Raw genomic sequence first — 57,671 nt, forward strand, 5'->3', positions numbered from 1 at the left:
CAGTTTGCTTTGTCTCCTACAAGCTGTAGAACCTTTAATTTGCTTTACTCAAGCTCGGTGTTATCTGCTAAAACGCAATATCGAATTGATATTGGAGTATCGTTAAATACCGAGACACAAGCAAGGTTGAACCCTTTAGCGTTAGAATCGAGTCAGATTAAGCTCAAATCAATCCCTCAGGGACGATGTGCGAGGATTAAATACAATGGTGATGATAATGGTATTACGGCGGCAATAGGCTACCTGTATCGCGATTGGGTTAATGCGAATGATGTTACCCTAAGAGATTTCCCCTTATTTTTAGAGCGGATCGTGATTGCTGATAATGAGTTTGGTGACCCTCAGCCAAAACAACTGCATGACTCACAACAAGTACTGATTTATTTACCGATTGTTTAACCTCAAACCATAAGCCATCACGGGCTGACCATGGTCAATAAATATTCACTCATTCACTATTAATATAGCGATCTAATGCTGGCTTCAACCCTCAAAGAGCAGTTATAAAGGGAGTTTATTACTTGTGAGTCATCACTACTATCCGTATGAGGTTATTGAATCATGTCATTCCAGACAGGGTAATCTAGCCACGATAGCCCAAAAAGCTAAAAACGAGACCGATATGGGTGAATGGCAATTAAAGGTGAGGGCAACGACGAGATTTGGGCATTTTTTTGTGTGCCCGGCTTAAAAATAGTAAACATCTTTCAGGGCGGGACTGGAGTCATAAAAAAGCCGTAATGCAGGGCATTACGGCTTTTTACGTTAACGTGCTATAACTGAGCTTCTAGTTCACTTATGCTTCCAGTTCACTTATGCTATAGCTCAATCACATCAAACGTGACACTCGGATCAACGTCGGCTTCATAATCAATACCATCAATACCAAAGCCGAACAGTTTTAAAAACTCTTGTTTGTATTCATCGTAGTCAGTTAATTCACTTAAGTTTTCAGTGGTGACTAGCGGCCATAAATCACGGCAATGCTGCTGAATTTCTTCGCGAAGTTCCCAATCATCAAGGCGTAAGCGATTTTCGCTGTCAACAGCTGGTGTTTGGCCATCAACACGGTATAGGCGTTCACTGAATAAGCGGTAGATTTGTTCAATACAGCCTTCATGTAAGCCTTCTTGACGCATTTTCTTAAATACCATCGCGATGTAAAGTGGCATTACGGGAATTGCTGAGCTCGCTTGTGTCACCACACTTTTTAACACCGCAACGTTAGCTGAGCCACCAGTAACTGATAATTTGCTGTCAAGGGCGTGAGCTGCGCGGTCTAAATCCATTTTGGCTTTACCCAAGGCACCATGCCAATAAATAGGCCAAGTCAATTCGGTACCAATGTAGCTATAAGCAACCGTTTTGCAATTGTCAGCTAATACGCCAGCTTCGCTTAGCGCACTCATCCATAGTTCCCAATCTTGGCCGCCCATTACCGTGATGGTGTCAGCAATTTCTTGCTCAGTAGCAGGCTCTACAGAGGTATCAATAATGGTGTTTTTGTTGGTATCAACAGCCGTGGCAGTATACGTTTGGCCAATTGGTTTAAGTGATGAACGGATAACTTCACCGGTGTCTGGCAATTTACGAACTGGAGAAGCCAGTGAGTAAACCACCATGTCGATTTGACCTAAATCTTGCTTGATAAGCTCAATAACTTGTTGCTTTGCTTGATGGCTGAATGCATCACAGTTAATGCTTTTTGAATACAGGCCTTCTGCTTTGGCAAACTTGTCAAATGCCGCTGTGTTGTACCAACCGGCAGTACCGGGCTTAGTTTCAGAACTTGGTTTTTCGAAAAACACCCCGATGGTGGCGGCGTCGCTACCAAATGCTGAGGCGATACGAGAAGATAGGCCATAGCCACTTGAAGAACCGACAACCAGTACTTTTTTAGGCCCATTAGCCATTTTGCCTTTGGCTTTAATTAGTTCGATTTGTTCTTTTACGTTCGCTTCGCAGCCAACAGGATGAGTCGTGGTACAAATAAAGCCACGAATTTTAGGTTTAATAATCATATTTAAGCTTCTTCCTTTAACATTGGCTCTAGGATAAATAGTTCGGCGACTAAATGGCACTGATTTTTGCTAAAAAGGTCTCAAAACCATAGTGGTTGGAGCAGTTTAGCGCTTTTGCATAAATTGACTTTGCTCTTTAATGAGTCGCTGGGTGTATTCATGCTGTGGTGCGGTAAACAAGGCCTCAGTGGTGGATTTTTCAACCATATGACCATTTTGCAGTACCATAATTTTATCACTTACATGACGGATAATATTGAGATTATGTGAAACGAAAATATAGGATAAACCCATCTCTTTTTGGAGTTTTAATAGCAGATTAATAATTTGAGATCGAACCGATAAATCCAGTGCTGTCAGCGCTTCATCTGCAATAATAATTTTGGGATTAAGCATTAATGCCCGCGCAACGGCGACACGCTGCTTTTGGCCTTCTGAAATCATGTGCGGATAAAAGTCTGCGTGCTCGGGCAATAAGCCGACTTTTCTTAAGGTTTCAATGACCAAGGCTTTACGTTCCGTTGAATTTAATTGTGTATTAAATCGCAACGGTTCTTTAAGCAAGTTACCAATGGATAAACGTGGATTTAGCGAGGTGGTTGGATCTTGGAAAATCATTCTAATTAACCGACATCGCTGCTTTAAATTATGCGTTTCTAAGGTTTCACCTTCAAAAAATATTTCGCCGCCACTACGTTGCTCTGCACCGACTAAAATTCGGGCAAGGGTACTTTTGCCTGATCCCACTGTTCCCACAATTGCCAGTGTTTCACCGCGTTCGAGTTCAAATGAAACTGGAGACAATGCCTGATAATATTGAGGTTTAAAACGCTTATAACCGGTTAAGTATTGCTTACTTAACTCAGTCACTTTAAGCAATGGTGTCGTCATCTTCTTGCTCACTTTTATAAGGGAAATGGCAGGCAAAATAGCGGTCTTTAATATGTTCAAGTTTAGGCTGTTTTACACAAGTTCGCTGCGCTTCAGGGCAACGTGGGCCGAGTCGACAACCCGCGGGTAAATGTTGCAGAGACGGTGCCGACCCTTGCAGTGTGGGTAAGTTAGCTTTGTGACGCATTTTTTTAGTATGATCAGGTAGGTTTTTTAATAATGCCCGCGTGTAAGGATGATAGGGCATGGCCACCATTTCGTTAACGGGTCCTGATTCCATAACCTGACCACTGTACAGAATGGTTAAGTTGTCACACCAATGCACCATGGTTTCGAGCTCATGACTGACCAATAAAATGGACACATTTTGCAGTTGATTGAGTTGTGATAATAATCTAAAAATCTGCGCTTGAGTATTAAGCTCCATAGAGTTGGTTGGCTCATCGGCAATGAGTAGTTTGGGATGATTGGCGACAGCCATTGCAATCATGACTTTTTGGCATTCGCCTTCAGACAATTCCCATGGATAGCATTTCATCAGCATTTTGGGTTTTTTAATACCCACTTTGTGGAGCCATTTTTGCGCGTTTAAATAGGTCGCATGACTTCGTCGCCAAAAAGGAATATTTTTATTGGGCACCATAGCTTCAATTAATTGACTACCAATGGTTTTAACCGGATCTAAACTGCCTGAAGGATCTTGGAAAATCATCGCCATTTCGCTGCCCATTAGGCAACGCCGTTGTTTGGCATTCATTTCCAATAAGTTTTTTCCATCCCACATCATACGATCGGCAATAATATGCCAATTAGGACCCAACACCCCCAGAATCGCTTTGGCTAACAAACTGCGCCCAGAGCCTGATTCGCCAACCAGCCCATGAATTTCACCTGGGTTGATTGTCAAACTGACTTTTTCGAGCACTTTTACCATGCCCTCGGGGGTATCTAGTTCAATCGTGAGATTACGAATATCGAGTAAAGGCATAAGTTAGTTTCTTATCGGTGCAAGCGCAGAACGTAAACCATCACCAACTAAGTTAACCGATAACACGGTAAACAAAATGGCGATACCAGGGATACTTACGGTCCAAGGTGCGAGCAGTAAATTATCAAGCCCTTGTGCGACCATTGCACCCCACTCTGGACTCGGTGCCTGAGCTCCGAGGTTTAAAAAACCGAGTGCAGCGATATCTAATATCGCCGCAGAGATTGCCATCGTGACCTGAATAATCACCACATCCCATACGTTGGGCATAATCACATACCAAAAAACTTGCAATGAGTTGGCACCGTCTAGTTTTGCTGCAGTGACATATTGTTTTTGCAGCTCTTCATGAACGGCTTGATGAATAACACGGACAAATTGTGGAACCATCGCGATCCCCACGCCCCAAAACACATTATTAAGTCCTGGCCCCATAACAGCGACCACTAAAATGGCCATTAATAATGAAGGAATAGAGAGGAGTGCATCTAATAAGTGACCCAGAATACTCGACTTAATACCGCGCATCATTCCTGAAAGCGAACCAATAATAAAGCCAAAAAACAGCGAAGCCGCCACAATAAGTAGTGACATACCAAAGGTTAATTGTACGCCGTGTAAGATGCGGCTAAAAATATCTCGTCCAAGATCGTCAGTCCCAAGAAAGTGTTCTACTGAACCGGCAGGATCCCATGATGGCGGCAATAGTAATACTTGTTGGTCTTGCATCTCGGCCGAATAAGGCGCGATGATCGGGGCGAAAATAGTTAATATTAATAAAAATATGACGGCCCATAGACCGATTACGGCAAATGGATTAGCCGAAAACGTTTTCCACATTCGCCACATCGGTGAGGCAATATGATCTTCTTGGTAAATTTTAATTCGAGGCATACAATTCCTTTCTGCTCATTGGATTGATTGCGGTATGAAGCAAATCAATCAAAATGCTCAAGAAAATGATTAATAATGAGACAGATAAAATGCCTGCTTGAATGACGGTATAATCACGCTGATAAATGCCCGAAACTAACCAGCTGCCTACACCTGGCCACGAAAAGATAACTTCAACCACGATGCCATAGCTGGCAAACGATCCCAGCATTAAACCAATACTTTTTAGCACTGGAATTAAGGCGTTGGGTAATGCATGGCGCAACAGTATTTTAGCTGTATGTAAACCTCGCGCTTCAGCGGCTCGAATATAGGTTTTATTCATTACATTTAAAATGGCTTGTCGAGTGATCCTCACCACCAATGTAAAGGGAAGTACCGCTAAAGTGACTGCGGGTAATATCAAGTGCAGTAAAGCATCATGAAATGCCGGAATGCGATAAGCAGAATCAGATAATAAGGTATCTATTAACATGAAGCCCGTGACTGGTTCGATTTCATAAAGTAAATTAATTTGGCCTGAAATCGGCAACCAGCCTAAATTGACTCCAAACCACATAGATAGGGTTAACCCCAGCCAAAATACCGGGATAGAATAACCCGTTAAAGTGACCGCTAAAATACTATGTTGAAGCGCTTTATTATTGCTTAAGGCAGCCAGAATACCTATGGGAACCCCAAAGAACACCGCAATAAAACCTGAAAATAACGACAGCTCAAATGACGCAGGCAATACTGAAGCCAGTTCCTCTGAAACCTCTTGCTGCGAGTTACTGGATATCCCTAAGTTACCCGACAAACGCTGGCGTAAATAGGCAGTAAACTGCAATAATTGATTATCGTTTAATTGATAATCTTGTTCAATTTGCTGTTTTTGCTCAATCGTTGGGTACTGAATCCCCGACAGCGAGTAAGTTTTACTGACAGGAAATTGTCCCGATGCCATAAATAGCACTGCTATCATTAACAGTGATGTGGCCATAAACAGCGTTATGCGCCTAAAGAGGTAACGCCACATTTATTGGTTTTCCTCTTTTGTTTTGGTTGTTCCGGCAAATGAAATGCCGCCATAAGATCTAATTTGCATGCTAGTAATATTGTTCTTTTTCAAGACCACTTTTTTAGCGTGAGCAAGTGTCACCATAGGAACTTGATCGCTGATAATCGCTTCGGCGGTTTGATAAAAAACTTTACGTTCTGGTTGAGTTGAGACACTTTGGGCTTGGGTTAATAAGTGTTCAAAGTCTTTTTGGCACCAGCGAGAGCGATTATTGTTAGAGGCTAATGCTGCGCAGCTTAATAACGGGGTAAAAAAGTTATCGGGATCGCTATTATCAGCATTCCAACCAATGAGAACGGAATCATAATTAGAACTGGCTAACTTCTGGGTGAACACGCTCCAATCATAGCTAATGATATTAAGTTTTACCCCAATACGGGCTAAATCTGCCTGAATAAGCTCCGCTGTTTTCAGTGCGCTAGGATTATAAATCCGCGCCACAGGCATGGCCCACACATTAATGGATAAATTGGATACGCCTGCTTGTTGCAGTAATGCTTTGGCTTTTTCAGGGTTATATTCATTAGGCGATAAATTTTTCGAATAAGCCCATGATGCTGGAGGCAAAACCCCTGTAGCCTCTACGGCGGTATCATTATATACCACGTCTAAAATATTATTCTTATCGATAGCATGTGCAAGCGCTCGCCTTACCCTAACATCATCTAATGGCGGCTTTTGGGTGTTAAATGCCCAAAATGCCACGTTCAGTCCGGGTTTGGTATCGACAATAATATCCTTATGTTGGTTAAGTACTGCAAGCTCACCCGCTTTGGGCAATGCTGAAACACTGCAGTCACCGGTGATTAATTTGGCAATGCGCGCGGTGCTTCTTGGGGTAATATCAAACACTAATTGGTCTATCTCAACCGTGGGTCCCCAATAGACTGGATTCTTTTTATAGCGAATATATTCATTTTTAACATACTGACTGAGCTGAAAAGGTCCTGTGCCTACAGCGTAATAATCAATATCTTCAGGCTTGCCCTGGGCTAAAAGTTGATAACCATATTCTGCCGATAACACTACGGCAAAATCAGTGGCGAGATTAGACAAAAAAGAAGCATCTTTACGCACTAAATGAAAGATAACTTGGTAATCGTTTACTTTTTCAATTTTACCTATTAAATCAGCAAAACCTATGCTTTGAAAAAATGGATAACCGGTTCTGCTGACTAAATGATATGGGTGCAAGGGGTCAATTATACGGTTAAATGAAAATAACACGTCGTCGGCATTAAAATCTCTTGTAGGGGCAAAGTGCCGCGTCTTATGAAAGCTAACATGCTCTCGCAAGGTAAATAGATAACGTAACCCATCATCGGAGATTTGCCATGATGTTGCTAAGCCGGGAGTCATCTCGGCTTTTTCTTGGCTGTAATTCACCAACCTGCTGTAAATCTGATGTGAAGTGGCATCAATAGTGGTGCCAGATGTGACAAGCTGGGGGTTAAAACTTTCGGGGTTACCTTCGCTACAATATACGAGACCAGAAGGTAATTGTGCTTGTCCGCATGCAGCCAACATAACGCTGGATAGACATAGAGACATCAGCTGGTACCAACGTTTTACTATAACTGGCATGGTGTGATCATATTTTATTGATTTTGAGTGGTTATTTTAACAGTGTTCATTGCATTGGGGCAATGAGCATATCCAAGCTTCATTCAGCTCTTATCGAGTAAGTTGTACTTTTTCAAAATACCACGAAGTTGATGATAGCTTAAGCCTAATAAATCGGCGGTTTTTTTCTGATTATACAGGCCTTCAGCCAATGCGCGTTGCAATAATTCTATTTCACTGTTTTCGGTGTATTCTTTAAAATCTATTGGAAATTCGATGCTACTCAATACGGCTGATGTGTCGGTGTTAATACGGGACTCAATGGGCTCAGCAACAGAGGCAGTGGCATGTTCAATCTGCATAGCTTGACGTTCTCGGGTTTTGACTCTATTTACTGGACGGTAGGGTGATGCAAAAGGGTCTAAAATAATATGATCAATTTCTTGGCCATCAGTCCCTTCGCGATAAACACTTCGCTCGACGACATTTTTTAATTCACGGATGTTCCCTGGCCAGCTGTGCATCATTAATTGTTCTATCGCCAGCGGACTAAAACCGCCAAAATATTCCAGTGATAATTGTCTCGCCATGCCAATAGCAAAATATTCTGCTAATGTCATGATATCTTCGGTTCTATGTCTTAATGGAGGTAAGGTGATTACATCAAAGGCTAAACGGTCGAGTAAATCAGCTCTAAATTCACCATTTTCTGCCAAGGTAGGTAAATCTTCATTGGCGGCACAAATAAGCCGAACATCAGATTGAACTGTTTTACTGCCACCCACTCGTTCAAATTCACCATATTCGATGACACGTAATAACTTTTCTTGGATTAATCCTGAGGTGTTTGCGAGTTCATCTAAAAAGAGTGTTCCACCATCAGCGCGTTCAAAACGACCTTCGTGTCGACCTTTTGCGCCAGTAAATGCACCAGACTCATGGCCAAAAAGCTCAGTTTCGAGTAAATTTTCACTTAGTGAAGAACAATTAAGTTTAATAAAGCTTTGATCCCAACGAGGAGATAAGTAGTGTAGTCGTTCTGCAATTAATTCTTTGCCAGTGCCGCGCTCACCAATAATGAGCACAGGCTTGGATAATGGCGCGACTTTAGACACATGTTCTAATACTTCAAGTAATGCATTAGATTGGCCGATGAGATTATTTTGCTGAAATTGTTTACTCACAGTTAGCTACTCGCAAAATTGTTAGTGATTTAGACTAATAATTGGTGAAAATCATAATAAATGGCTTGAGTGTTAAAAGAAAGCAAAAGTTAAATATTTGTTTAAGTGTATGATATTATTTAACTTGTAAATATTGGCACGTAATGTGTATTACTTACTGCGACATCCACGTTAATTTTGAGGAACACATTATGGGAATTTTCTCTCGCTTCGCTGATATCGTTAATTCAAATATCAGCTCAATACTTGATAAAGCCGAAGATCCAGAAAAAATGGTCCGTCTTATCATTCAAGAAATGGAAGACACTATTGTTGAAGTACGTTCAACCTCAGCGAAAGTATTGGCTGAGAAAAAAGAATTACTTCGCCGGATTGCTCGTGTTCAAGAGCAAGTTCAAGATTGGCAGAATAAAGCTGAGTTAGCGTTATCCAAAGATCGTGAAGACTTAGCCAAAGCTGCTTTGAGTGAAAAACAAAAAACAGTTGGTTTACTGCAAGCTCTTGAAATGGAACTGCAAGTTGTTGAAGAACATGTTGCTCGTTTAAAAGATGAAATCGCCCAACTTCAAGAAAAATTGAATGATGCCCGTGCTCGTCAAAAAACCATCATTATGCGTAAGCAAACTGCCACTTCACGTTTAGAAGTAAAAAAGCAGCTTGATTCAAGCAAAATCGATGATGCGATGATGAAGTTTGAACAATATGAGCGTCGAGTTGAAGGGATTGAAGCACAGGTAGAATCATATGATTTAGGTAAAAAGAACGTTCTTGCTGACGAGTTTGCAGCATTAGAAGCAGAAGACTCTGTCAATGACGAATTAGCAGCATTAAAAGCAAAAATGAGTGCAAAAGCACAACCTAAATCTAAAGCATAAATTTATTCAGAGGTGAGTTATGGATATGGATCTTCTTATTGCACCAATTATCATCTTTATGGTGATTGTGGCACCTATCTGGTTGGTTCTTCATTATCGCAGTAAGCGACAAGTGAGCCAGGGACTCACTGAGGAAGAATTTAATCAGCTTAATGGTTTAATTGCTAAAGCTGAGAAAATGAGTAGTCGCATCGAAACATTAGAAGCGATTTTAGATACTGAATCACCAGAATGGAGAGCAAAACATGAGCTCAGCTAATGGTCGTACTTTATACCGCAACCCCAAAAGTGGTAAAGTGGCTGGGGTGTGTTCAGGTATCGCTGATTATTTTAACTTTGAAACATGGCTAGTACGTGTCATCGCTGTGTCGATATTCTTACTCGGTGGATCAGGATTTGTGTTTGTTATTTATATTGCCTTATGGATGATATTAGATATTAAGCCACAGAACTTACAACACAGAGATCAGCACAAAGATATTGAAGTTAAAAAGAAAGTTTGGCAAGCGGGTGAACCTGCAAAGCAAGCGTTGTTTGATGTTAATCGTCAATTTAATGGATTAGAAGTCCGTTTACGACGACTCGAAGAACATGTCACTTCAGACAACTTTGATCTTAAACGCCAAATAAATAGTCTTTAATCCTACTAATGGGCGGTTTTCCGCCCGTGTTTTTGGGGAGCCATCAGCCATCATGAGATTTTTAGATCGTTCCTTGTTTCACGTCACTCAAACCGCGCAATCTTTGGTTCATCGTAGTACCGACCGTCATGTTAGGTTAGCTGTGACTGGATTATCAGGTGCAGGTAAAACGGCTTTTATCAGCGGATTAGTTAACCAATTATTGCATGCCGGGAAAGGGGCCAAGCACAATCCTTTACCATTATGGCAAGTGGCGCGCGAAGGTCGATTAATTGCCGTCAACCGTGCCATGCAACCTGATTTAGATATTGCCAGTTTTGATTATCAAGGTGCAATAAATGCATTAAGCTCGTCGCCTCCCTATTGGCCCGCTTCAACCAAAAATATTACTGAATTACGCTTGGCGATTAAGTATCAGCCACAACAAGGCTTGTTAGCAAAGTTGACGGATACCGCAACCTTGTATGTCGATATCGTTGATTATCCTGGTGAGTGGTTACTTGATTTACCTATGCTTAAACAAGACTTTACCCATTGGTGTTTGTCGCAACAGGCCACCGTGACATGTTTAAGCCATTCACCTTTATTTGCGGCATTTAATCAGGCAGTAGAGCAGTTAGACTTAAGCCTATTAGCGGATGAACAACAACTTAAGCACATTGCTGATCTGTATCAAACCTTATTGGTTGATTTGGTTCGGCAACAGGGGTTTTATCACGCCCAACCAGGGCGCATGTTATTACCGGGTGAATATGAAAATACCCCGTTACTGACATTCTTTCCATTGATTACCTTGAGCCCAATTCAGCATTCGGAATTATCTGCAAGCTCAAGTGATTCAAATTATCACGTACTTAAACGGCGTTATGAACAGTACGTATCACAAGTCGTTAAGCCCTTTTATCGTGACTACTTTTCTCGATTTGATCGCCAATTGGTATTAGTTGATTGTTTAAATGCGCTTAATCATGGTCAGGCGCAATTTAATGACATGGGCCGTGCACTTAACAGCATTATGGAGAGCTTTCAATTTGGTCAGTCGAGTTTAATAAAACGTCTGTTTTCACCGCGGATTGATAAAGTTTTATTTGCTGCTAGCCAAGTAGACAGAGTGACCCGTGATCAACAGAGTCATGTGCTCAGTTTGTTAACCGCAATGCTACAACAAAGCCAGCACTATGCCAATTTTGAAGGCAGTGAAGTTGAAACCATGGCAATAAGTGCGATTAAGGCCACCCAACATGGGATGGTCAATATTGATGGTGTTCAACAAGAAGTGGTAAAAGGGACTGGGCTTGATGGCAAGAAAGTGACCTTATATCCTGGCGATGTTCCGGCATCATTACCTGATGCAGAATTTTGGCAACAACAAGGATTTAGTTTTAGTGCTTTTCTGCCGCCTAATTTAAGTCATATTCATGATCACAATCCGCAATTTGAACACATTCGTCTCGATCACCTTTTAGAGTTCCTATTAGGCGATAAATTGTCTTAATGGATTTATTTTGAGCAATAATTTGGGCCTTAGTTATGAATGAATCTACACATAGTTCGCCGATAAAGAAATCGCAAATATTTACGGAGTCAGACTTAATCGTGACTCAAGAGGCGCATTCCAAAGCGGATCCTATTAAGCCCGCTAAACCGTTTGAAGACATTGACTTTATTTGTGAGAAATCCTTAATAGAATTACCAGCCTCAATGGAAGACAGCATTAAACCTGCAACACCCAAGCGTTGGTCACTATTGGCAAGATTATCGATTATTGGTTTGGTGTTATTCGTCATAGTCCAGACCGTGATGGGGTTAATTGACTCTCTTCAGCAAAGTCCGTGGTTATTTGGTTTTTATGCAACAGTGTTATCCATTGTTAGTGTATGGGCGATGGTGTTGACCCTTAAAGAATGGCGTAAATTAGTTAATCTTAAAAAGGTGAGTGACCATCAAGCGAAAGCTGAACGGTTGTCGCAAAGCATGCAAATGGGTGAAGCTAAACAATTTCTGGCACCAATATTAGCCAAATACCCTAATAACGAGGCAAAGCAACAATATCTACAAGCCTGTAGTCATGAACATAATGATGCTGAAATCGTTGTATTATTTGAAGATATTGTGTTGTCTGAACGTGATCTACTCGCTAAAAAGCGAGTTAATCGTTTTGCTGCAGAGTCGGCTTTATTATTAGCAGCCAGTCCCTTAGCCGCGCTGGATATGGCTATTATTTTGTGGCGTAATCAAAAAATGATCAATGAAGTCGCTGCTATTTATGCGATTGAGTTAGGTTATTGGAGTCGGATAAAGCTTATTCGTAGCATTGTGGTTAATCTTATTTACGCGGGGAGCACTGAGGTGATTACCGATTTAGGGACCCAATTATTATCGGTGGAAATGACCGGCAAGTTATCTGCCCGAATTGCACAGGGGCTCGGTGGCGGTTTACTTACCGCAAGACTCGGTTATCAAGCTATGAGTTTGTGTCGCCCTATTGCATTTAATAAACACAATAAGCCTAAATTATCCCACGTTCATCAGCATTTACTGGGTGAATTAAAGCAGTTTACCTCGTCAATGACGTCCAAAAACAAATCGAAACAAACTCAGCCTGTTGATAAGAACGAATAAAATATGTGTTTTTTTTGTACAATGTGAGTTTATTGACTACAGTTAGCCTCCGATCCGGAAACCCTACGCGTTCCGAATCGTTCGAGCTTGGTAATGGAGAAGGACGCATACCGGCAAATTAAGGAAAGAAAGGAGAATCTACATGAAATCACCATTGACATTAACTGCAATATTTATGGGTTTATGCTGTTTGTTAAGCAGTCATTCTTACGCCGCAGAAACGGCAAACACAATGGCAGAACCTACACAGAAAGTGACAAAAGCGATTGAAAAAAAATCAACTGATATGCAAAAGGTCAATATCAATAATGCCAGTGTTGAGGAATTACAAGCCCTCAAAGGTATTGGTCAAGCGAAAGCAAAAGCGATAGTTGATTATCGAACCAAAAATGGCAAATTCACCGATTTACAACAGTTAACCATGGTGACAGGTATTGGCGATAAGCTAGTGAGCCAGAATACCGAGAATATGAGTTTCTAAACGAGACTGTTATTAAAAATTAGAATTAAAACTAAAACGGAAGCAATTGCTTCCGTTTTTTTTCGACGCTGCATTACTTACTGAGCATTTAATGCTTGGCCATTTGTGTCGATAGAGCCATTGCCCATCAAAAATAAATAACTAGGCATAATTTCTTGTGCTGTTTTTAGGGTTTTTGGATCTTCACCAGGATAAGCCTTTGCCCGCATTTCAGTGCGAGTTGCGCCAGGATTAATACTATTAACTCGTACCGAAGTGTTATCACACTCATCGGCTAATACTTGCATCATGCCTTCGGTGGCAAATTTAGAAAAAGCATAAGGTCCCCAATAAGCACGACCTTTACGTCCAACACCGCTTGAAGTAAACACAATTGAAGCATGCTCGGCTTTACGCATTATAGGCAATAATGACTTGGTCATGATGGCTTGAGCCGTGACATTGACCTTTAAAATGGTTTCAAGAGAGGTTAAATCAATATGCTCAAATGGGCCTAATGCCCCCAACTGAGATGCGTTATGCAATAAACCATCTAAATGACCAAACTGCTCAGCAATGGTGTCTGCCATATCAATATAATTCTGTTCGGTCGCGCCTTTCATATCTAACGGCACAATGGCTGGTTTTGGATAACCGGCATTAACTATTTCATCGTATACGTTTTCGAGTTTTTTAACGGTCTTACCGAGCAAAATTACCGTTGCGCCGTGTTTGGCAAATTCGATTGATGCTGCACGACCAATACCGTCTCCAGCGCCCGTAACTAAGATTGTTTTGTTATTGAGTAAATCTTTTGCAGCTTGATATTCCAACATGATTGATTATTTCCTCTTAGCGCAATCGCCCGTCAAATCTAGTACCGGATAAAAAATAAACGACCGTTTGAAACAAATGATTAATAATTGTATGCCAATAGGTCATACGTATGTAACAAACTTGTAGCTAACTCAATAATTTTACGTTAACTTGAGAATAGTTAAGGACTAACATAAGTCCTTATGGTCGCATGATTGGACTTATTGTGACTAGTTTTTGGGGAAAAAAAATTATTAAAACAAGATTTGGGGAAAAAAGATGAAAAGACTCATTTTGGGTGTTGCAATAACATCTGCTCTTGGCTTAACAGCATGTGGTGGTGACAGTTTTAACGAAGCCGTAGCGAATGCTGAGCCGTTAGTGCCTGTTTCACATATGCAGTTTGATCCTGCTAATAGCAAAGTACCATTACCAAACGACTTACTCTTCAGTGGAACCACTGATGGCACATTATCTATCCCTGGCGAAGCCAGCGGTAACTATACTGATCCTCAAATCGCATTAGGTGCATTAGATGGATGGTCAACTAGTTCACCAATTTCAATTACTGTCGAACTTGCTAATGATTTACAGGGCAATGCGTTAACGTTGGATGCAGCCTCTGTGTTTCAACCGGGTGCGGTGCGTATGTTCGAAGCGACGGTGGGCGGAGCATTATCAAGTGATGCTGAGTGTCAATCAGCACCTTCAGTTTCTGCCTGTAAAGTGGGTGAAGAGCTTCAATTTGGCGTTGACTTTGTATCAAAAGCATCAGGCAATAAAGTTGCCATCGTACCGCTTAAACCATTAAAAGCTGGCCAGTCATATATCTATGTGACTACCGATCTTATTCAAGATTCGTTAGGCCGTGGTATTGCTCCGTCTACAACATATGGTCTGTTAAAGTTAGATTTTGAAACTCAGCAGCTTGAAACAGAACAACAAAAAATGCTCCAGTATCTCGTTAACAGTTATGAGAAAGGCGTTGCTGCAACACATGGCGTTGACCCTGAATCGATTAGTTTTTCAGGCTTATTTACTACTCAGTCCGTAGCTGATGTGTATGAAACCACTAAATTATTGATGGCGTCTAACCCAGCTTACACTCCAGCATTTGTGCAATTACCTACGTCAACAGGATTAACAGTTGCACAAGCTGTAGGGTTAACGCCAGCAGCCGGTGCTGCTTATGTTGTTGCTGACATGGCCGATCTTTACACTGCAAAAATTAAACTGCCTATTTACGGTGATTGTTCATCTGCAACTTGTACTATTCCAATCATCGATGGTGCCCCAACAGCCCCCAATGGTCGCTGGTTTGCTCAAGGCGACAGCCCGGTATCAGTATTATTAGCACTACAGGCCGGTACATTAAGCCAAGCTAATTATTTTGCCCAAGCATCTGACAACGGTGTAGACCCTCAAGCCGCGTTAAGCAACCCAGCACTGCTTGCAGGTAAACAGTGGAAACTTGACGATGGTACTGCTGCTGACACCACTAAACATTTAACTAAGTTTAATCCTATTCCGGCTATCCAAGGTTATGAAACTGTTTCAGTTCAAATTACCTTACCCAATGCGGCTAAGCTTGCCGCATTTACTGCTGCTCAAGGGGGCACGTTTGTACCACCAACCAGTGGTTGGCCAACAACGATTGCGCTGCATGGTTTAGGCGGCGGTAAAGAAATGGCGCTTGCTTATGCCGGCACTTACGCTGCTGCTGGTGTTGCCACTATCGCGATAGATATGCCATTACACGGTGCTCGCTCATTTGATTTAGACAAAGACGGCATTTATGAAATATCTGCTACAGATCCTTCATTTGGTCCGGTAGTGGGTACACCTGATGCGTTTACCAGTGGTAACCCATTAGTGTTTGTCAATATTTCAAGCACACTGACAGTGCGTGATAACTTCCGTCAAGCAACCTTAGACCATTTAGGTTTAAGATTATTATTGACTGGAATGGCGCAACAACTCGCTGCGGCAAATCAACCTCAAGTATTTGATGTATCTAAAATCAGTGCTCAAGGTTTGAGTTTAGGTGGCATTGTGGGTACCACATTCTCAACCTATGCGAGTACCGGATTAGTTAATCCTATGACGGGTGATGCTTTACCTAACGCTTATGCAATTAATGCAGCATCGTTAGTGGCGCCATCGGGTGGTTTAGCGGGTGCTTTTGCTGGATCTGCGGCGTTTGGGCCAGTGTTGTTTAGTAACATTACTGCCTCTAGCACTTTCATGGATCTTGTGACGGCGGCTAATACAGCAGGTTATGAGCCTGGTACCCCAGAATATGCAGCATTAGTGCAGGCGGTTTATGCTGGCTTTATTCCTACCTTTGCGTTTGCCGTGCAAACTGCTATTGATTCAGCAGACCCGATTAACCATGGTGAGAAATTAGCGTCTACCGGTTTACCTGTGCACCTGATCGAGATTGTCGGTGATGGTGCTGGTAATTTACCAGACCAAACCTTACCTAATAGTGTTGAAGGTTTCCCATTGTCGGGTACTGAACCATTAATAGCTTCGTTAAGCCTAGATTGTGTTGATACAACAACGCCTGGTTCTGGTGCGGTACGTTTTTCTAAAGGTCATCACAGTTCGATTGTGAGTCCTGGTGAGACACCTGCAACAGATGGTATGGCAATGCAAGCTACTGTTGAAATGCAGTCTCAAGTAGCCGGTTTTGCAAAAACAGCTGGTTTAGGACAAGCAACGATTGTTGTGAATAATAGTGATGTGATCCAAAGTTGTAACTAATGCTTACTAATTAGTATGTAATATCTTAAAAAACCCAGCAATTAGCTGGGTTTTTTATTGTCTACTTATTGGTTATTGCTGTTAAAATACTGCAGATTGTCATCCCTGTATGGAGCGAAATTTGGAATTTTTATATGAATACGGCCTGTTTTTAGCAAAAGCGGTAACAATTGTTGTCGCTATTTTAGCGGTAGTAATATTTGTACTGGCTAGCAGCATGAAAAACAAATCTGATAAAGGTGAGTTAAGACTGACTGATATTTCAGATGAGCTGCTGCAACTTAAGCACCAGTTAAAAGAAGAGTTACTGCCTAAAAAGCAATTTAAAGCCTATGAAAAGCAAGTGAAAGCAGACGAAAAAGCCGCTGAAAAACAAGCTTTAACCAAAGGCAAAGTGTTCGTTATTGATTTTAAAGGCAGTATTGATGCCAATGAAGTCGCGTCATTACGTGAAGAAGTCACCGCTATTCTAACCATTGCTGATAAAGATGACCAAGTGTTGGTGAATGTTGAAAGTGGTGGCGGTATGGTTCATGGATATGGTCTAGCTTCAAGCCAATTAGATCGCTTGCGTCAAGCTAATATTTTGTTGTCTATCTGCGTGGATAAAGTGGCGGCGAGTGGGGGTTACATGATGGCGTGTGTGGCAAACAAGGTGTATGCCGCTCCTTTTGCGATTGTCGGTTCTATTGGCGTAGTGGCACAGGTTCCTAACTTTAATCGCTTGCTTAAAAAGCATGATATTGACTATGAGCAGCACACTGCCGGTGACTTTAAGCGTACTTTAACCATTTTTGGTGAGAATACCGATGAAGGCAGAGCTAAGTTCCAACAAGAACTCGAAGAAACTCATGTATTATTTAAAGAGTTTGTTGGCCGTTACCGTCCCAATATGGACATTGCCAAAGTGGCAACAGGCGAACATTGGTATGGACAACAAGCCATTGATTTAGGGTTAATTGATGAAGTATCTACCAGTGATGATGTGATTTTAACTTTAGTTAAGACCCATCAAGTGATCAAAATAAAGTATCAAATGAAGAAAAAGCTGGCTGATAAAATTGCCCATGGTGCATCATTATCAGTAAATACCGTGATGAATCGTTTAGCTGAGCGTAACCAGTCGGTGTAGCATTACATTGTGAGTGATTGGATAGATCAAAAAACGACAGCTCATGCTGTCGTTTTTTTATGCTAGAAAAACCTCAATATGATTAGGCTTTGTAACTGATGTGTTGATGAAAACGTAAAATAACATCTGCATGTTCTTTATCGATGTCTAGCTCATTAGTAAAGAGACGTAAAGCGTCTTCTACTTGGTTCATGAAGCGGCCATAACCTTCGTCTGTTTCATCACTTTTACCCGCTACAATGACAAACCGGAAAGCATCTACAAGCTTATTGGCATCCCAGTGGCAAATAGGTTCAGGTGATTCAGTGTGAGGGTCAAACCCGATCATCTGAAACTCGTTGGTGCTGGTTAATTGCTCATACTTACTATTACGTACAAGTGGTAACTTACCGTTAGCAACAACAGCAACACGATTTAACTGCTTACTGCTTGTCGCTTTGAAAAACTTATCGCATAAATTTTTATACAGACTTGAAAAATCAGTTGTATCATTTGCAAGTAATTGCTTTTTGATACGACGCTCAACCGGAATGTTAATGGTGACATAATTAAGCGTGCTCACATCGTCTGGTAGCTCGCAGTGACGACGATGATAGCGGCTGTCTACTGCGCGTAATTTATAGCCGTATGTTTCTTTGAGCCCCTTGGATTTTGCAAAAAAGTCATATGAAAGATGCTGGTGGTCACGCACTTTAATCGGTACATCTTTGACGGGTAATAACGGTTTTAACTCAGCAATAAATTTTTGCACATGAGAATGGAATTCAGCTGAATGGCTACGAAGATCTTTACCTGTGGCTAAAAATACAATTCTGAGCTTTCTGGCTCGAAAACCTGCAACGCTGTGCAAACTGTTTGCTTCATGATGGGCTGGATTATAGAAAAAACGTAATTGCTCTTCTGAGTTTAAGCAATAGGCTTCGTTGTGGAAGCGTACCATAGGTAATTTGTCGGTGGTGACAACGTGGACGTTGTACAATTCTTGTTTTTCAGCTAATTGATAAACTAATTTACTGAATTCATCGTAACAATTTTCTAAATCACTGTATGCGTTAAGATATTCATCGGTTAACGGGAAACCAATGGTAATGTATTGATTCTTACGTGTTGCGGTTGGCAAGTATACTTTTTTTTGACGACTGACGGACATATTATTTCCTTATTGCCTTAGTTGTTGTCTAAAGTTTATCGTTATTTATTTATTGTTATTTATGCACTGTTAATTATTCATGGTTATCTAATGTGCTAGCTGTACTCATTTTAAACATTGGAGCTTAAATTAAAATGACTTTCGATCACTTTATTAAAAAATTTTTAACATTTTGAGCTAAAGTCAAACAAACTGAGCGATTTACTCTACTAGTGCCTGAGTGATCCAAGGTAACATCCACTGCGTAATCATCGGTTGAGCCTGTTCATTAGGATGAATGCCGTCGCGTTGCATTAATGTTTTATCGATGGCGATATCTTGCATAAAAAACGGTATCAGCTTAATCGCGTATTCTTCGGCTAATTGATGGTAAGCCTGAGTAAAAGAGTTGGTATATCGGGGACCGTAATTGGGTGGCACCATGATTTCAGTCAGTAAGACTTTGGCGCCATGTTGCTGGGATAGGTTAATGATTTTTGTAAGATTTGATTTCAATTTATCGGGTGGAAAACCACGCAGGCCATCATTGCCTCCTAACGCAATTATAATTAGATCGGGTTGGCTTGACCCCAGTAAACTCGGGAGTCTACGTAATCCACCCGCGGTGGTTTCACCACTCACCGAACCGTTAATAATGTGGGCGTTTGGCAGTTCATCACGGAGTAATTGTACCCAGCCTTGGTTTTCTGCCATACCATAGCCTGCACTTAAACTATCACCTAATATCAGAATCGTGGCAGCATAGGTTGGTGCGCACATCATTATCACTAAAAGCACGCTAGTAAGTACGCGTTTAAGTGACGAATATAAGAAGGATTGTATGTCTAATAATATCGATCGAAATATCAGTGCCATTACTGTAACTAACCTCAATAAAACTGTCGTGACCCAAGAGGGAGAGTTGACTATCCTCAACGGCATTAATATAGAAGTCAAGCAAGGAGACAGTATAGCCATTTTGGGACCATCAGGTTCAGGTAAGTCGACACTATTGGGATTACTTGCGGCGTTAGATACGCCTACCTCAGGTGAAATTGTATTAGATGGCGTAGCATTATCAGGCTTAAATGAAGAGCAAAAAGCTGCGCTACGTAAACAAAAAGTCAGTTTTATCTTTCAGTCATTTATGTTGGTCGATACGTTAACGGCCCTAGAAAACGTGATGTTACCTGCTGAGCTTGCTGGGGTGAAAGATGCCAACCAAAAAGCCCAATCGATGCTCGACCGAGTCGGTTTATCTCATCGATTAAATCATTTACCCAAACAATTGTCCGGTGGGGAGCAGCAACGTGTCGCCATCGCACGGGCGTTTATTTGTGAACCCAAAGTCCTGTTTGCAGATGAACCGACAGGTAATTTAGACAGTGTTAACGGTGATAAAATCGCTGATATGTTATTTGCCCTCAATCAAGAGAGTGATACTACGCTTGTGCTGGTGACCCATGATTTACATTTGGCCAAACGTTGTGCTCGGCAATTAGTAATGGAAAATGGTCATTTGTCAGAACCCTATTTAGATACCAGTGTGACCGAACATAAGCATTCACAGCCTTTAGCGGAGGTTAATTAATGGAATGGCAAATTGCGTGGCGATTGTTTAAACGAGAACTGGCTCAAGGGCAATTAATGCTTATTGTATTGGCCATTACGTTAGCGGTGTTATCAGTAACGGGCCTTGCGCGGGTGAGTGAGCGTTTACAAGTGGCCATTAATGGCGAAGCCGCTAACTTTATTGCCGCCGATCGTATTATTGATTCGCCGGTTGAACTTGACCCACAATTGCTGACACTGGCAGATAAAATAGGGCTGGCTCACGTCACGAACATGCAATTTAACTCGATGGTGTATTCGGGCGATAAGTTTCAGTTAGTCACGGTAAAAGCGGTAGGTGATGGTTATCCGTTAAAAGGCGATATAGAGCTGAGTAACGGTATCACTAGAGCACTGCCACAAACGGGTCAAGCGTGGTATGAAAACCGTTTAGGTGGTTTGCTTGGCTTCCCACAAACCATTGAATTGGGCAATAGTGAGTTATCGCTTACAGAAGAGATTAGCCGTTTACCTGATGCTGGCTTTAATCCGTTTGCCTCCTCGCCGGTGTTACTTATCCGTTTAGATGATGTGGCGGCAACAGGCATTATCCAACCGGGCAGCAGGGTGACTTATTTATACCAATTTACCGGTAATGCTGAACAACTAGTGGCGTTTGAACAGCAAGCCAAACCTCTACTGAATAACAGCCAGCGCTGGGTGGATGTGCAATCGGGAGATTCTCCTATTGCCTCAGCAGTGCAGCGTGCTGAGCGCTTTCTGTTGCTCGCCAGTCTACTCGGCATTGCTTTAGCGTGTGCCGCGATTGGCATTGCCGCCCAGCGTTATTGTCAGCGTCATTATGACGTAGTGGCCATGCTAAAAACCTTTGGTGCTTCGGGTCAGCAAATTCGAGTATTATTTGGACTGCATTTGTCGTTAGTAACACTATTGGGTATTGTCCTTGGTTTGCTGGGCGGGGTATTGCTCGACCTTGGGATCACCGCTTTTTTACCGGCCGAAATCGCCGCTTACTCACCCCCGTATTTCCGCCCCATATTATTAGGGGTTAGCACGGGATTGATCAGCGCATTTATGTTTTCGGCATATCCATTAATGCGTTTATTGGCCATTCCGCCTTTAAGGGTATTGCAACGTCAATTAGAAGGCTTGCAGCTAGGCATGTGGTTGCATCTGTTATTAAGCTTGGCTGCGATGGCCTTGTTGGGTTATTTATATTCAAGAAGTTTAGCGTTGACCATGACGGTGGTACTCGCGGTGATGTTGTTGGGAGTCTTATTGAGTGTGCTGGGGTTTGTGATGATCCGCTTTGGTCATGGCATTGGCATGAAAACCACTAATCCTTTTCAATTGGCTTTAGCCGGACTTCGCCGTCGTGCGCGGCAAAACGCAGTACAGTTGGTTGGTTTTAGCAGTGCACTGGTATTGCTATTAACCATATTAGCGTTGCGCCAAGATTTACTCAATGAATGGCAGAAACAGTTACCTGAAAATGCCCCCAATTACTTTTTAGTCAATATTGCGCCAGAAGATGCTAAGCCACTTGATGACTTTTTAACCCTCAATCATATTAAAGCAACCGATATTTATCCTGTGGTTCGTGGGCGACTGACTCACATTAACGACGAGGAATTGATTTCAGGTAAGCAGGCAGAGAACGGTGTTGAAGGGCGTGTGGGGATTTCACGCGAACTTAATTTAACCTATCGTGAAACCTTACCGCCGAATAATACCTTACTCGAAGGCGCATTTAACCGCGCTGGCGATGATGTGTCGGTCGAGTCTGGTGTGGCAGATCGACTCGGCATTGTAATGGGGGATACACTAACTTACCTCATCGATAATCAATCATTTTCGGTTAAGGTTGCCAGTATCAGGCAAGTGCATTGGGAAACCTTACAACCCAATTTCTTCATGATTTTTACCCCTGAAGCACTCGCGCCGTTTGCTTATACTTCTATGGCAAGCTTTCATCTAAATGATGCGCAATTGGCGGCCGATGGAAGCCTGCTTAGCGCAAATCAAGTGGTATTGCAGTTAATTCAACAATTCCCCACGGTATCGATTATCGATGTTGGGGCGATTGTTCGGCAGTTACGACAAATCATTGAGCAAGTGTCATTGTCGTTGTCTTTGGTGTTGGTATTAGTGTTACTGGCCAGTGCTTTAGTGTTGGTAGCGCAAACGGAGGCGGGAATGGCCACTCGGCAGCGAGAGCTCGCCGTGTTGCGTACTTTTGGCGCCTCCGGTTGGCTGCTACGCGCTTCAACGGGATTTGAGTTTGCCATACTCGGTGCTATTGCTGGCTTGTTGGCGGTGATTGTGGCCGAGTTTGCCTTGTTTATGTTAAAAACCCAAGTGTTTGATCTGGTGGTTTATATGCATTGGCCATGGTGGGTATTAGCCCCTGTTGCGGGGGCGGCAATTGTGTCGATATTAGGTATTTGGCGCTGTAGGCAGTTACTCAATATGTCCTGTAGTGACATGCTCAAAGCCGGTTAGGTTGACCCCAAAAAAGGAGATGATGATTCATCTCCTTTTTTCTTCGTTAGTCGGGTTACTTTTTTTGTCTTGGTTTGTATTGTGTAGGACAATAACCTCTATCAATGCCTAGAGGACGTAATTTAAGGTGTTTGGTTTTACGGCCACTGACACGTGATCGCCATAACTTAAAACTATTAGGTTTAAGCGCTAGGCGCATCAGTTTGATCACATTGGACTCGCTTAAGCCGTAAAGGTGTTCAATGGCTTCAAATGGGGTACGGTCTTCCCAAGCCATTTCAATAATTCTTGAGGTATCTTGAGGTGGTAGCATTGCTTTTCAAAGTTTTGATTGGGTTTGCAGACTAATACGTTAGTCGATTCAGTTTAGATTAGTGCGTTAAGGTAAATGTGCGACAGAAAATTAGCCTTAAGCAAATTTTTTTATTCACTGTGGAAAGGTTGATGCGCCTTGACCGATTTGGGTGTAAAAGTGCTGAATTATCTTTGCAACAAGGCGTGTGCTGTATTCATCAAGCAAAGGTCTGCTTTAATGAGCCTGTGGTATTAGATGAGGTAACTCAAGTTCATGAAAATAATCATATTAAATTGGATGGCAATAAGCTGACCTGCCGGCCTTTTCGATATTAATGGTCAATAAGTCTGCTAATGCCCTTTGTTCTAATGTCGATGGCGTATATTCGACATTTTTTTCTTTAGTGGATATTGAGCAATTATCACAATGACATATTGCTGGGCGGTTAGATGCAGATACTACCGGCTTAGTACTTATTACCGATGACGCTCGTTGGACCTCAATATTACCTCACCCTCCAAGCGGTGTTGTAAAGTATAACGGGTCACATTAGCTTCGGATTATTAATCAGGCAAGCACTTGTTTAACCACTTAATCGTTTTTAAGTTGGCTTGATGTATAATTACGTTATATTGATTAGATCTCGGTGCCGATCACAGGGAGTGTAGTGGTTAATCTCGTGATAAAACAGTGTAAAGAGCTGAATTATTTATGACTTAGTCCACCATGATACTTAGTTTTAGGGGCAAATATTGTCGATGGAGCATAAAACACCACTCTCATATCATTTTAAAGACAAACATATATGGTTTGACATGACCATGTTGGCGGCTTTGTTTGTGGTGGCGGCCTACGTTCCTCTATTAAAAATTGTTCCTTTAGTTGCCTGTCTAGAGTTATTCAGCTTTTTTAGTTTTCACTTACTAGCAAAGCGAAGTCGCTTCCAGTTACAGGGCTTTCTGGGGGGATTTATTTCCAGCACGGCAGTTTTTTTACAAATATTGAATGATAAAAAATTTGCAACAACAAGTGAACGTGACTTGCTACTGACATTGTTGTTTGCCTTATGTTCTATGTTACTGGAATGCCTATTTATTATCTTTTTTTTGGCAGATCAATTACCTTTTACTTTTTATATCCCCTTTGTCACGCAATTATTGTTTTTTATTACGGCGATTATATATGTGCAGATTCAATCCAATTTACTTTTTTTAAGCAAGCAATCAGGACAACCTACAGTTGATATTGAGCTATTAATTGATCATCCGATAAATTGGAAAAATGTTGCTAAGCTATCTATTTTTATCCTCGGACTTGTTTACGCCATGCATTTTATAGGCAGTGAACTTGGTCTCTCGCGAGGGATCAGTACTTTGCTTGTGTCATTTTTTGAAGCTCATGCCATTCTTGTATCTGTGATGACCGAATGGTCTATGAATCCACAGGATATTGATTTAATGAATTTATTGTTGTTAATTTTACTCGGTAACACCATCAGTAAATCGTACTTGGTATTTAAAGGAAGCAATTTTTCTCACAAAGGGTTTTTTATTGCAATGATGTTTATGGGGTTTGCGTTAAGTGTCGGTGCTACATTTATTGACGCTTTTTTACTTGAGTAATGTGTTTGCTATTACCCCCTAATAATACAAACAGCACTTGACGTCTGTGGCATATTCCCCTCAAGTAGCTGATAAAAAATGATTATCCCACGTTAAGGTTATTTATGCGTCTTGATCGATTTATTTGTAAAAGTACTGAGTTATTAAGGTATGACGCGATCCAACTAATTCATAGTGGTGAGGTGTTGGTTAATGGTGTGGTTGTTAGGAATGAAGCTGTTCAGGTTCATGAAAATAATGAAGTTAGCTTAAACGGTCAAAAGCTTGCAGCTCGAGCTTCTCGTTATATGTTAATCAATAAACCAGCCAATACTCTTTGTTCGAATGTCGATGGTGTCTATCCGTCGTTATTTTCGTTAATTGACGTCGAACGCCCATCTGAGTTGCACATTGCCGGACGATTAGATGCCGACACAACCGGATTAGTGCTTATTACCGATGATGGTCGTTGGACATTTGCTATCACATCTCCGTCTGGACAATGCCATAAAGTTTACCGGGTTAAATTAGCTAAGCCGATAGCCGCAGATGCTTGTGAGTCTTTTTTACAAGGCATTGCTTTGCAAGGGGAACAAGAGCTGACATTACCGGCGCATTTGCTCATTATCACACCTCAAGAAGTATTGCTGACTTTAACGGAAGGCAAGTTTCATCAAGTAAAGCGTATGTTTGCTGCTATTGGTAATAAAGTGTTGTCTCTTCATCGTGAAAGTATTGGTGCTGTGAGTGCCGATGTAGCAGCAGGGGAGTGGCGTTATTTAACCGATGTGGAAATTCGCTCATTTGGTGATAAATGACTCTGCAGTCATATTACGCCTCTGTCAGATAATCTGTATCCCCACCAAGCGATTGCATAACCTGAATTCGGGTGTAAACCATTCCAGATTTACCCGCTAAATTATTAAAAATAAATCTTAACAGACTAAATATGCCACTGCTTAGGCTAAGAGCCTATAATCAAATAAGGTACGATTAATAGATAATTTTATGAGTTTGTTGATAGATTTATCCCAGTAGATATTTACAGATCTCGATTAGAATACCTTAACTAGTCGCTTTTTTATTGACCCCCCCCCATCATCGCAGGTGTTTTTGATAATATAAAATTATTAAAATAATACTAATTGAAAATTTATCGCTACAAAAAATAATAGTTATACTTTCTTTATTGAAACTAACCACCCAATAGTAAGGAAGTCATAACATGGTTTATCCTCGTACATTTAGCCACATTGGTATATCAGTACCAGACTTAGAAGCCGCCGTTAAGTTTTATACAGAAACGCTAGGATGGTACATCATTATGGAGCCTACGGAGATTGTTGAAGATGGATCGGCAATCGGTGAAATGTGTACTGACGTATTTGGTGCCGGTTGGGAGCACTTCCGTATTGCTCATCTATCAACGGGTGACCGTATTGGTTTTGAACTTTTTGAATTTAAAAACCAACAGAACCCAGAAAACAACTTCGAATATTGGAAAACGGGTATCTTCCATTTCTGCGTACAAGACCCCGATGTAGAAGGACTAGCAGAGAAGATTGTTGCTGCGGGTGGTAAAAAGCGTATGAAGGCTCCTCGTTACTATTATCCAGGTGAAAAACCATATCGTATGATTTACATGGAAGACCCTTTTGGTAATATTTTGGAAATTTACAGCCACAGTTATGAGTTGACTTATGCAGATGGTGCTTATAAATAAAGCGTATTTATTCACTATAGGAATGTGAGGGGATTTAAGGTTCATGCATAACTTTGTGTGAGCGAGCATATAATTTATTACAGATTATATAATGAAAAAGACCGCCATTTTAGGTGGTCTTTTTATTTTAATATAGGTCTGCTTAGTCATAACCTTAATGGGTGCCAATGCCAATAACCTTCGATATTAATCAGTGAGTAAACTTAACCTAAAATTTGTAATCCGTTAGGCTATTGGCTTTAAATGCGTCAACCATTTATTTTTAATGAGGTTATAAACCGTTTTTATACTTCAATATAAAATTAAGCTTCAGCGTCTACATCCGTAACTGAAATACCAATATGTGAAAAACTACTTAGATATTTTTATTCAATTTAACCGCTTAATACCGCTGTGTTGCCTGTTATGCCGCACGAGTTGATAACGTGAGTGCATAAGATTATGTGGTGGCCATGAATGATTAAAGATACGTAAAATAATAAATTTTTCTCATCATTTTTATTAACAGTGACGTTAGCACTGACACAAAGGGTATTCATTGTCGATAGCAATCAAGTGTTATCAACATGCTTTAGCTATCCATTCTAAATATCCCATACCATAACCTTGGAAGAACTTTGTTACTATCGGGCAGATATGTTGACACGGCGGCAAGTTTAAAACAGGCAATCGCATTAAAACCTAATTTAAATATCACTCGTATCGAACTCGCAAAACATTATAGGGATTGAAATCGCAACATAAAAATTGAATTTACAGCAAATATACTCGAGTCCTTCTACCAAAAGTTCCAGTGGGATATAAATATAGTCAAAGCGCTGGATCAGATAAAGCTCTTAACGTTGGCCATTTAAATTCAGCGGCGTTAGTTGCCATTGGCCTTGATTTTTAATTCAGCGCCCTTTAGCTTCTCCGCAAAAAAGCGCTTTATTAATTATTTCATCATGATCTCACGCATGCGATATTCACCCGTTAACGTCCTCACTTCAGGGTATTTTGCTGAAATTTCGTTAGACATTTTTTGATCCGCCTCACTCCACTTCTTCATGAACGCTTCATACTTCTTTTTGTTAGGCTCTATGTCTGCGCCATTAGCCATAGTCACTACTAATAACATATTAAAATCACCACTCACGGGCAAGTCACTAGCATAGATTTTCCAGTCTTTGATAAAGCCTAGCTCTTTTTCAATTTTAACCGCTTTAACCCAACTTCCACTCAGACCGGCCAAATATACATCAGACATATTAGGGTCCACTTTAACGGTAGTGATTACCATAATTTCGGTACCTAGATCGTAATCTTCGTAAATTTCTAATCTATCTTTGGCAAATAATGTAGAACTAAACACAACGCAAGCTAATGTAATTAATATTCTTTTCATTTTATTTTCCTTTTTTATAATTAATTAAATCGTTTGTTTTTTGAACTTTTTAATAATAGTAAGGAATTAGGCTCAGTCAAGTCACTCTAAAGTTTGACATTTTAAAAAATGACTTTTATAAGCGTTGGTGAGGATTGCAAAAACTAATCGTATTAACTAGCGGGTCATGCAGCGGGAATTCAAGTTGTTTTAATCAAGATGAAGACTTAAAGTCATAATGTTGTTCGGCAACGGGTCCTGCGTTGTTCAACCTCCTGCATCTGACCTCCATGGACGGAGGGAATGCCTTATTTTGTCATTCGTTAGACTATTCACTTTAAATCAATTAAATATTGATTTTTCAACGAGGTGATACAGGTTTTATACTTCAGTATAAAAATGTAACTTCAGCGTCTATATCCGTAACTAAAATGCCAATATGTGAAAAACGACTTGGATATGTATCACTCACCTTAACCTCTTAACCTCTTAATTTCTTAACAATGCAGTCGTGTTGTCCGTTATACCGCCCGAGTTAATAGCGTTACTATATGAGATGGTGTGCTAGTTATAAGTTATTAAAAATACTTAAATTGATAATTTTTTGTTATTATCATTTTATTATCAATGTTCATTATCAGCAGTGACGTTAGCATTTACACAAAGGATATTCATTGTCGATAGTAATCAAGTATTTGGTGTAAAATAGAGGCCCGATATGTTAAATCAACAATGGTTAACCACCTTCATTAAACTCGTGGAAGTAGGGCATTTCACTCACACCGCCGAGCAGCTTTTTATGACTCAACCCGGTGTCAGTCAGCACATTAAAAAGCTTGAACAGCAGGTGGGTGTTGATTTGCTTATCCGAATAGGGAAAAGCTTTGAGCTAACCGAGGCGGGGATTATTTTATATCAACGAGCATTGGTTTGGCAGCAACAACAACGGCAAGTTCTGTCACAATTAGCGGTGGATGATGAATACATTGGTGAGTGTCGTTTAGCTTGTTCTGGATCGATGGCGTTATTGTTATATCCACATCTAATTGACTACCAGTTACCGCATAAGCAATTACAAATCTCACTGGAAGCGGCGCCCAATCACCGCATCATCGATAGTGTAATGGCCAATACCATTGATGTCGGCATTATCACTCAGTCGATTAATATGGACGATTTGGTCGTCACCCCATTAGCCACACAAGCATTGTGTTTGGTATTACCTGAGTCGTGCTCATATCAATCGGTCACCTTTGAACAGTTAATGGCCCTTGGCATGGTCAGCCACCCCGACGGCATGCATTATTGGTCGCAAATAACCCAGCAGTATTTTTCCGATAAACAAGCGTTAGCGATGCAGGTGCCGATCCGAAGTTACGTTAATCAACTGAACCAAATTCTGGTGCCGGTAGCCAAAGGATTAGCATTTGCTGTGTTACCACAATTTGCTGTAGATCATTTTGCGCAACCAGAGCATATTCGAATTGCATCTTTTGCCACTGAGCAAACAGCTCATGTAGTCGTGAGTGAACCATTGTTCGTCATTTATAAAAAACATCGACCACTCGCTCGACGCTATGGTCCTATTATCGATAAAATTAAACAATGGGTTTAGCCATTACTATAGAAACTAGTTAATCACTTGTTGTAATGCACTGTTGATGTCGCGGTATTGAAACCCAAAGCCTGCCGCTAAAGTGCGTTTTGGCAATACAAATTGACCTGTAGTGAGTAATTCTGACATTTCACCCATTGCCAGCCTTAGTGCTAATGGTGGCGTGGTTATTTTGGCGGGACGATTTAATGCACTGCCTAATGCTTTAGCAAATTCTGCATTGCTAACAGGCTGAGGCGCGGTTGCATTATAGATGCCTTTTAAGTTTGGATTGCTGAGTAAGTAGCACAATAATCTAATTAAATCATCGATGTGGATCCAACTCATCCCTTGCTCACCATTACCTATTGGGCCGCCTAAACCAAGCTTGAATGGGGGTAACATTTTTGCCAATGCGCCGCCATTTTTGCCGAGTACAATACCAATACGCGTAATACACACTCTGGTATGTTGCGATTGAGCTTGAAGGGCAATGTTTTCCCATTCCTGGCATATATCATGGCTAAATTCAGCATTAAAACCACTGGTTTCATCAATAGGTGTGTTGCCTTGTCGGCCATAGTAACCGATGGCTGAGGCGCTAATAAACGTATGCGGTGGATTGGTGCTTTTACGGATAAGCTGAGTTAAGGCCGAAGTGATGTCCCAACGGCTGTCGCAGATCAGTTTTTTTTGCTTGTTGCTCCAACGTTTATTGACTATAGGTTCGCCTGCAAGGTTTATTACTGCATCAATATCGTTAAGATCTGGTTTGTCTGCAAGGGTTTGCCAGTATTGATGATGGCTGCCAAGAAGACTTTTTCCGTTACTAACATTTCGCGTCAATATGATCAGCTGGTGCTCGCCAAGCGATTTGACTAATTGTTTACCCACAAATCCTGTTGCGCCTGTTATTAGTATTCTCATGTAAATCCCCCTTTACTCAATGTTGCTATATACGATGATAAGCTTAAAAAATGATCACAAATTCTGCGAGTAACATAGCTGCTACTGCGGTTTTTGGTAGCATAATTCCATCGACACTGAGTCTGCAAAGCGCAGTGCATGGGGTTTATCGATTTCAACACTGGCAAATTCAACCCAATCATGTTCACTGGCAATAGAGAGGGTTTGATGCGTTAAGTTTTCTAATAAAGAAAATCGGTTATTCTCAATCAAGGCAATGATTTTTTTAGTAATAGTGCGATAATTCAATGCATCTGCTACGTTGTTACTGTTGCGGGCTTTATCGGCACAATAATGGATCACCACGTTGATGATAACATCCTGTTGATTATTAATTTCTTCTTCTTTGATACCAATAAAAGTACGTAAACGTAAGTTTTTAATGCGTATAATGGCAGTTTCTGGTTTCATATTATGTCAGTAAGTCCCTGAAAGTGGTTGAATGCCAATATTGGCATCAGCTGAATATGAATAGACAATAATTTTTAACTTAGATTGCAATATGTTACTGGGTTTAGCTTAGCATATAGAATCATTTTAATAAGCAACAATAAGGATTTTTCACCCTATGAAAGGAATACAACAATCCCCCATGGCTGTTCGCAGTTTTGTGGTAATGGCCTGCGTGGTGATTATTTTAGCAGGGATTAAAACGGCCAGCCCTATCGTGGTGCCTTTTGTCTTATCTGCATTTTTAGCAGTGATTTGTAATCCTGCCATTCGATTGATGTCGCGTTTTCATATTCCTAAATGGCTGTCGATCATCTTATTAATGGGTTTTATTGTGTTAATGGGACTGTGGCTGGCCAGTTTAGTTGGCAGTTCAGTGAATGAATTTTCCCAGCAAATGCCGTTGTACCGTCAGCAATTAATTGAGCAATTTGCTTGGGTGCTTGAAAAACTGCAAAGCTTTAATATTCAGATATCTAAGCAAAAAGTGCTCGACTACTTTGACCCTGGTATGGCGTTATCCATGACCACCAACATGCTCTCTGGGGTCGGCAATGTCATGGCTAATTTATTTCTGATCATTCTGACCATAGTGTTTATGTTATTTGAAGCACAATCGTTACCTAAAAAATTCCATTTAGCGTTAGATGACCCCGATATGCGACTCCAGCAAATCGATAAGTTTTTACATTCGGTTAATCAATACATGGTGATAAAAACCTTAGTCAGTATAGCCACTGCGATTGTGATAGGCATTGGCTTGAGCATCATTGGGGTTGACTATGCGTTGTTGTGGGCGGTGATTGCTTTTCTGTTTAACTATATTCCTAATATTGGGTCCATTATTGCCGCCATCCCAGCCGTGTTATTGGCTTTTATCCAAATGGGCCCGGGTGCTGCGGGTATTACCGGTTTACTGTATGTGGGTACCAATATGGTGATGGGCAATGTGGTTGAACCACGTTTTATGGGACGTGGCCTAGGACTGTCTACCTTAGTGGTTTTTTTATCATTAATTTTTTGGGGTTGGTTGCTTGGCTCTGTTGGGATGTTGTTGTCAGTGCCATTGACCATGATTGTTAAAATTGGTCTTGAGTCGAGTCAATCGGGTAGTTGGCTGGCTATTTTATTATCGGATGATGTTGAGGAAACGCTCAGTGGATCTGCGAGTAATGATGAAGTTGACACTTTAGCCGCGACTGAAACAGAATCAAGTAAGGGTGTTGGCAATGATATTGGCAATGCCGCTGAAAATGATAACGATAACGACAATGCTGCCAAAGCCAAGTCATCAACCACTGATGCCTGATCCTATCGATTGTATAAGCTGATAAAGTAAGAGAGTCTATGAAGCGTTTTTTACAAGTACTACCCAGTTTGACCCTAGGTGATGATGTTTGCCGCTTATTTCACGGTCGTGGAGGGTTATATGAAGGCGATGAGCATCTGTGTTTAGATTGGTACAAACCGGTGTTATTACTCACCAGTTTTAAAATGCTCGAAAGCGAGCAACTCGATGAATTAGTGACTGAAATCGTGAAATTTTGGCAACAACAACGCCCAAATGAGCCACTTAATTTGGTCTACCAATATCGCCAAGGTGGCCAAACCTTGAGTGAATTGTTGTATGGACAAGTACCTGAACAGCACGTGGTCAGCGAAAATGGCGCGCATTTTTTAGTGCATCTTTTGCGCGGACAAAACCACGGTTTGTTTTTAGATATGGCCAACGGCCGAGCTTGGGTCAAGCAGCATGCTAAACATAAAAAAGTGTTAAATTTATTTGCATATACCTGCGGTTTTTCGGTAGTCGCTTTGCAAGGCGGCGCAGATGAAGTGGTTAACATGGACATGAGTAAAGGAGCGTTAAGCATTGGTAAGCAAAACCATGTATTAAATGACTTACCTGCTGGGGCGCGTTATTTAGGCCATGATATTTTTAAATCTTGGGGTAAGCTAACCAAGCTTGGCCCTTATGACTTGATTGTGGCCGATCCACCCAGTAATCAACGCGGCAGTTTTGTCGCCACTAAAGATTATGATCGGCTACTAAAACGCCTGCCTGATTTACTCGCTCCACAAGGTGAAGTGTTGTTATGTTTAAATGCGCCCGAGCTAGGTTGTGATTTTTTGATGCAACAAGTGGCTAGCACTGCGCCAACATTAACTTATGTTGAGCGAATTGCTAATCCGCAAGTTTTTGCCGATATTGATGAGCAAAAATCATTAAAAGTACTGCGTTATCGCCTTAATTAATCGATTTATGCTGACGAACATATCAAACCGATACTGAGTATCGGTTTTTTTATTTAATTTGGCGAGAAAACCCCGTCATCCGAGCAAAGTGAAAGTCCTGGGGGCGTTGTTTTTCAAGGGAGTTGGCTAGGGTGTTTTTTTTGAACCAAGATTGAATATTTATCTTTAACTCGGTTTAGAGCTGCATTTATAATCTTAAGCTGTGATTATTCATTTACATAATCAATACCCGAGCCGCCATGTTACAACAAGTGTCATTTCAGTCCTCTCTTGCGCAATTCAACAACATCGCGACGGTTAAATTCTGCTAGCGATAGGGAGTCTTGTTTAGTCAATTAAGGATCCCTGCAACTAAGATTTGTTTATTCAAGCACTAACGCCTCAGCGCACATTTCAAACCCCGGCTATCAACCATTACCTAACCTTTAATCGCGGGAAGCGTATCATTGTGTCTTATACTCAATGTTAGTAAAGGGTGAAGTTGGTCATAACATCGGTAAGTAAGTCTTTATTTAATCAATATTTATGCTTAATAACCCTCAACTTGATAATGATTTATGTAAATTGATGATCTAGATCATATTAACCTCGTTTTACCAATTTGTGAGTATATAGTTTGTTCTTTGATTAGCGCTAAAATTCTCACGAGTCCTAATGATGAAGCAGCAAAGTGATGATAATTTGTTGCTTTTAATCCCCCACTCTTGGAGGGTCCATGAGTAATGATACCGAAAGCAAAAAGGGTCTGGAGTTAAAGATTTTTATCTTTTTGACTGTTTTTTTAGCCCCCATTTTATCTGTGTTACTGGTTAGCGCACTTGGATTTAGCATCTGGTTTAGCCAAATTTTAACCGGGCCGCCAGGCGCGGGTTAATCCTCAAAATATAAACAATATGAGAGCGATATATGAGCAATGAACTGCACGTAACCAGCCTAATTGTCCAAGTACACCCAGATAAAATGGCTGACGTAAGACAGCAAATTATGGCGATCGAGAATGCTGAGTTATCAGCCAATAATGACGTTAAATTAGTCGTCGTCGTTGAAGGCCCGAGCCAAAGATCCTTGATGGATGATATATCAACGATTAATGCTATTCCGGGTGTGTTGACTGCCACCATGGTGTATCACCAAAGTGAAGAGCTTGAAGAAGGTGAAGTATGAATATGAATAGACGCGATTTTATGAAAGCCAATGCCGCTATCGCAGCGGCAAGTGTTGCGGGCTTAGCGTTACCAACGAGCGCAAGTAATCTGATCACTAGCTCTAAACAAACCAAATTAGAATGGAACAAAGCCCCTTGTCGTTTTTGTGGCACAGGTTGTTCCGTCATGGTTGCCACTCGCGATGGTAAAGTCGTTGCCACTCATGGCGATCCTAAAAGTGAAGTTAACCGCGGCTTAAACTGCATTAAAGGTTATTTCCTGTCTAAAATTATGTATGGACGTGATCGTCTGCAAACGCCAATGTTACGCATGACGGACGGCAAGTATGACAAACATGGTGAATTTACTCCTATTACATGGGAGAAAGCATTCGATACTATGGCTGAACGTTGGAAAGCCACCATAAAAGCCAAAGGCCCAACAGCGGTTGGTATGTTTGGTTCAGGTCAGTGGACCGTATGGGAAGGCTATGCCGCGGTTAAGTTAATGAAAGCCGGTTTTGGCTCGAACAATATCGATCCTAACGCCCGTCATTGTATGGCATCTGCGGTCGGTGGCTTTATGCGCACCTTCGGTATTGATGAGCCAATGGGTTGTTATGATGATATGGAAGCGGCCGATGCGTTTGTGCTTTGGGGCTCAAACATGGCCGAAATGCATCCTATTTTGTGGACTCGTATTACCGATCGTCGTCTAAGTGCGCCACACGTTAAGGTGGCGGTATTGTCTACCTTTGAACATCGTTCATTTGATCTTTCTGATTTATCCATAGTGTTCACCCCACAAACCGATTTGGCGATGCTAAACTTTATTGCCAATTACATTATTCAACATGACAAAGTGAATAAAGATTTTGTCAACAAACACGTGAACTTCCGTAAGGGAACCACTGACATTGGTTATGGTTTACGCCCAACGCATCCATTGGAGAAGAAGGCCAAAAACGTAGCGACGGCAGGTGATTCTACGCCGATGACTTTTGACGAATTTGCCAAATATGTTGCCGATTACGATGTTGAATCAGTCAGTAAGTTATCGGGTGTACCAGAACATAAGCTCATCGAATTGGCTGAGCTTTATGCTGATCCTAACCGTAAAGTCACCTCATTCTGGACCATGGGCTTTAACCAACATACTCGTGGTGTGTGGTGTAATAACCTGATTTATAATATTCACTTGCTAGTGGGTAAAATTTCGACTCCAGGTAACAGCCCATTCTCATTGACAGGTCAACCCTCTGCTTGTGGTACCGCGCGTGAAGTGGGCACATTCTCACATCGTTTACCTGCGGACATGGTAGTGACTAACCCTGAGCACAGAAAGCGTGCCGAAGAGATTTGGCATATTCCAAGTGGCATTATACCGCCTAAACCGGGTTATCATGCGGTTGAGCAGAACCGTCGCTTAAAAGACGGCGATCTCAATTGCTACTGGGTTCAAGTGAACAACAATATCCAAGCGGGCGCCAATATTAACGAAGAAGGCTTGCCGGGTTATCGTAATCCAGAAAACTTCATCGTGGTGTCTGATGCGTATCCAACCGTCACCACTCAAGCTGCCGATTTGATTTTACCTACAGCCATGTGGGTCGAAAAAGAAGGTGCCTATGGTAACGCTGAACGTCGTACCCAATTTTGGCATCAAATGGTCAAGGCCCCAGGTGAGTCACAGTCAGACTTATGGCAGTTAATGGAGTTTTCAAAGCGCTTCACTACTGACGAAGTATGGCCAGCTGACGTGTTAGCGGCTAACCCTTCATTTAAAGGTAAAACCTTATATGAAGTGCTTTATCAAAATGGCAACGTTGATAAATTCCCATTAGCCGACGCTGATCCAAAATATTTAAATGATGAAGCTAAGCACTTTGGTTTTTATGTCCAAAAAGGCTTGTTTGAAGAATACGCTACCTTTGGCCGTGGCCATGGTCACGATTTAGCTGACTTTGATGTGTACCACAAAGAGCATGGTTTACGTTGGCCGGTCGTTAATGGCAAAGAAACGAAATGGCGTTTCCGTGAAGGTTCTGATCCTTATGTTAAAGCCGGTAGCGACTATGAGTTTTATGGTAAGCCTGATGGCCGCGCGGTTATCTTCGCATTACCTTACGAACCTGCTGCCGAGTCGCCAGATGAAGAATACGATATTTGGTTGTCTACCGGTCGTGTGCTTGAACATTGGCATTCAGGTTCGATGACTCAACGTGTCCCTGAGCTTTATAAAGCCTTCCCTGATGCGGTGTGTTTTATGCATCCAGATGATGCTAAAAAGCGTGGTTTACGCCGTGGTGATGAAATTAGAGTGATATCTCGTCGTGGTGAGATTAAAACCCGTATTGAAACCCGTGGACGTAATAAGCCGCCAGTTGGCTTAGTATTTGTACCTTGGTTTGATGCCAGCCAACTCATTAATAAAGTAACGTTAGATGCGACAGATCCACTGTCAAAACAAACAGACTTTAAAAAATGTGCCGTAAAAATTGTTAAGGCTTAAGGAGACAGACCATGAAAACAGGTAAATTATTATCGATTATCGCGTTATTAGGTTTCTCTGTAAGTGTAATGGCTACCAGCGTACCTGAAGACAAAATCGACACATTACGTTTAGCACCAATCAATATCGAACCGACACCACCTGCGATGCAAAAGGTGGTCAATAACGATGTTAAGCAGGTACGTAGTTATCCGATGCAACCACCGATTATCCCACATAAAATTGATGGTTATCAAATTGATCTTAAAGTGAATAAGTGTCTCCAGTGTCATTCTCGTACCAGTGGCTCACCCGCGCCAATGGTCAGTGTGACTCACTATATGGATCGGGATAATAACTTCTTAACTAATCTATCACCACGGCGTTATTTCTGTACTCAATGTCATGCACCGCAATTAGATGCCAAGTTACTAGTTGAAAATGACTTTATCGATATTGAACAATTAATTAAAGCGAAAGCCGCGGTTAAGCATTAGGAGTGACTATGTTTGCAAAACTGTTTGAGCAACTAAAACTGGTGTGGAAAGTATTGCGTCGTCCGAGTGTCCATTACAGTTTAGGCTTTTTGACTATCGGCGGGTTTATCGCTGGAGTAATTTTTTGGGGTGGATTTAACACTGCTTTAGAACTCTCCAACAGTGAGCAATTCTGTATTAGTTGCCATGAGATGGAAAATAACGTCTATAAAGAGTTACAAAGCACCATTCACTTTACTAACCGCAGTGGGGTACGTGCAACGTGTCCAGATTGTCATGTACCACATAACTGGACCGATAAAATTGCCCGTAAAATGCAAGCGTCTAAGGAAGTGTGGGGTACAATATTTGGTACGATTAACACGCGTGAAAAGTTTGAAGGTAAGCGTCGCGAGCTGGCTGAGCATGAATGGAAACGCCTTAAAGCCAATGATTCGTTAGAGTGTCGAAACTGCCATAATTTTGATTATATGGATTTCACTCGTCAGTCTACGCGTGCATCACAAATGCATTCAACGTCTCTGGCTAGCGGTGAAAAAACCTGTATCGACTGTCATAAGGGGATTGCACACGAATTACCTGATATGGCGGGTGTAGAAGGGTTCTAACTTATTGGTTAATGTCATCATAAAGGCCAGCAATTTGCTGGCCTTTGTTTATTTTATCGAGCTGACTTAAGTAAAACGCTTACGTTAAATCAAGCTGTTGTCCAATCGCATCAATTAAATATTCAGTGAAATCGTGACCATGGTTTTGCAACATTTTCGGGAACATTGAAATAGGCGTTAATCCTGGAAAGGTATTGATTTCATTTAGGAGGATTTGATTATCTTGGGTTAAAAAGAAATCGATGCGCGATAAGTGACGTAATTTCATTCCTTTAAATGCTTTTACCGCATAGTCACGAATTTGCTGACTGATTTCAGGGCTGAGGTTATCTGCCACTACGTCGGTACGAGCTTGACTATTTTTGGCGTACTTTTCTTCAAACGAATAAAAAGTATTGGTATTACAAATAATCTCCCCAGGCAAGGTTGCCACCACATTACCTTGGTACTCATAAACGGCCACTTCTAATTCACGCGCATGGATCGTTTGTTCAACCACGACATAAGGGGCATAACGAAACGCGTCTTGTAGCACGTTGGCAATATCAGCTTTCACATCGACTTTATAGCAACCGACCGATGAACCTTGCGAGGCCGCTTTCACGAATACCGAGCCCCAATTGTCAAATGCCGCTTCGGTTTGTTTAATCGCATCAGCATTTAATTGGTGCAAGAAAATGTATGGCGTATTAGGGACGCCTAAGGCCGAAAACCACATTTTTGCGGTGACTTTATTAAAACAGTTGCTCGATGCTTCTGACTCACAACCAAAGTAGGGCAGTTGGATTAAATTAAAGTAAGATTGGATATCGCCTGTCTCACCGGGAAAACCATGAATGCACGGAATAACATAATCAACAGGCCATATTGGGGAGCGGTCATCTTCAAAACGGATTTCACGACGGTTGGTTAAATCGCATGATTTACCGTCTTCTGTATGATAATGTCCGCGCTTGTCGAGTACTAATTTAAGTACTGAAAATTTATCTGACTTAGCCAGAGATGACTCAAAAAAACGGGCCGACATCAGCGAAATATCATGTTCAGCACCGCCACCGCCGTATAATAACAGCAGATTGACTTTTGGCATGGTTACTCCTGGAAAAGGTAAAATATAAGCTGGAAATGGGCCGGAACAAGCAAGGTTATTCGCCCTGAAAAATTGTACTTATGATAAAGACCGACGGCTATAAAGTGCAAGCAAGCGTTAACATTATTTCAGCTTTGGGAGCAGATTTTTTAATAAAATAAGCTGTGAAGGCTCGGTGCCACGATTTACGCTCAGCAACATGTAGTGATGATATTTTAGTCATGTTGATTTATTCCGGTAAATATTTCTTACGCTCAATAATACATTCATAATCAGCCATTTCAAATTCACGGCATATTAACGGACGCTTTTCGTAAATCGAACACATCATAGTGTCTCGGTCTAACGCCGCGCACCAACCATCATCGAGCCGCAGCATCACTTCTCCCCCCCAAGAATCGTTATCGATATACTCATCAGGCACCCCTGTTTCAGTAATCAGCATCACTTCAAGACGGCAGCAACAGGCTTGGCAAGTTGAACACGTCACCGCTACGGGCTGTTCTGCAGAGTTTATTGCTAGGGGAGTCGCTGACTTATCGGTCGACTCAGGGAACATAGTAATGATATTGGTGGGCATTAATGGCTGCTGTTAAACATTTTTGCTAAGCATACCGTAAATTAATCGCGATGACGTTATTTTTGGTTAAATAACCGCACATCTGTGCCCTGGTTGAGGTTAAATAATCATTATATTGAGACTTCGCCAAGCAATTCGGTGAATGCTTGGCTGTTAATGGGTTACAATTTGACCACTTTGCCAGTCAGTGCAACGCCAGCAACGAAAGTGCCTGCACCGCATTGGAAAGTGTCATTGCTGCTAGTCAGATTGTTTTTATAATTAGATTTTATTCCAATGACAGCATTACCGCCCTCTTTAATTGCACGCTCTTTGAGCGTAATCATTGCCGATAAAAATACCCAATGGCAGGCTTCAAGATCTGATTTATTAAAGGCATTAGTTTTTTTGCTAGTACTGAACTCACCAAATTGCTGCTGAGGTTCGCCATAAACTTGATCGCCAAAATAAAAGCTTATATCTGTGCCAAGTTTATTGTTTGCTTGCTCTGTGCTTAATGCATCGGTGACAGAGTAATTACCAATATCATCGCGGGCAAAAGAGGTGGCTGGAATTAAGCAAAGTGCCAGTGTGATGGCCGCTAGCGTGTTTTTCATGGGGTTAAATCCTTTTAATTGCTGTTGTTTTAAGGCGATAGAAATCCATTGCTCGAAGCAAAATAACATTAACTCACTGATTTTACGACTATCAATAAGGATTATTTAACCCTGTAGGTAGATAATAAAATTTGATAAAACAAAGATTCACTCATCTGGTCATTGATTAAGCCTAGTGCTTTTCCTCGTCAAATAGTCACAAAAGGCTATCGTCATCCAAGCTGAAAAAAATGATGTTATTCAGTTAGAAGAACAGGCGTAAGAGAAATGGCATCGTTGGTCCACTTTGCTCGCTTCAATTTTGTTTGGGTATTTACACTCGGTTACTGTTTAAATTCCTGAAATAATATCAAAATTCTGCAAGCTCACCTATTGCGTGTTAACTTATTGTTAACAATGTCGACTGTCATTATTAACGTAATAATCGTCATGCTTATTTTCGTCATGTAGGTATTTCAAAAGGAATGGATATGATTAAGAAATCATTAAAATGGATCGCAATAGGTACCTTAGGACTAGCGACACTGGGTGGGGGATTTGCCGCACACGAATGGTATGCAGACAAACCTTTTTTATTTAGGGCTTATCTCGACCGAGCATTGGTCAAAATGGCCTTTAAAGACCCAGAAACATTAACGTCATTAGGCTTTCTGGAGTCAGTAGGCATAACAGGTCATAACGCTCACTTAGATAATGTTGATCCCGCCAACGATCAAGCTATGTTTGATGAATTGGTCGAGTTTCGTAAGGGGTTAATGCAATATCAAAATGTTGATTTAGATGAAAATCAACAACTGTCGAAAGACGTGGCCTTGTATTTATTAGATATGTTGGATGAGTTCAAAAAATATCAATATCATAATTATCCCGCTAACCAAATGTTTGGTATTCAAAGCGCTTTTCCAAGCTTTATGGAATCGACTCACCAAGTGAATACTCTAGAAGATGCGCACAATTATTTGTCACGATTAGGAGAAGTTAATCGCAAGTTTGGTCAATATTTATTGGGGCTTAAGAAACGCGAACAAATGGGCATCATTCCTCCACGTTTTGTTATTGATCGCGTGTTAGATGAAATGCGCGGTTTTATCGCGACTCCTGCCACAGACAATATTCTGTATACCTCATTACAAACCAAAATGGATAAAGCTGAGGACATCAGTGACGAAGATAAACAAACTATTTTAGCCCAAACCGATGTCGCTATTCGTGATGCGGTATACCCAGCTTATGACCTGTTTATTGATTACTTTGATACCTTAAAAACGAAAGCCGGTATTGACGATGGTTACTGGCGTTTGCCTGATGGTGATAAAGCGTACAAATTAGCATTGCGATTTTTTACCACTACAGATTACAGCGCAGATTATATTCATGACTTGGGCTTGTCTGAGGTGGCGCGTATTCACCTAGAAATGATGGCCATTTTTGACGCTGAAGGCGTTGATGTTTCAAATGGATATTTGGCGGCAATGAATGAGTTTTCTGCCAGACCAGAGTTTTATTATGACGATTCCGATGCAGGCCGCGCACAAATTCTAAAAGATTATCAAACAATATTAGATGAAGTTGACCAAGGATTAGGTGAGACATTTAATATTCGCGCTAAAGCGGGAATGGAAGTGGTCCGTATTCCTGAATTTAAAGAGAAAACAGCACCAGGTGCGTATTACCAAGGTCCATCATTGGATGGTACTCGTCCAGGACGCTTCTTCGCTAATTTGTACGATATCAAAACAACGCCTAAATACGGCATGAGAACCTTAGCCTATCATGAGGGGATCCCGGGGCATCATTTTCAAGTTTCTATTGCGATGGAACTGGAAGGTATGCCACTTATTCGACGTTTTGCCCCTTTTACCGCCTACAACGAAGGTTGGGCTCTTTATGCTGAACGCTTAGCCTATGAGCAAGGGTTTCAAAAAAAACCTGCAGATAATATTGGTCGTCTTACGGATGAGTTACTGCGAGCAGTAAGGTTAGTTGTCGATACAGGGCTTCACCATAAAAAGTGGACCCGAGAGCAGGCTATCGAGTATATGGCCAATAATACCGGCCGTGCTGAGCGCGATGTGGTGTCTGAAATTGAGCGCTATATTGTAATGCCGGGTCAGGCGACATCTTATAAAGTGGGTATGATGAAAATTTTAGAGCTGCGTCAAAAGTCAAAAGACAGCTTAGGCGATAAGTTTGATCTACGCGAGTTTCATGATGCAGTCTTAAAAAATGGCGCGATGCCTCTGGACTTACTTGAGCGGGTTATCGACAGTTATATTGCGGCCAAGCAAGCAGAAACGACATAAGTCGTCATAAGTTAGCTATAAGTTAGCCTCAATCAGAGCTGTTAACTTGATTTACGCTCTAAAAACCAGTTGCATCACAACTGGTTTGTTAACTTTTTGTCCCGGTAATCCCGCCTCGTTATTACACCATTATCTTCATTATTATTTTGCTATTACTTGAATATGCCTGCAGAAAATAGGTTGAAAATAATCACCGAATTTGGCCATTCATTTAAAAATGCAGTAGGTGCTTTACTGACATTAACCGAAGATGGTGAAAGTGTAGAGTGAAAACGAGCTTGAAAAACACCGGCAGAGGGACCTCATCCAGCCAACACTGGCTCTGTGCTTAAATACTAGTTTATAAAACTAACCACTTCTTTAACTTGATTAGTATTAAGCCTTTCTGCTGAGTTGGACCTGCCATATTGGTCACGACGATTACACATCTCGAGGGTAATTAATGAATGAAATCTATCTTATTCCCGTTTGAATAGTCGTAAAAGTGCATAATCTGGATTAAGCATCGGCCAAGTCCAACAAGCGATTTATGCCTTGCAAAAAGAACAACCCATGAAGACTAAATTGTTATCTTGAATACAGATTCACTGGCGCCGTCTGTGTTTATTCCAAACGGGTTATTAAGCTAGCAAACTTACCTCAATCATAGGTATTCAAAAAAGGCTGTTGACTGCTATTATTGAGTTCTAACAGGATGTTTGGAGTACTCACATGATAGTCGACCCAGGCAGCTGGTCGCTGGCGGTTGTTGTGACAGCCTTCGCTGGCATCACAACTATCATCGGTTGGTTTGGTATCAAGATGACTAAAACCGCACGCGACCTTGCCCACAATACGGGCTTAGGTGAAGCACTTATGGGAGCGGTTTTCATTGGTGCATCAACATCGCTGTCTGGGATCACTACTTCCGTTTCAGCCGCTGCCGCGGGATACGCGGAACTGGCAGTAAGCAACGGCTTAGGAGGCATAGCGGCACAAACCGTGTTTCTTGCTTTAGCTGATATTGCATACAAGCGCGCGAACCTGGAGCACGCAGCTGCATCCGCTGAAAATCTATTCATGTCAGCCTTTCTTCTGACCTTACTAAGCATCCATGCGCTAGCGTTATCTTTCCCGACTATCAGCTTCTTCGCCGTCCATCCGGCGACGGTGATTGTGATCTTTGCATATATTTTTGGTGTTCATCTGCTGGCCCGTATGCACCACATGCCGATGTGGTTTCCGAGAAAGACGGCAGACACTGCATCAGAACCCGCGGGTCACCGCTATCGCAGCCGTCACCTTTGGAGGCTCTGGCTACAATTTATCGGCTATGCGGCTATTGTCGCCTTGGCTGGTTGGGGTCTCGCGCAACTTGCAATACCTCTTGGGGATAAAACGGGTTTGTCACACAGCATTGTCGGCGGAGTGTTTACGGCCGTCTCGACGTCAGTTCCTGAACTCGTTGTCGCCATCACCGCGGTTAGGATGGGCGCGCCAAACTTGGCTGTCGGTGATATTATCGGCGGCAATGCATTTGATACGTTATTCATCGCAGCATCGGATTTAGCCTATAGAGAAGGCTCTATTTATGCTGCCATTTCGAGCGCCGAGCAATTCTGGCTCGCCAACTCGATGCTGATGACATGTGTGCTTATCATGGGATTGATCTATCGTGAGCGCCACGGGCTAGGGAACATTGGTTTGGAAAGTGTTATTTTGCTGATGTTGTATTTCGGAGGGATAGCGACTTTATTTGTATCCCCGTAGCGCGGTTCAAAATCCTTTTGTTGAAATACGGGATGTTAACCATGAGAGAGCGGCCTAATAAGCTAGCCAAAGGTATCTAGAGAAAGTTGGGCCATATAATGTAGCATGGTTATTTTTACTCCAGCGGACCGACATAACTCGCCTGGTTTTTACTTACACAATCAATCGCAAGTCTGCGTGAAGTGGTCAAGTTAAATAAGGCGCTTTAAAATCCAAACAATTAGATGAGGAATTTTTTATATGAGTGAGGAAATGAGTGAAAAAATGAATGGACCTGCTTTAAACGCATTGAAAATTGCGTTTATCTACATGCCTAAATCAATTGAAGTCACTAAATATGAGTATGGTGATGATTACAAAAAGATATTAGATCACATTGAAACCGTTAGGGAAATGTTATTGATTAATGATGTTGATCCTGAAGAGGTTTACGGTGAAATCAACCCTGAGAGCACGCCCAATTCATCATATTGATTTAGTGGTGTTGAGTGTTGTTAGGTGATATAGCGATAAAAATGGAACGGTAATAGTAGTGCAGGTAACCCAGTGACGTGCTGGCAGTCGACAACCCATTTTTTGGTAACGTCTTGGGTTGCTTAATCTAGTGTTTTGGGTGAATGTTTCAAGGGTAGAAAAATGGGTGGCACGATTATAAGGATTGACAAAACTAAAACTAAAAAGGACCCATTCATGAATAAATAGGTCCTTAGGTTCAGGCCACTAATCTTTGCAATCCATAATATTTAGATGTCCCCCTGTCGTGCCCGCCTCGACGGTAACTGCGCCAGCATCTTTAAATATTACAAATGGCCCATCTGTAATATTATCTGCTTCAGGATCATCAAGATGACCTAGGCACGTATATCCCACATGATAATCGCCAGCCGGTAAGTAACCCATTGTAAAGTGCCAATCACCTAGGTTGTCCTGAAAAACAGGACCCACTGAAATCGGCTCAGTTAACCCGTCAGGCGGAGTCGATCCCATATCGGCCATCATGGATAATTCAGTCACTTTTGCTGGATATAGATAGGCTAGATGCTCAAAAATACCATTGTCAGCCAAATCGACATAGGTAGTTTCACAATCTGCAATCCACTGAGCATCAACATCACCACGTAAATGCCCCATATCTGCATTATCGACAGACCACACGCCTCGGTGTCGCAATTGGAATTTATCTTGCTGCTGGGTTAACGCTTTATAGAGATTAATCTCCATTGTCATTTCCAAGTTCTTGTTCGCGGTTACTTGGAAATTTCGAAGTGGTAACTTTCCCTCTTCGGCTTCTAGAGCAAAGCGCCCTTGGGCATTATTAATATATGAGCCTTGATTACCATCACCTTGTACGATGCTGATATATGCATCATTATATTGACCTGCTTTGAGTTGAAATTTATTCAGCACCAAATTACGTTCCATTCCTTGATACTGTAGTAAATTAAACTCACGATTTTGCAACGTAATACGCTGCTCTTCACCTTGTTGATTTTTCACAACAAGCTGATCTAACACCATGCCTACTTCGTTAACACCTGACATTGGTGCGTCTGATATCGCGATAGTCAACTCACCTTTGTCTGTAGCATCATCGCTATTACAAGCACATAGGATCAATGCTGCTGTCAAAGTCATTGCAAACTTAATCTTATTCATTTTAACCTCCCTCGCCATTTAACACACTTCCAAGGTTAGGGCTATCGCATGAGAGCTTGCTTTTTGAACGCTACGCTTAACCTGCAAACAAAAAACAAGAAATCGTTCAAGCTATGAAGACTTGATGAACTATGGCAGCTCATTAAACAAACTAATACTGTTCAAAAAACGTTCGCGATTTCACCCTAGTTTTAAGATACGCTTGCGAACCGGACACAAATTGATCTTGGTCAATATTTGAGCAAGTTGGGGTGTTATTTTTTAGTTTATCGGTTTAACGCAGTCTAATCTTATCATGTGCGGTAAATATTATATTCTGAGGATTATAAGCCAAGATTCAAATATTTTTAACTTAGCCGTAATCTCAGAGGTATGAGCGAATTCTTAATAATTACCGCTAACTCATTGGGTCGCTGACAGCACTAAGAGGATGATTCCTGAACAACAATATTATTACGTAATTATCTTATAAGTTTGGACCAATGCGTATTTTGCAAATCGTTGTTATACATCTAAATGACAGGGAGTTATAAAATGAAAAAATATATTTTTGCCTTGAAAAGTTACATTGCACTGCTTCTGATTACCTGCTTAATCATTACTGCTAATATCAGTGCTGCCCCCAGTGGTGGAAGGGGCGGTGGAGGAGGTGGAGGCGGTAGTGACGGTGAAAGTGGAGATACACCTGACTATAAGGAGCTAGTTATTCTCTATCGGGATGAAAACGGTGTTCCCATCCCAACAGAACCACAGCTTGTAATCGATCCCGAGACTGGTTTAGAGGTCTGGGGGGGATTATGTAGACAACCCATCGCTTTTAATGTGTCCAACGACTTCGATACTATGTGTCCAACGAGTTGCGCGGTGAAAATAGGTGGAAAAGATGTTGTTAGTAGCATCGATCAATACTCCTGCGCAGTCGCCGCTGAATGCACGGGCTGTACACAGGAGGTTGATTTTGGTCGTATAAATGTTGCTAGATCGGGTTCATCAGTATTTGAATCTCAATTAGACGACGTGATTGTGAGCTTGTCCACCGCAGATTGTGTCACTCTCGATCCCGCCGGACGTTTAGTTGCTAACACGGTCGAAAATGGCATTGATCCGACTGCGCCAATAGTAGTGACCAGCACTATCGACTCGCCAATACAGAATCTAGCTATCTACAGGCAACTGATGCTGACGGGTGACATAGGTGTTGGTTTACCTGAAGGTGTTGATGTACTTAACACCGCAGCAAGGGGGATCGGTACAGCGTCTGGAAAGTCTGGCGAAGTTAATGTGGATCTGATTGTCTATCTCAATCAGATATTTGGTCTGACGGAAGTGGATGACACTATCCTTGGCAAACTATATGAGGATTACAGGGAAGAAGTAAAAGGTAATATGGAAACTGTCACTAAAGTCTTCTTGGACTTCGGAGATTATAGGTATGCTCGCTTAGACAACTTCTCAAGTGAGGCTAAATCACTGCCCAGACCCGCTTATATACTTGGCGATACAAGCTTTGGCTTCTTCGAGTATTTGGCCGTCACTCCTGATAATTTAGATCGATTCTTCATCAAAAAGGGCTCTATCCTAGAGGCAGTGTTCTGTAATAATTTTGCTGAAAATGGGCATTGTGTTGCCGATATGGCCGATTCAACTACTGGAGAGGGTATTGCTGCTGGTTTCACTGGCGGTAATATCGGTGGGTTTGCCCAATCAGCTGATGATACTCGCGCCGTGATTAATTTCATGCACAACTGGCCGATGCCGCTTGATTATGCCACCCCTATATCTTGCGTGGCCTCGAGCAATATCACCTATGACTTATCGATTAGTAATGAATCCGGTCTACAGGTACCCGTGCGCATGATAGACGGCATGGAAGAGGGCAGAGAATTTATTGTGTCCATCGCCAATGCAGGGCCAGACGCTGCTTCCGGTACCGTTACGGTAAGCGCCGAAGAGACAAATGGACGTACTATCAATGGCTCACCGTGGATTTTTGAATTCACTGATCTAGGTGCCAACAGAAGTGAGTCGTTCACTCAAATCTTCATTATTGACCTTGGTTATGCCGCTACCATTAACTGGACGGCCACAGTGGCTAGCGCAGATGATGCAAACCCCAACAACAACGACGTTACCGCAACCACCAGCATAAAAGTGACACAAGGGGGTGGCAGAAAGTAATCAATAAACGTGATTTGCTGCAAACCACACTTATCCGAGCTACAACCGTTAGAAAATGAAAAAAAAGGGGTTGGAAATCGCCCCTTTTTTAATAGAAGTGGAATAAATTGAGTCAAATCGCGGCCAAGCCCGACAAAAACTAATAAACAGTAGAATAATCAACTTAATATAAAATCGATTAGCGATGTTCAATCATTCAGTTGTCCACCATTATTTTTGTAGGTCTAAGTGCTGTTATCCGTCATTCTGTTTGACTTGCCGCTACAAAGATTGATTGTATGACGAAAAACCCAGTCTGAATAGTAAACCTGCGTGTTAGCCCAACAACACGCGTTGTAGCATTACTCTTCCCCCAAATTACTCCCGCAAACGCTCTCCACACAATCAGCCCCACAATCAGCCCCACAATCTCCAAGCTAACCCCGATGCTCGCGATGTCGCTTGTTTACTGGCTTTTTCAAATATCATATTCGTGCCTAAACAATAGAAATGATTTTTTGCGCGGGTGATGGCGGTGTAAAGCAGTTCTTTACTGAGTAGCTGCCATTGGGCGGGGCTGGGTTTATGGGGTAATACAAAGCTGACCCTATCAAACTCGCTGCCTTGGCTCTTGTGTACTGTCATGGCATAGCAAGTGTCGTGACTCGGTAAGCGAGCTGGTAACACTTTAAGCAGGCTGCCATCGGCCATCACAAAGTGAGCCATTAAGCGACTTGGCTTAGTGCTGTCTTGTAAAATTAAGCCAATGTCGCCATTAAATAAGCCTAAGTTGTAATCGTTACTTTGAATAATGATTGGTCGACCTAAATAGAATTCGTTTTGTGGATTAATCAGTTTGGTCTGTTTAAGGCTGTCGGTGATGGCGATATTCATCCCTTCGACACCAAACTCACCGGCGCGCATGGCGCACAACACCCGATAGTGATTGAAGCTGTCGATGATGGTTTGTTCTGAATGTGGCAATGTTATGACACTGTCTGCTAAATCTGTTTGCGCTAAAATGGCCTGTTGATTCTGTTGTACCAAACTCAGATACTCACCATAAGCTTGTACCGATAACGCCAATAACGCTTGTTTGCCGCTGTTATCGCCTTGGGCATTATGTTGATGTTCAAACCAGTTTAATTCAGCATAGTCGTGCTGCCATACTTGGCGAATTGCATTCACATTAGATTGATTGACCGCACTCGCTAATAGCCCAATCCCCCGATCGCCTTTAAAACGATGGCTGTGCATCAGCATGCATAAACTATCACCAATCTTAGGTTGTGGATCAATAAACTGGCTAACATCTTGTTGGGTTAATTGCTCAATTAGTTTGGCTTGCGCTGCGCTGTAGCGCATTGACCACGGTGATGAGTTTGCTTGGTTAGAATGTTGTTTTAAGCCAACACAAATATCGGCTAACACTGCGCCAGCTTCTACTGATGCTAATTGGTCTTGGTCGCCTAGTAATATCAAGCGGCCATGAGGCGGCAGGGCACTAAGTAGTTTATACATCATAGGTAAGTCGACCATTGATGCCTCATCGACAACCAATAAATCTAACCGCAGTGGATTATGTTGATGATGCCTAAATTGATGCGAGTTGGGGATCACTCCCAGTAATCGATGCAATGTTGAGGCGTCTTCTGGAATTTGTTTTAGCGAATCGATTAATATCTTCGCCAATGCTGGGTCGGTGACTTGGGTTAGCTCTTGCAATAAACGCTGTTTTGACGCCTTGATAGACTCACTCAGCCTTGCTGCTGCTTTGCCTGTGGGCGCGACCAAACGGATTGTTAGCGCCGATTGGGTCAACAGTAACAGTAATAATTTAGTCACTGTGGTGGTTTTACCGGTTCCCGGGCCGCCAGTGATCACCGCTAATGCCTTGACTAATGCAGTGGCAGTGGCGATTTTTTGCCAGTTAAATTGACTGTTATGGCTGTTTTCTGCGGTAAATAAGCACTCGATCAGTTGCGGCAGGTTGGTGTTATCGACGGTGCTGTTATTAACGTTGATGTCAATCGGTTGATTGGCCAGTTGGGTTAACTTAGCGGCCACTTGAGTTTCAAAGAAATGGTACTTGTTTAAATATAAGCGCCCATGCTCAAAAATCATCGGGGTGTTATCGCCCGGCTGACCTACAGCGTCGAATAAACATATTTGCTCAATCAATTGTTGATGGTTGAGTTTGATAGCGCAATTGATCTCAGCGTGACGATGGCTATCTTCTGCCATGGGGTTGCCTAAATCAATTTGATCAACGACTAAACAACTGTGCTGATTAGACAATTGCTGGCTGAGCAAGGCGCAAATGAGTAAAAACAGCTGCGATTGTGCTTCGGTAATGCTTGGGTCGTTATTGATGGTTTCAATGTTGGCCAGCTCTAGCGCAAAATGCCTATCGAGCGCAGTAATGAGTCGCTGCTGTTGCCAAAGGTCGAGTAACTGCGTGATCGGGTGGCTGAGCATTAACATGATGATGTCTCCGGGGCACTATTGTCTGTCTGACCTGAAAATAAGCGGTCGAGTTGTTCGATTAATGCTTGCGGTGGTTTGTCGTAAAATACTCCAGCACCTGGGTGCTGTGGATGCATACCGCGTAAAAACAGATAATAACAGCCGCCAATATGCTGCTGATAATTATAGTCTGGTAATCTGAGCGACAAGTAGCGATGCAGCGCCAAGGTATAGAGGATGTATTGTAAATTGTAGCGATGACTATCAATGGCTTTAGACATTGCCGAGTAGGTGTAATCGCTATATTTATCACCTAAATGATTGGACTTATAATCGGCAATATAAAATTGTCCTTGGTGTTCAAAGGTTAAATCGATAAAGCCTTTTAGCATGCCTTTTAAGGTGTCAAAGTCGAGTCCGCCGACATAACCGTGCTGCTGCAAAAGGTGATTTAGTTTCGCTGCTGGTAAGGTTGAAATCGGTAAGTAAAACTCCATTTCGACCATTTTTTGCTGCATGCCTAATTGGCTCAATGTCACCGCCGAAGTGGGTTGAGCTTGGCTATTATCTATAGCAGCCAATGGTGCGGCGTCAAACAGCGGTGCGGTTAATATTTGCTGATACCAAGTCGTTAAGGGATCATGCCAAAGCGATTCATCAAAACCATATTGTTTCATGGCTTTAGCCAGCGCCGGTGGCAGTTCGTTGTCGGCTTGAGTGAAATCAAACAGTTCTAACACTAGATGCATAAAACTACCGGCATTGGCGCCACGCTCGAAACTAAAGCGATCCAGTACCGGTTCGGTGATAACGTCATCTTGCAACTGTAATTGAATTAACTCATCACTGAAATCTTCATCATCGGCGCCGGGCGCGACTCTTTCATGTGGCAAATGTTTGACTAAGCCTGAATAACTGCCGACCCGCCAAGCTAGGCTCTTTGCTCGAGTCACTTTTTTGGCCATTAAGGCGTCATTATTATCATTGATATCTGCGAGTACTGAATCGTCAATATCGCTGGTTAAACATTGCACACTCATCGCCGGTAAGGTCGCAATCGCATTCACTCTGGCTTGAATAAGGGCAAAGTCAGTTTTCTTGTCGGTAATACCCAATAAATAACCGATACCGGTTTCATGCAACTGGCTGCTGATCCCAGCCTTTAACAGGCGGCTTTGGTTGGCAATATACACATAACACACGTAAACCGGTCGAGTTAACGCCACATACAGCAGGCGTAAATCTTCGGCGAGGGTTTCTTGTTTCAGTTGCTCCCAGCCTTCGTCGGTGGCGTCGACATCCCAAATAAGCTGCTCATTTTTATGGTACATCATCGGTGCTGGGCGTTTTTTATTGCCACGGGCTAAGCTGACAAACGGCACAAAGCACACTGGATACTCTAGGCCCTTACTCTTATGAATGGTGACAATTTGCACCAAGTTCTGTTCGCTTTCTAAGCGCAGTTGCTGCTCATCACCACCATTGTTACCAATCAGTTGTTGCTCGTACCAGTTAATAAGCGCGCTGCTGCCATCGAGTTCAGTGGCTTTTTGCTGCAGTAATTCGGCTAAATGCCTAAAGTCGGTTAAGCGTCTTTCACCTGATGCTTTTAAATCTGCTGCGTTGTCTTCGTCAGCATCATTGAAGTTACTGTCAATGCTAGTGTACTGGTCATCAACATCGATGGCCTCGGAGGTTAATGATTGCGACAAATAGCGGTGGATCAGTTGGGTTTCGCTGGCAAAGTTAAGCAGCGCTGGCATTACGCCGCGCTGTTGCCACAACTGATGCCAATGTAGAAATTGATCTAATACGTGCTGACGTTGCTCTTCATTCTGATTAAATTGATGAATGCGTTGGGCATTAAAACCGACCAGTTCGGTGGCGAGTGCGGCGCGGATAGCGCGTTCATCTTTGGGCGTGGCTAATGCGTACAGTAGAATCGCCATTTCACGGGCTTCAATGGTGTTAAATACACTGTCCCGGCTTAAAAATACTGCGCCAATTTTACGGGCTGATAACGCGGCTTTCATTACTGCGGCTTCATTACGGTCGCGCACTAATATAGCAATATCTTTAGCGATTAACGGCTCGCCTGGATGATCTAGGCTTGCATGGACTTTACATAACCCTTGTTGTGCTTCGGTGAGTAAGCGCTTTATTTCACTGGCCGCATCAGCGGCTAAGCGCTGCCTTGCGGTGGTTTTATTTAGGCCGTTAACATCGTCTTCTGCTAATAAGCGGATCCGCAGTGCTGCGGGATTTGGCTTAGCTTCGCTAAGGTGTTTATTGGCCGCCGATGAGGGTGTTTTGACACTATCATAAGGAATGGCTTGGCTAATAAAAGGATCGTCATGTTGGCTGAATAACTGATTAACCCCATTAACTAACTGAGTCGATGAGCGGTAATTAGTATCAAGATTATAATGCGCTTGAGTTTGTTGGCGCGCGGCAATATAGGTATAAATGTCAGCGCCACGAAAAGCATAAATAGCCTGTTTGGGATCGCCAATCATTAATAAGCTTAAGTGACCTTTAGGCGTATCATTTTGTTGAGCCTTAGCAGACGTATCTGGGGTTAACTCAAGTTGTGAGGCTAACGGCTGCTGATACACCTGATTGAAAATAGTAAATTGCAGTGGGTCGGTGTCTTGGAATTCATCAATTAACGCCACCGGAAACCGCTTAGCAATGGCATGGGCGAGGGTGATTGGATTTTGGCTTAGCGCCATGGCTAAGCTGAGCAACAGATCATCTGGGGTCATTAAGTTGCGTTGCTGTTTTTGGCCGGCAAAACGCTGACGTATTCCCTCACGGGCACGCACTAAAAACGACGGGATCAGCTCGTTAATCAGTTCCAGTAAACGCTCAATATGATCCAGTAATGGCGCTTCAGTTGCCGTCGGGATCACGCCACCTTTGTTGAGCTTTAGCTCGGACAATGCTAACTGTTCAAGCGCTTTTAATGGCGGTAATCCCTGGCCAAATTTAACCCAGTTAGTCACGCTGTCAAACAGTTGGCTAAGCTTAGGGTAGCCGTCGGCGGCTTTACCAAAACGTTGGCCGTTTAAGGGTAACGATTGTAATAATTCCAGCGTGTTGTCGTGCAGGCTTTGCCAAAGTAAGGTAAAGCGGCTGATGCTTTGGCTTAGCTGTTGTTGCAGTTTTTCAAAGGCTGGTGGTTGTTTTGATAGCACAGCTTGGCTGGCACCTAATAATGGTCGCAGCTTTTGGGCTAAAACATCGGGTTCTGCAAACACATCACTAATGGCTTGAGCCAAAAAGGGTGGCAATGGATAACAGACTTCACGCCAGAAATCGCGCACCGCATGGTGTAAAAACTCACTGTCATCGAGAGTAAACTCTGACTCAAATAACAATGATGATTCAAATGCCATGTCGGACAACACCCGTTGGCAAAAGGCATGAATGGTGAAAATAGCCGCTTCATCTAACGACTTTAAGGCTAAATCTAAGCGTCTTAAGGCTATTGGGCGCTGAGCCTCTGAGGTGTCTTGGTAAAGTTGTTCAATAAAGTCATCATTAACGGCTAAGCCTAAAAAACGCTTAAACGCTAAGTTAATCCGTTTGCGAATACGGTCTCGCAGCTCTTCGGTGGCGGCGTTGGTGAAGGTGACTACCAAAATTTGCTCACAACTTAACGGCGATTGCTCACCGTGACCGAGTAACAAGCGTAAATATAAACCTGAAATAGTATAGGTTTTGCCGGTACCCGCACTGGCTTCAATTAAGCTGGAGCCGGAAAAAGGTAAGGTGAGGGCATTTAGCGGTGCGACGTTAATAGGCTCCATTATTGCGCTCCTTGTTGGGCTGCGCTGGAAATGAATTGCGCTTGAATGTCTACTGCTGTGCCACTGACAAAGGGTTCTAATTCCGCCAGTTTATCTTTGTGATATTGGCTTAACATGGGCTGCAGTAATTGGTTGGCTAACGCGCCAAATGTCGCTTCACCAAAGTCGTCTGGGAAATGAAATAACCGCTGGTTATGTGGATCGTGACCTTCACCAAATTTATTTTGGCCATCATCCCATTTTTGCTGGGCTTTGAGCAGCTTTTCATCATGATCGCCTTCGGTTTCAACATAGGTAAAAGCTGTTTTAGGCATAAAACACAAGGGTTGAGCTTGGCCTTGAATAAAACCAGTGATAAAGCGCATCAATTGCGCTTTGGCTTGCTCGGCAGTAATTGGTGCAAAGGCATGAAAATGACCAATGTCGAGTAGGTAACTAAATTGATTTTTACCTAAGCCCGACGTTGACGAATTAGCCATAGCATTGATGCACAAATGGCGTAAATATACTCGAATAAAATCACGTCCGTGGGCGGTGCCTGGGCGGTAATTAACTAAACCTTTAGGCAAAATATCGTCAATACGCCCGACAAGATTCACTCGCACCTTTGGTGCATGCTCTTGTGCTGGTAAATCCTGCACCAGTAGATCAAAGTTAACATCCACATGTAAAGTGTGCATGGCTTGTTGATCTTGTAAAAACTGCACCCGATTAATCAATGGCGATATATCGCGTAAATATTGGCTGATTAACAAGTCATCAAACGGCGCCATCGGTAATTCACCACTGGTTTTGAGCTTGCTGAGCAACTCATTATCAGGGCTGTCGAGTTGGTGTTCAATGGCATTGTCGAGCATTCTTGATTGCAGTAAATAGCGCTCGAGTGCATTTAAGCTGAAGGGTTCGTCGTTGTCATCGGCTTGAATATTGAGCGACAAATCCACTTTTAAACTGCGGTTAAAGAAAAATTGCGCCGGATTACGATAAAAACGGATTAATGACGATAACTCAAGCTCGACCACTTTAATCCCTTCACTATTGATTTGAGTGTGGGCAAATACCTCATCGGCTTGTTCGACCGATAAAGGTAATGCTTGCTGGAAAAAGTGATTATTGATGGTCGCATTGGCTGGTGGCGGGCACCATTGGGCATTAAAACTGTGTTGTAATTTGCTTAAGCTATCGACAGCTTGTTGTGTGTCGCGAAACAGTTTAACGTCAAAAGGTTGTAATGGTTGTGCTTGAATGAGCTGGGTTAATACGGCTTTGTCGGCGTCATCAAGGTTGATATCAGCTTGCTGTTCAAGCTGCTGCACCATTTTTTGCGGCAGGTAGCTTAGTTGGCAATATTCCACTAACTCAGAGACTAACATCGACGCAATACGCTCAGCGTTATCGCGTTCACTGTGGCCAATATAACTAATATACAGTTGCTCTCTGGCTGACAATAACGCCTCTAAAAACAGGTATCGGTCGTCTAATCGGCGCGAACGGTCACCTTTTTTAGGGCCAAAATGGGCCATTAAATCAAACCCGACAGGATGTTGTACCCGTGGATAGACGCCGTCATTCATGCCCAGCAAACACACCACCTTAAAGGGAATAGAGCGCATGGGCATTAAAGTACAAAAATTGACGCTGCCGGCAAGATAACGTTGGCCGACTCGGGATTCCGTTAAGCGTTGATTAAACCATTGTTTCAACACTTCGATATTCACTTGGCCTTGATGACCGGCACTGTCAAGTTCGGTGTCGAGGGTAACCAAGGCGTCGCGAATGGCTTGAATCTGCTCGCGTTCATCATCGTCGGTGTCGTAACAATCGGCTAGTAACTGCTGTAATTGCTCGAGGCGTTCAGTCGTACTGAAGTCGCTGGCAAATAACGTAAAATAGCGGTCAATGGTTTCTAAAAAGTTGAGCAGTTTACCTAATGCCTGTGATGACTGACCTTCAATGCCTTGTACCATTAAGGTGTCGCGGTAAATGTCGGCCTCGTCGTTAAAGGCGTAACCTAGGATTAAACGCTTAATGCCAAATGCCCATGAGTTTTGTGCAAAAGGTTGCACGCCTAATTGGCTGCGAGTTTGTTCACTGCGTCCCCAACGCACATTGGCATCATCTAACCAGCGGCGGATCAATGACAATTCGTCATCATCGAGTTGGAAGCGGCGCAAAATGGCTGGCACTTCTAAAATACCGATAATGTCCGTTAGGCCAAAGCGACTTTGATTGATGTTTAACAGGCTTAAAAAGCTATTAATTAATGGTGACTCTTGCGCCGCGCCTCGGTCGGCAATGGCATAGGGAATATAGTAGTCGCCTTTTTGCGGGTTTTTATCGGCAAAATACTGACTGTTGGCGGTGCCAAATACCGCATCAATATAGGGGGCATAAGCGGCCACATCGGGCATCATGATCACGATGTCTTTCGGGGTTAACTCACTGTTGTTAGACAGTAACGCTAAAAGGTGATCATGTAAGGTTTCTACTTCTCGCAGGGCACTGTGGCAACTGCGCAGCGTAATCGAATCATCGCTGGGTAATAATTCACGGCGAGCATGAATATCTTGGTATAAATCTGCATTTGGCCCTAATGGTTGCCCAAGAGTTTCCATTTGTAGGATATCGTATTGCACCCCGTGTAGCAGGTTGTTGGGCTCGGGTTCCACATAACAATCGTAACCAAAGTCGGTATGTTCTGGCGGTAGGCCAAGCATTAAATCGAGTAGCTCACGGCCCATTTGACCATTATTGGCCAATATCGGGTTACCCACTTCTAGCTTGTCTTCCCAGTCTTGGTCGAGTTGTTTTTTGTTGGCGTATTGCAGTGCCATGCGAGCGCGGGTTTTGGGTTCAATAATGTCGCCCCAATAATGCTGGCAAGGGCTGAGTGATAACATAATAACGTCAATACGACTGGCCAAGTGATACAAGACATCCAGAGTTTGCGGCGGCATGGAGGAAATACCAAACACGTATAATCGTGCGGGTAGCATGGATAAGTCAGTGTCTGGATTGGCTAAGGTTGCGATTAAGTCGGCATGCAAATTGGCGCGATGATAATGGCTGGCGTGTAAATGGTGTTGGTTATAGTCGATTAATGCCCGCCACAGGATCGGTTGCCATTGTTGGTTTTCATCTAATGTAAGGCGATTGTC

Annotated in this window: 47 protein-coding genes (2 of these 47 running past the window's edge); 26 read left to right on the forward strand and 21 right to left on the reverse strand. The window is 42.3% G+C overall.

Translation table 11 applies throughout. The annotated features are described in order from the left end of the window. Positions 1-399: the final stretch of an AraC family transcriptional regulator gene (locus CXF80_RS01030; protein ID WP_101030327.1), read on the forward strand. The gene continues 519 nt to the left of window position 1, outside the view; the window shows 399 of its 918 coding nt (coding positions 520-918); the start codon falls outside the window, past its left edge; the stop codon is at positions 397-399. Positions 400-818: 419 nt separating this feature from the next. Here the strand turns inward: CXF80_RS01030 and fabV are convergent, their stop codons facing one another. From fabV to pspF, 7 genes are all read right to left on the reverse strand, one after another. Then, the gene (gene fabV, locus CXF80_RS01035) at positions 819-2,021 is read right to left on the reverse strand and encodes an enoyl-ACP reductase FabV (protein WP_101030328.1); all 1,203 of its coding nucleotides are present in this window, start codon (positions 2,019-2,021) and stop codon (positions 819-821) included. 105 nt (positions 2,022-2,126) lie between these two features. Beyond that, positions 2,127-2,912, reverse strand: coding sequence for a peptide ABC transporter ATP-binding protein (locus CXF80_RS01040; RefSeq protein ID WP_101030329.1), 786 nt, complete (start codon positions 2,910-2,912; stop codon positions 2,127-2,129). Further along, a complete protein-coding gene (locus tag CXF80_RS01045; protein ID WP_101030330.1) occupies positions 2,893-3,900 on the reverse strand; it encodes an oligopeptide/dipeptide ABC transporter ATP-binding protein in 1,008 nt (335 codons plus the stop codon). The genes CXF80_RS01040 and CXF80_RS01045 overlap by 20 nt, the downstream gene beginning before the upstream one ends. A 3-nt stretch (positions 3,901-3,903) precedes the next feature. Continuing rightward, the gene (locus CXF80_RS01050; RefSeq protein ID WP_101030331.1) at positions 3,904-4,794 is read right to left on the reverse strand and encodes an ABC transporter permease subunit; all 891 of its coding nucleotides are present in this window, start codon (positions 4,792-4,794) and stop codon (positions 3,904-3,906) included. Next, positions 4,781-5,812: an ABC transporter permease gene (locus CXF80_RS01055; RefSeq protein WP_101030332.1), complete on the reverse strand. Its 1,032-nt coding sequence runs from the start codon at positions 5,810-5,812 to the stop codon at positions 4,781-4,783. Before CXF80_RS01055 ends, CXF80_RS01050 begins: the two co-directional genes overlap by 14 nt. Further along, positions 5,813-7,438, reverse strand: a complete 1,626-nt coding sequence (locus tag CXF80_RS01060; protein WP_101030333.1) for an ABC transporter substrate-binding protein — start codon at positions 7,436-7,438, stop codon at positions 5,813-5,815. Between the two features lie 83 nt (positions 7,439-7,521). Continuing rightward, complete coding sequence (gene pspF, locus CXF80_RS01065) at positions 7,522-8,601, reverse strand: phage shock protein operon transcriptional activator (RefSeq protein ID WP_101030334.1); 1,080 nt, start codon at positions 8,599-8,601, stop codon at positions 7,522-7,524. 191 nt (positions 8,602-8,792) lie between these two features. Here pspF and pspA point away from each other — a divergent pair, with 191 nt between their 5' ends. The 6 genes from pspA to CXF80_RS01095 all read left to right on the forward strand — a co-directional run bounded on the left by pspA (position 8,793) and on the right by CXF80_RS01095 (position 13,220). Continuing rightward, positions 8,793-9,476 (forward strand): phage shock protein PspA, encoded by a 684-nt coding sequence (pspA, locus tag CXF80_RS01070; protein ID WP_101030335.1) that lies wholly within the window; start codon positions 8,793-8,795, stop codon positions 9,474-9,476. 19 nt (positions 9,477-9,495) lie between these two features. Then, positions 9,496-9,735 carry an envelope stress response membrane protein PspB gene (gene pspB / locus CXF80_RS01075; protein WP_101030336.1) on the forward strand — a complete coding sequence of 80 codons (240 nt, stop codon included), beginning with the start codon at positions 9,496-9,498 and terminating at the stop codon, positions 9,733-9,735. Further along, entirely contained in the window at positions 9,722-10,117 is a 396-nt protein-coding gene (gene pspC, locus CXF80_RS01080; RefSeq protein ID WP_101030337.1) for an envelope stress response membrane protein PspC, read from the forward strand. Before pspB ends, pspC begins: the two co-directional genes overlap by 14 nt. A 52-nt stretch (positions 10,118-10,169) precedes the next feature. Beyond that, positions 10,170-11,612, forward strand: a complete 1,443-nt coding sequence (locus tag CXF80_RS01085; protein WP_101030338.1) for a YcjX family protein — start codon at positions 10,170-10,172, stop codon at positions 11,610-11,612. Between the two features lie 35 nt (positions 11,613-11,647). Beyond that, positions 11,648-12,739 carry a TIGR01620 family protein gene (locus CXF80_RS01090; protein WP_101030339.1) on the forward strand — a complete coding sequence of 364 codons (1,092 nt, stop codon included), beginning with the start codon at positions 11,648-11,650 and terminating at the stop codon, positions 12,737-12,739. Between the two features lie 142 nt (positions 12,740-12,881). After that, the gene (locus tag CXF80_RS01095; protein ID WP_198554715.1) at positions 12,882-13,220 is read left to right on the forward strand and encodes a ComEA family DNA-binding protein; all 339 of its coding nucleotides are present in this window, start codon (positions 12,882-12,884) and stop codon (positions 13,218-13,220) included. A gap of 77 nt (positions 13,221-13,297) precedes the next feature. On the opposite strand, the gene CXF80_RS01100 is transcribed toward CXF80_RS01095, so the two are convergent. Then, positions 13,298-14,035, reverse strand: coding sequence for a YciK family oxidoreductase (locus CXF80_RS01100; protein ID WP_101030340.1), 738 nt, complete (start codon positions 14,033-14,035; stop codon positions 13,298-13,300). A gap of 259 nt (positions 14,036-14,294) precedes the next feature. On the opposite strand from CXF80_RS01100, the gene CXF80_RS01105 reads away from it, so the two are divergent. Further along, positions 14,295-16,781 (forward strand): VolA/Pla-1 family phospholipase, encoded by a 2,487-nt coding sequence (locus tag CXF80_RS01105; protein ID WP_101030341.1) that lies wholly within the window; start codon positions 14,295-14,297, stop codon positions 16,779-16,781. Positions 16,782-16,902: 121 nt separating this feature from the next. Then, positions 16,903-17,913: a protease SohB gene (gene sohB / locus CXF80_RS01110; RefSeq protein ID WP_164839466.1), complete on the forward strand. Its 1,011-nt coding sequence runs from the start codon at positions 16,903-16,905 to the stop codon at positions 17,911-17,913. Between the two features lie 82 nt (positions 17,914-17,995). Here sohB and CXF80_RS01115 read toward each other — a convergent pair whose 3' ends face one another. Then, positions 17,996-19,063 (reverse strand): DUF3083 family protein, encoded by a 1,068-nt coding sequence (locus CXF80_RS01115; protein WP_101030343.1) that lies wholly within the window; start codon positions 19,061-19,063, stop codon positions 17,996-17,998. 201 nt (positions 19,064-19,264) lie between these two features. Continuing rightward, positions 19,265-19,822, reverse strand: a complete 558-nt coding sequence (locus CXF80_RS01120; protein WP_101030344.1) for an arylesterase — start codon at positions 19,820-19,822, stop codon at positions 19,265-19,267. 61 nt (positions 19,823-19,883) lie between these two features. On the opposite strand from CXF80_RS01120, the gene CXF80_RS01125 reads away from it, so the two are divergent. Together CXF80_RS01125 and CXF80_RS01130 are read left to right on the forward strand one after the other, a co-directional pair. After that, the gene (locus tag CXF80_RS01125; protein WP_101030345.1) at positions 19,884-20,633 is read left to right on the forward strand and encodes an ABC transporter ATP-binding protein; all 750 of its coding nucleotides are present in this window, start codon (positions 19,884-19,886) and stop codon (positions 20,631-20,633) included. Continuing rightward, the gene (locus CXF80_RS01130) at positions 20,633-23,116 is read left to right on the forward strand and encodes an ABC transporter permease (RefSeq protein WP_101030346.1); all 2,484 of its coding nucleotides are present in this window, start codon (positions 20,633-20,635) and stop codon (positions 23,114-23,116) included. Before CXF80_RS01125 ends, CXF80_RS01130 begins: the two co-directional genes overlap by 1 nt. A 55-nt stretch (positions 23,117-23,171) precedes the next feature. On the opposite strand, the gene CXF80_RS01135 is transcribed toward CXF80_RS01130, so the two are convergent. Continuing rightward, a complete protein-coding gene (locus tag CXF80_RS01135) occupies positions 23,172-23,429 on the reverse strand; it encodes a TIGR03643 family protein (RefSeq protein ID WP_101030347.1) in 258 nt (85 codons plus the stop codon). Positions 23,430-24,169: 740 nt separating this feature from the next. On the opposite strand from CXF80_RS01135, the gene CXF80_RS20355 reads away from it, so the two are divergent. The 3 genes from CXF80_RS20355 (at position 24,170) to CXF80_RS01155 (ending at position 26,735) form a co-directional block, all read left to right on the forward strand. Beyond that, positions 24,170-25,033, forward strand: coding sequence for a DUF4010 domain-containing protein (locus CXF80_RS20355; protein WP_101030349.1), 864 nt, complete (start codon positions 24,170-24,172; stop codon positions 25,031-25,033). Between the two features lie 104 nt (positions 25,034-25,137). Continuing rightward, positions 25,138-25,830: a pseudouridine synthase gene (locus CXF80_RS01150; RefSeq protein ID WP_101030350.1), complete on the forward strand. Its 693-nt coding sequence runs from the start codon at positions 25,138-25,140 to the stop codon at positions 25,828-25,830. A gap of 407 nt (positions 25,831-26,237) precedes the next feature. Beyond that, positions 26,238-26,735 (forward strand): lactoylglutathione lyase family protein, encoded by a 498-nt coding sequence (locus CXF80_RS01155; RefSeq protein WP_101030351.1) that lies wholly within the window; start codon positions 26,238-26,240, stop codon positions 26,733-26,735. Positions 26,736-27,669: 934 nt separating this feature from the next. On the opposite strand, the gene CXF80_RS01160 is transcribed toward CXF80_RS01155, so the two are convergent. Further along, complete coding sequence (locus tag CXF80_RS01160) at positions 27,670-28,119, reverse strand: hypothetical protein (RefSeq protein ID WP_101030352.1); 450 nt, start codon at positions 28,117-28,119, stop codon at positions 27,670-27,672. Positions 28,120-28,816: 697 nt separating this feature from the next. On the opposite strand from CXF80_RS01160, the gene CXF80_RS01165 reads away from it, so the two are divergent. Then, entirely contained in the window at positions 28,817-29,713 is an 897-nt protein-coding gene (locus CXF80_RS01165) for a LysR family transcriptional regulator (RefSeq protein ID WP_101030353.1), read from the forward strand. A 15-nt stretch (positions 29,714-29,728) separates the two neighbouring features. Here CXF80_RS01165 and CXF80_RS01170 read toward each other — a convergent pair whose 3' ends face one another. Then, positions 29,729-30,619 carry a TIGR01777 family oxidoreductase gene (locus CXF80_RS01170; RefSeq protein WP_101030354.1) on the reverse strand — a complete coding sequence of 297 codons (891 nt, stop codon included), beginning with the start codon at positions 30,617-30,619 and terminating at the stop codon, positions 29,729-29,731. Between the two features lie 81 nt (positions 30,620-30,700). Further along, positions 30,701-31,069 (reverse strand): dihydroneopterin triphosphate 2'-epimerase, encoded by a 369-nt coding sequence (gene folX / locus CXF80_RS01175; RefSeq protein ID WP_101030355.1) that lies wholly within the window; start codon positions 31,067-31,069, stop codon positions 30,701-30,703. Between the two features lie 157 nt (positions 31,070-31,226). Between folX and CXF80_RS01180 the strand changes: the two genes are divergently transcribed. The 7 genes from CXF80_RS01180 to CXF80_RS01210 all read left to right on the forward strand — a co-directional run bounded on the left by CXF80_RS01180 (position 31,227) and on the right by CXF80_RS01210 (position 38,104). Next, positions 31,227-32,417, forward strand: coding sequence for an AI-2E family transporter (locus CXF80_RS01180; RefSeq protein WP_101030356.1), 1,191 nt, complete (start codon positions 31,227-31,229; stop codon positions 32,415-32,417). Between the two features lie 38 nt (positions 32,418-32,455). Continuing rightward, positions 32,456-33,364, forward strand: coding sequence for a class I SAM-dependent methyltransferase (locus CXF80_RS01185; RefSeq protein ID WP_101030357.1), 909 nt, complete (start codon positions 32,456-32,458; stop codon positions 33,362-33,364). Between the two features lie 715 nt (positions 33,365-34,079). Then, the gene (locus tag CXF80_RS01190) at positions 34,080-34,238 is read left to right on the forward strand and encodes a periplasmic nitrate reductase, NapE protein (RefSeq protein ID WP_101030358.1); all 159 of its coding nucleotides are present in this window, start codon (positions 34,080-34,082) and stop codon (positions 34,236-34,238) included. A gap of 32 nt (positions 34,239-34,270) precedes the next feature. Next, complete coding sequence (locus CXF80_RS01195; RefSeq protein ID WP_101030359.1) at positions 34,271-34,528, forward strand: chaperone NapD; 258 nt, start codon at positions 34,271-34,273, stop codon at positions 34,526-34,528. 2 nt (positions 34,529-34,530) lie between these two features. Continuing rightward, positions 34,531-37,020 (forward strand): nitrate reductase catalytic subunit NapA, encoded by a 2,490-nt coding sequence (napA, locus tag CXF80_RS01200; RefSeq protein ID WP_101034631.1) that lies wholly within the window; start codon positions 34,531-34,533, stop codon positions 37,018-37,020. A gap of 11 nt (positions 37,021-37,031) precedes the next feature. Then, a complete protein-coding gene (locus CXF80_RS01205; RefSeq protein ID WP_101030360.1) occupies positions 37,032-37,496 on the forward strand; it encodes a nitrate reductase cytochrome c-type subunit in 465 nt (154 codons plus the stop codon). Between the two features lie 8 nt (positions 37,497-37,504). Then, entirely contained in the window at positions 37,505-38,104 is a 600-nt protein-coding gene (locus CXF80_RS01210) for a cytochrome c3 family protein (protein WP_372491452.1), read from the forward strand. Between the two features lie 79 nt (positions 38,105-38,183). Here the strand turns inward: CXF80_RS01210 and CXF80_RS01215 are convergent, their stop codons facing one another. The 3 genes from CXF80_RS01215 to CXF80_RS01225 all read right to left on the reverse strand — a co-directional run bounded on the left by CXF80_RS01215 (position 38,184) and on the right by CXF80_RS01225 (position 40,370). Continuing rightward, entirely contained in the window at positions 38,184-39,194 is a 1,011-nt protein-coding gene (locus CXF80_RS01215) for a D-alanine--D-alanine ligase (RefSeq protein ID WP_101030361.1), read from the reverse strand. A gap of 229 nt (positions 39,195-39,423) precedes the next feature. Beyond that, positions 39,424-39,774 carry a YkgJ family cysteine cluster protein gene (locus tag CXF80_RS01220; protein ID WP_198554716.1) on the reverse strand — a complete coding sequence of 117 codons (351 nt, stop codon included), beginning with the start codon at positions 39,772-39,774 and terminating at the stop codon, positions 39,424-39,426. Positions 39,775-39,935: 161 nt separating this feature from the next. Next, the gene (locus CXF80_RS01225) at positions 39,936-40,370 is read right to left on the reverse strand and encodes an excinuclease (RefSeq protein WP_101034634.1); all 435 of its coding nucleotides are present in this window, start codon (positions 40,368-40,370) and stop codon (positions 39,936-39,938) included. Positions 40,371-40,840: 470 nt separating this feature from the next. Here CXF80_RS01225 and CXF80_RS01230 point away from each other — a divergent pair, with 470 nt between their 5' ends. The 3 genes from CXF80_RS01230 (at position 40,841) to CXF80_RS01240 (ending at position 44,896) form a co-directional block, all read left to right on the forward strand. Next, positions 40,841-42,673, forward strand: coding sequence for a DUF885 domain-containing protein (locus CXF80_RS01230; protein ID WP_198554717.1), 1,833 nt, complete (start codon positions 40,841-40,843; stop codon positions 42,671-42,673). Between the two features lie 711 nt (positions 42,674-43,384). Beyond that, positions 43,385-44,422: a sodium:calcium antiporter gene (locus CXF80_RS01235; protein ID WP_198554718.1), complete on the forward strand. Its 1,038-nt coding sequence runs from the start codon at positions 43,385-43,387 to the stop codon at positions 44,420-44,422. A 252-nt stretch (positions 44,423-44,674) separates the two neighbouring features. Next, on the forward strand, positions 44,675-44,896 hold the full coding sequence (locus tag CXF80_RS01240; protein ID WP_101034637.1) for a penicillin-binding protein: 222 nt from the start codon (positions 44,675-44,677) through the stop codon (positions 44,894-44,896). Positions 44,897-45,142: 246 nt separating this feature from the next. Here CXF80_RS01240 and CXF80_RS01245 read toward each other — a convergent pair whose 3' ends face one another. Continuing rightward, positions 45,143-46,078 carry a DUF4382 domain-containing protein gene (locus CXF80_RS01245; RefSeq protein ID WP_157822162.1) on the reverse strand — a complete coding sequence of 312 codons (936 nt, stop codon included), beginning with the start codon at positions 46,076-46,078 and terminating at the stop codon, positions 45,143-45,145. A gap of 864 nt (positions 46,079-46,942) precedes the next feature. On the opposite strand from CXF80_RS01245, the gene CXF80_RS01250 reads away from it, so the two are divergent. Further along, entirely contained in the window at positions 46,943-48,256 is a 1,314-nt protein-coding gene (locus CXF80_RS01250) for a hypothetical protein (RefSeq protein WP_157822163.1), read from the forward strand. Between the two features lie 396 nt (positions 48,257-48,652). On the opposite strand, the gene recD is transcribed toward CXF80_RS01250, so the two are convergent. The 3 genes in view from recD to recC are tightly spaced (each overlapping or abutting the next) and all read right to left on the reverse strand, a layout consistent with a single transcriptional unit that may run on beyond the window. Continuing rightward, on the reverse strand, positions 48,653-50,719 hold the full coding sequence (gene recD / locus CXF80_RS01255; RefSeq protein WP_101030364.1) for an exodeoxyribonuclease V subunit alpha: 2,067 nt from the start codon (positions 50,717-50,719) through the stop codon (positions 48,653-48,655). Next, a complete protein-coding gene (locus CXF80_RS01260; protein ID WP_101030365.1) occupies positions 50,713-54,513 on the reverse strand; it encodes a UvrD-helicase domain-containing protein in 3,801 nt (1,266 codons plus the stop codon). Before CXF80_RS01260 ends, recD begins: the two co-directional genes overlap by 7 nt. Beyond that, positions 54,513-57,671: the 3' portion of an exodeoxyribonuclease V subunit gamma gene (gene recC / locus CXF80_RS01265; RefSeq protein ID WP_101030366.1), read on the reverse strand. Its footprint extends 597 nt past the window's final position; 3,159 of the gene's 3,756 nt are visible here — the last part of the coding sequence; its start codon lies off the right edge, out of view — the gene reads right to left on this strand; its stop codon occupies positions 54,513-54,515. The genes CXF80_RS01260 and recC overlap by 1 nt, the downstream gene beginning before the upstream one ends.

Origin of the sequence: Shewanella sp. Actino-trap-3 (genome assembly GCF_002836275.1) — a bacterium.
Classification (GTDB): Bacteria; Pseudomonadota; Gammaproteobacteria; order Enterobacterales; family Shewanellaceae; genus Shewanella; species Shewanella psychromarinicola.

What these genes read in the sequence shown, in the direction of transcription:
- fabV (WP_101030328.1), bottom strand. Translation starts at nt 2,021, where the DNA reads ATGATTATTAAACCTAAAATTCGTGGCTTTATTTGTACCACGACTCAT.
- CXF80_RS01040 (WP_101030329.1), bottom strand. Translation starts at nt 2,912, where the DNA reads ATGACGACACCATTGCTTAAAGTGACTGAGTTAAGTAAGCAATACTTA.
- CXF80_RS01045 (WP_101030330.1), bottom strand. Translation starts at nt 3,900, where the DNA reads ATGCCTTTACTCGATATTCGTAATCTCACGATTGAACTAGATACCCCC.
- CXF80_RS01050 (WP_101030331.1), bottom strand. Translation starts at nt 4,794, where the DNA reads ATGCCTCGAATTAAAATTTACCAAGAAGATCATATTGCCTCACCGATG.
- CXF80_RS01055 (WP_101030332.1), bottom strand. Translation starts at nt 5,812, where the DNA reads ATGTGGCGTTACCTCTTTAGGCGCATAACGCTGTTTATGGCCACATCA.
- CXF80_RS01060 (WP_101030333.1), bottom strand. Translation starts at nt 7,438, where the DNA reads ATGCCAGTTATAGTAAAACGTTGGTACCAGCTGATGTCTCTATGTCTA.
- pspA (WP_101030335.1), top strand. Translation starts at nt 8,793, where the DNA reads ATGGGAATTTTCTCTCGCTTCGCTGATATCGTTAATTCAAATATCAGC.
- pspB (WP_101030336.1), top strand. Translation starts at nt 9,496, where the DNA reads ATGGATATGGATCTTCTTATTGCACCAATTATCATCTTTATGGTGATT.
- pspC (WP_101030337.1), top strand. Translation starts at nt 9,722, where the DNA reads ATGAGCTCAGCTAATGGTCGTACTTTATACCGCAACCCCAAAAGTGGT.
- CXF80_RS01085 (WP_101030338.1), top strand. Translation starts at nt 10,170, where the DNA reads ATGAGATTTTTAGATCGTTCCTTGTTTCACGTCACTCAAACCGCGCAA.
- CXF80_RS01090 (WP_101030339.1), top strand. Translation starts at nt 11,648, where the DNA reads ATGAATGAATCTACACATAGTTCGCCGATAAAGAAATCGCAAATATTT.
- CXF80_RS01095 (WP_198554715.1), top strand. Translation starts at nt 12,882, where the DNA reads ATGAAATCACCATTGACATTAACTGCAATATTTATGGGTTTATGCTGT.
- CXF80_RS01100 (WP_101030340.1), bottom strand. Translation starts at nt 14,035, where the DNA reads ATGTTGGAATATCAAGCTGCAAAAGATTTACTCAATAACAAAACAATC.
- CXF80_RS01105 (WP_101030341.1), top strand. Translation starts at nt 14,295, where the DNA reads ATGAAAAGACTCATTTTGGGTGTTGCAATAACATCTGCTCTTGGCTTA.
- CXF80_RS01115 (WP_101030343.1), bottom strand. Translation starts at nt 19,063, where the DNA reads ATGTCCGTCAGTCGTCAAAAAAAAGTATACTTGCCAACCGCAACACGT.
- CXF80_RS01120 (WP_101030344.1), bottom strand. Translation starts at nt 19,822, where the DNA reads ATGTGCGCACCAACCTATGCTGCCACGATTCTGATATTAGGTGATAGT.
- CXF80_RS01125 (WP_101030345.1), top strand. Translation starts at nt 19,884, where the DNA reads ATGTCTAATAATATCGATCGAAATATCAGTGCCATTACTGTAACTAAC.
- CXF80_RS01130 (WP_101030346.1), top strand. Translation starts at nt 20,633, where the DNA reads ATGGAATGGCAAATTGCGTGGCGATTGTTTAAACGAGAACTGGCTCAA.
- CXF80_RS01135 (WP_101030347.1), bottom strand. Translation starts at nt 23,429, where the DNA reads ATGCTACCACCTCAAGATACCTCAAGAATTATTGAAATGGCTTGGGAA.
- CXF80_RS20355 (WP_101030349.1), top strand. Translation starts at nt 24,170, where the DNA reads ATGGAGCATAAAACACCACTCTCATATCATTTTAAAGACAAACATATA.
- CXF80_RS01150 (WP_101030350.1), top strand. Translation starts at nt 25,138, where the DNA reads ATGCGTCTTGATCGATTTATTTGTAAAAGTACTGAGTTATTAAGGTAT.
- CXF80_RS01155 (WP_101030351.1), top strand. Translation starts at nt 26,238, where the DNA reads ATGGTTTATCCTCGTACATTTAGCCACATTGGTATATCAGTACCAGAC.
- CXF80_RS01160 (WP_101030352.1), bottom strand. Translation starts at nt 28,119, where the DNA reads ATGAAAAGAATATTAATTACATTAGCTTGCGTTGTGTTTAGTTCTACA.
- CXF80_RS01165 (WP_101030353.1), top strand. Translation starts at nt 28,817, where the DNA reads ATGTTAAATCAACAATGGTTAACCACCTTCATTAAACTCGTGGAAGTA.
- CXF80_RS01170 (WP_101030354.1), bottom strand. Translation starts at nt 30,619, where the DNA reads ATGAGAATACTAATAACAGGCGCAACAGGATTTGTGGGTAAACAATTA.
- folX (WP_101030355.1), bottom strand. Translation starts at nt 31,069, where the DNA reads ATGAAACCAGAAACTGCCATTATACGCATTAAAAACTTACGTTTACGT.
- CXF80_RS01180 (WP_101030356.1), top strand. Translation starts at nt 31,227, where the DNA reads ATGAAAGGAATACAACAATCCCCCATGGCTGTTCGCAGTTTTGTGGTA.
- CXF80_RS01185 (WP_101030357.1), top strand. Translation starts at nt 32,456, where the DNA reads ATGAAGCGTTTTTTACAAGTACTACCCAGTTTGACCCTAGGTGATGAT.
- CXF80_RS01190 (WP_101030358.1), top strand. Translation starts at nt 34,080, where the DNA reads ATGAGTAATGATACCGAAAGCAAAAAGGGTCTGGAGTTAAAGATTTTT.
- CXF80_RS01195 (WP_101030359.1), top strand. Translation starts at nt 34,271, where the DNA reads ATGAGCAATGAACTGCACGTAACCAGCCTAATTGTCCAAGTACACCCA.
- napA (WP_101034631.1), top strand. Translation starts at nt 34,531, where the DNA reads ATGAATAGACGCGATTTTATGAAAGCCAATGCCGCTATCGCAGCGGCA.
- CXF80_RS01205 (WP_101030360.1), top strand. Translation starts at nt 37,032, where the DNA reads ATGAAAACAGGTAAATTATTATCGATTATCGCGTTATTAGGTTTCTCT.
- CXF80_RS01210 (WP_372491452.1), top strand. Translation starts at nt 37,505, where the DNA reads ATGTTTGCAAAACTGTTTGAGCAACTAAAACTGGTGTGGAAAGTATTG.
- CXF80_RS01215 (WP_101030361.1), bottom strand. Translation starts at nt 39,194, where the DNA reads ATGCCAAAAGTCAATCTGCTGTTATTATACGGCGGTGGCGGTGCTGAA.
- CXF80_RS01220 (WP_198554716.1), bottom strand. Translation starts at nt 39,774, where the DNA reads ATGCCCACCAATATCATTACTATGTTCCCTGAGTCGACCGATAAGTCA.
- CXF80_RS01225 (WP_101034634.1), bottom strand. Translation starts at nt 40,370, where the DNA reads ATGAAAAACACGCTAGCGGCCATCACACTGGCACTTTGCTTAATTCCA.
- CXF80_RS01230 (WP_198554717.1), top strand. Translation starts at nt 40,841, where the DNA reads ATGATTAAGAAATCATTAAAATGGATCGCAATAGGTACCTTAGGACTA.
- CXF80_RS01235 (WP_198554718.1), top strand. Translation starts at nt 43,385, where the DNA reads ATGATAGTCGACCCAGGCAGCTGGTCGCTGGCGGTTGTTGTGACAGCC.
- CXF80_RS01240 (WP_101034637.1), top strand. Translation starts at nt 44,675, where the DNA reads ATGAGTGAAAAAATGAATGGACCTGCTTTAAACGCATTGAAAATTGCG.
- CXF80_RS01245 (WP_157822162.1), bottom strand. Translation starts at nt 46,078, where the DNA reads ATGAATAAGATTAAGTTTGCAATGACTTTGACAGCAGCATTGATCCTA.
- recD (WP_101030364.1), bottom strand. Translation starts at nt 50,719, where the DNA reads ATGTTAATGCTCAGCCACCCGATCACGCAGTTACTCGACCTTTGGCAA.
- CXF80_RS01260 (WP_101030365.1), bottom strand. Translation starts at nt 54,513, where the DNA reads ATGGAGCCTATTAACGTCGCACCGCTAAATGCCCTCACCTTACCTTTT.